Origin of the sequence: Bradyrhizobium sp. CCBAU 65884, assembly GCF_028128835.1 — a bacterium.
GTDB classification, from domain to species: domain Bacteria; phylum Pseudomonadota; class Alphaproteobacteria; order Rhizobiales; family Xanthobacteraceae; genus Bradyrhizobium; species Bradyrhizobium ottawaense.
This window is the reverse complement of the sequence record NZ_LBJU01000120.1, coordinates 115,343-173,013: the sequence shown is the minus strand read 5'-3', so window position 1 is coordinate 173,013 and position 57,671 is coordinate 115,343. Positions and strand designations below refer to the sequence as shown.

Sequence of the window (57,671 nt, the reverse complement as noted above, 5' to 3'; positions counted from 1 at the left end):
CTCGCCCTTGAGGAAGGCCTCGCCGGCTTGTGCGCAACGTGGCCCCTAGCAGATTGATCGAGCTTTTCGAAATAACGCGGCGGAGGAGAGTTGGTGCCGTCGCTCGCCGAGGTACGGCCGAAGCAGCTGAGAAAGTCAATGCGGCTGCGAACAAAGCGCACGGCGCCGTCGTCGCGCGACCCCGTGCAGTCCGGGAGTTAGCGCGGGTGGTGGCCGTTATCTCAGCGGGCCTACTCGGCATGGTGCCGCTAATTTGCATGCACCGGCGGAGACGACAGGGAAGAAAGAGGAGCCCGTTGCAGCAGATCGTGTCAAATGGGCGAAAATCACCCTTCAGGGGCAGCGTCTTAAGTCCAGCAAACCTGGAATCCGGCTCAAAAGTCTCGCGGAATGGCGATTGTGGCCGGAGGCTGCTCAACCGAATTGGGGGTGTCACGTCGGGAAAACCTAGGAGCGCCCCTAGTGGCCTTTTTGCAAACCAGCCGTTTCAGTGAGCAGTCGGTTCACATTGGAAACAGTTCATCTATGAGCTCAACGTCAAGCGGCCTCGGCTACTACGATTTCTTCGCCAGGGGCAAACAAGCATCGTCAGATTGGGACAATCCGATCGGCCGTCCGCGCGCAGAGGACATGAGAAGCGGCAAGCTCGGCCAGCTTCACCGGGATGTCTTCGACCATCACCACCTTCCCGAATCAATACCGCACTACGTAGGTAAGCTAATCGTTCAGGAGCGGGATCATTCGCGCATCATCGCGTTGGACAATCTGACAGACTATTACCTGAACTCGGACCTTCCGGTTGACGCTCCGATATACGAATCGGCGGATCTAAATGCCGACGACGAGATCAGGGCGGGCGAAAACAAGATAACCAGCGATGAGTTCTTCAGCATCGTAACCGATATTCCATTCAGTGCCGAAGGGGTTCAGTATGGCAAGCTCGGAGGCAACAGAGTAACGTATCTATTCGGAAGCGTCGGTACGGGAAAGACGTTCCTTTGCGCCCGACTTATTGCGAAGCTGCAGCGTTCGCCGCAGGACGCCGACGGCTTCACTGTGGTTCCGATTCGCGTGTGCTTCGAATCATTATCTCGTTCGAAGATCTTCGATATCGGTGTGGACGAGGGGGAGGTGGGCAAGGGTTTCTATGCCCATCTTCTCGCTGAAATAGATAAGCACACGGCGCGGATTCATAAAGGGGCGATCGCGTCGCCCGAGATCTCCAAGCAATGGACAGAGCAGCAGGTCTATGCGGCGATACAGAAGCATCTTGTCCGTCTCGCGGAACAGCATCTGCGGGTATTCCTCATCTTCGACAACATCGATGGATTTCACTATCGGTATTCACGCATCATATTCTTCGACGAGAAGTACCAGGCCTTTTTGAAGAAGCTGAACCGCAACATCGTGAAGCTGTGCAACTCGGTCACAGACGAAGCGCTGCTCGGAAATGCAGGCTTATGTTGCCTGGTCGTTGCGCGAGAAAACGTTGCCAGAGACTTCATACCAAGTCTCGCAGACCCGGATCGGCAGATCTTCGAGGATCACAGGACGTTTTGGCTCGGGGAGGTCGACCCCAAGAAGATCATCGAATCTCGCTACAAGTTGCTTGATGTTGCCGCAAAGGCGATCGTTAGGCACGGCCTAACAATATCCGGGACGGGCCCGCGCACTTTTGAGGACGCCCTGGTGATCATCCGGGAAAAGATTCTGAGCAGTGCGTCGGACGTAACCGAAGGTCTAGGTGTGATTTGGGGAATGTGTCACCACGGGCACCGATCGCTAGTGGACTTCCTCTCTAAGCTGAAGATCAACTATTACCTCCATCGTGAGATACATGAGCGGCTACTGGGGGACAGCCCTCACTATCTCGAGCGTCTTTACATTACGAACATGAAGCGAAGATACGCGCAGAGCAAGAATCACTTTCCGAACCTATTTCTGTGCGATTCTTGGATAAATCCGGAGAACATAAGCGAGGGGGTTCAGTGCGATCACTATCATTCCTACTGGCTGAAATATCTTATCCTGAAATTCGTCTTGGAGAAGGAAGTCCGGAATGTGCCGGTGACGGGCCAGGAGGTGATAAATTTCTTTGTCAACACCCTGGCCTACGAAGATAGGTTCGTCCGCATTTGTCTCGGGAGCCTCTGCATGGTCACCGAGTCGCGTTGCCTGGAGATGGATGGCCCTCGCGACGTCGCTCCGACTGACAGAAGGCTGATGTTGACGAGTCGGGGAAGAATCTTGATCGACGGAGCTCAGCGCAGAAACAGGAATCCGTACTGCTTTGAGTTGAGTTACTTGCAGCTAGTCACTGACGATTTCTGGTTAGCCTTACCGAAGTGGGCTCTTGACGAAATCTTCGTCGAGGCGAACCTATCGTACACGTTCGAGCTCGGAAAACGCTACCAAGCAGGCGTCTCCGAATACCTCTCGAAGAAGATATTCGCCGCGATAACCTTCCTGCGTGTGTTGGAGGCATCCTGGGATTATGAGGAAAAACGATGCGGTGATGATTCGTTGCTGAAACCGTTCAAGCCGGACTTCTCGACGATTTTCGACCAGCTCGAGAATCTTATCGTTGCCTTGATAACCAAGGGTTTTTCCGGAACAATCAGACATGAAGGGCGCAGTATCGCGCCTGAAGATGTCCGATCCTTCTTCAACAAAGTGCGCAACGACAAGACTTTTTCAGAATTCTTCGAGGCTGTATGGAAGTCCCGCTGCAAGGTGCTTAGTCCGGAATGATTGGCGAGCACCATTATGGATAGATTCTGGTTTGCTGCGATCGGGGCCTTGATTGGATTCGTGTCGTCCTTGACGGTTCTCGTTTTCAAGGAGACGTTCGATCGGCGACGTCAGCGTCGTACCGCCATCAATACGTTGGTTCTTATGGTTTCAAGCCTAAGGAAGAATCTCGACGTCCAGCCGGACCGGGTGCCACATGTTCACCTCGATAAAATGATGTCCGTTCTTCACGATCTTGCTGCCCGCGAGGATCTTAGGCGAGCATACGCAAACTATGACCAAGCTCTGCGCGAATATCGAGCCGCATGGCTCGACGGAAGTAAGCCCACCGCCGTAGCGCGCGAAAGCGTCGAGAGGTGCCTAACCGCTTCGGAAGCGATCCTTGGCAAGTATAAAGACGGCCAGGTCAGCAGGAGCTTGGACCGGTTGGCCGGAGTAGCCGATTGAGAGGCGTTTCGATGCCGATGAACGTTTAAGATTGTTTGAAAATCCAGCGCTTTGCGATTGAATCCCGGTGCCCCGGGGAGAGCTTGCCTATTGTCAAATGCCTTGTTTCTAATCGTTAGGGGCTCGTTCGGGTTCATCCGTATTCCGACTTGCCGCGGCGGCGCTCATTTTCGTTTCGACCAGCGCCGCAATTGGGCGGAACTCCACGCGATCTACATCGACCCATGTGTCGCAATCGCGTGGCTGCTCCGAACTTCGATAAGCAAGCTGAAAAAAACGAACCCACCCGTTGCCGACCGGAAGGCAGGCTGCGTCCGCCCTTTAGCCCCCGGGATGCCCCCCAATCCGTTGATCAATAAAGGACGGCGCTCTAGCCGCCGTGACCGACGGCGTCGCTGTCGATGCTGGTGTCGTTCTCAGGACGATCATCCGCTGTTGAGCGCGGCGATGCAGGGACGGGATTGAACGGCGGCGCAGGACGTGTTGTGCCAGTCGAAAGGCCTATTCTATTTGGCATCTTCGCATGGCGTGACAGACATCAAGCTCGCGCGGGGACGAAAGGCAATATGGTTCTTCAGATTTGTCTTTGACTGAGACCCTGCGCCTGAAGAATGGAAGGCGTGCGGCCGGGTCCAGCTCCCGTCGTCACGCCGCGAGCCGAGTTCGGTCTGCAGCAGCACGGGATTGCCGACTACACCCTACGACCGGGGCGTGGGAACAATCTCGAGCGTTCAGTCGATTCTGCCGACCGTGTTCGAGACATATCCAACTCGCTGCGAAATGTGCAGCTGGCGCCAGCACGAACGCAGACGAGCCTACATCACAGGTCTCCGATGGCTAGACAAGCAAGTTGCACAGCGGCGAGCTCGAGCGTGAGCTCGCGGAGCTTCGATAAAGTAGCGAATGGCCTGAGAAATTCGCGTGGCGGTAAGCAAAAAGGCTTGCATCCAGTGATGATGATCATCCGCGATCGATAAATCCGATCACGACATGGAGGAGCGACGATGCGGGCTATTGCGTTGTCGATGAATGAGTGAAGAAAAACTGCGCGAGATGGTGGACACCCAGCGCAAAACACCGATAACGCGGCCTTGGGCCTCTGCAATCGAAAATCTCTTGACCGACCAACGGAATCTGGCGATAAAACGCGCCACTACCCTAGGTTAAGGTCTCATGTTCTTTACGTGGTGGTCGTTAGCGTATCCCTCGTTTGTTGCAGGTCGTGAATCTGCGGATGCTTTCAATGAGGGCCGTACGAACCCCAGGGATCCAAGCCTATTCTAGTCGGACAATCCCCACAGACAGTATGGGGAAATTGGCGCAATGATTGTGCGCGAGCAGCTCTTTGCCTCGTTGCGCAACCGTCGGTGGATTGTTGTTCTCTCGGTGGTTATTACAACTTTGTTGTACATGCCCAATCAGATTGAGGAGCTCTACCGGATAGCCGGTGACGACATGGGGCGGGTAACCGTCAAGTTGGTCGGCCGGCCGCATTTCAGGTCACCGTGAAACTCGCGCTTGCAGTTGTGGTCATTGCGCCGCCGGGAGGAGACCTTCTATGCTCGACTCGGAAACAACTGCTTGTCTCCGAGTTCTGGATGAGGTTTGCAAAGGGCTGTCACGTCACGAGACCGGCACCCGAACGTATGTCGCCTCCAAACTTCTAGAAGCCGCCGCTCGAGGCGAGACGTCCGTCGAAGTTCTCCGGCAAGTCGCACAAAAAGCCCTCACCAGCGCTCCGTCAATGTGGCTTCAGCAAGGTCCTCGTCGACATTCACCCGAAAGCAGTGGTGCCGGTGAACCCGCCGATAGCTCAACCAAACAGGATTGAGCACGCCGATCTGGATCCACGGCCAAGCTCCCGGGGAGCTGGAGGCATTCAGCGGACGCGCCGCCGCGGAAGCCGATCCTGAACGGCTACAGCGAGCCTGGGAGGCGCGCAACCGACAAGCCATCAGCAGTCACTTCGCGTGTATGCACCGGGCGTTCCCGTCGGCGCACAATTGCCTTGTGAATCATAGGTGGCTGTCTGCTTCAGTATTTAAGCGAACCAAGTCGGGTTTGATGTCACTTCCGGCTCTTCGTCGCGTTCGAGAGTTTCTCGCCTGCGCTGCTCGGCACTCAAACCTAATCTTACCTCGTCGCCAGCCTTGAATATGAGATGTCGGCTCCGGCGCCGTACCATTCCATACAACCGGCTCTACGAGTGCAGATTTCGTAAATCGAGGGATTGAGTCCGTTGTTAAGCTGCAGCCGCGGTTGCATCGTTTGGACTTTGCGCGGCTTTCCTGCTCGGCAAAAGAACAACCGAAGAGACCAGCCGACGAGTAGACGGCGAGCATTGAACACCTTCAAGTCGCGAAGAAATGATTGGCGCACCCGCACAAAGAGTTCTATTGCAAGTATACTATTTAAAGTAGCATGAGCCAGCGTCGTGTCTTAGCCGTTTCGTGGGCGCAGGCCCCGAGCCAGTTGTTCTTCGTGGCGCGGATGAAGCCAAGTGCGGTGGCGTGAGGTGACGACGCAACCGCTATTCGAGAATTTTCCAAAGACGAGTTCGGCGACAAGGCGAACGTTACTCGAGATCGAAAAGAAAGCTGCTTTCGTTTCATGGACGGGACATGGGCTGCCTCTATAATTTGTACTGCTGAACAGGCTGCAAATCGATCTGGTGGCGTATACGCGAGTGATCTTCGATTCGAACCGCCTGCCTGTGTCCGCACGCAGAGGGAGTTAGATCCTAAGATGATGGTGGTCGTATCAAGCTTCAGCCGACTCACTGTCCGATGTGGGTCACCCCTCAGACAATTCGGATGCGTGTCATCAAGACGGACGTCTTGCGTTCGTCGCCACGCGTCACCACCCACGGAGCTTTGTTTAGGCATCCATAGAGAGAGAGGCCCCGTCATGACTGGCACTATGACCTTTGATAACGCCATTCCGCGAGCAGACATCGTCAAGCATGCGGACCGGCTTGGTGCCGAAATCAAGAACATTACGCTGTCGGACGCTGTCTCTGACGAGATCGTCATAGCCATTCACCAGCTGCTGCTAGAGCATAAGGTCATCTTCTTCCGTGATCAGGAACATCTCGATGATGTCCAGCAAAAGCGTTTTGTGCTCCGGCTCGGCTCGCTGATACCGAATCCCACAGTGCCGGATCAAAGGCGCGGCTTAACAATCCAGAAGACGCTCGGTGACCGCGCCTGCAGCCATGTCGACCAGACGAACGATGACGAGGTCTTCAGTGCTCACCGCCCAACAATATCAGTGCTGCGGGGTCCAGCGAACCCGCCTCTTGGCGCGGACATGGCTTGGTCGAGTACGACGGCCGCTTATCTTGACCTTCCCGATCCCCTGCGGATGCTAGCTGATAATCTTTGGGCTGTGCGCGGCGCCACATTCGATCACCCTCCGATGGAGGGTGCCACCGAGGCCGACAAGCGGGCTTCGGACGACGCGTCCACCGGAACGATCTATGATACGACACATCCAATCGTTCGCGTTCATCCCGAGACCGGCGAACGCATGCTCTCGCTTGGTCGTTCAGTGCAGAACTTTATCGGCCTGCAGCGATATCCCAGCCAAAGACTGTTCGAACTGCTGAAGTCGTATCTCACCGCGCCGGAGAACACCCTGTGCTGGAAGTGGAAAACAGGCGACATCGCAATCTGGGACAATCGCGCGACTGAGCGGTACACCATCGATAAGATTGGCAGTCCTCATAGGGCCGTGAACCGGCTTCCGGTTGACGCCGGCTTATCCCACACAAAAAGGCTGAAATCACGGGCCGCTGAGGCTGCCTAGCAAGGTCAGCAGTCCGGTTTCGCAAGATGCAGGCGGTCCAAGGCTAAGTTGCCTGCCCGCAACGTCGAACGGGGGCGGGCGTCCCGCCCGAACGGTTGAAACTTGCGCAGGGGATCTGCTTCTTTTCTGTTCGATAATAAGATGCGCGAGCATGCGGGCGCCATCTCGTCTTAGAGCCCGGCGCAGTCGAGCCGATTGTTGCCACACTATCTATCCTGCTGAGAAGGCGGAGCGGATCGAGCGCGGCGGAAGGTTGAGGGGCGCTATTTAGTTCAGAATTGGCCTCGCAACTGAAATACCGCTAGTGGCTGCGATTTAGTTGGCTAAAGCACCGCTCTGGCGAGTAACAGTGCGCCTCTCCTATTACTCTCACGATAGTCCTCACCACACTAGGTAGGGTACCGATCCTCTGTCGATGCTGTATTGTCATGAGCAGTTCCGAGCAAGGCTGGAAAGGGAGCATCGCATTATCAGGTTGCATTCCGACGAGACACAGAATTTGCGATGCGTCGTCAACCAGCCTCTCAGTGTTATCGAGAAGATACATCATGACCTCATTACACGGGAAGATAGAGATATTGGACTCAAGAGGCGATGGCCGCCCGTATATGCGAAACAACCAGAACAAGGCTCCCGATAAAATTGGAAAGATGTTCTCTCGACCGAACGGAGCGGCCGCTTGTTGGTCAGATAATCTGCCCGAACGATGAGATCTGCGCGCACTCCAGCGCACAACTTGGCGCGAGTGCCGTGCGACCCCCGCCGAGTTAAGCTTGGTCGTCGGCCGCACACCTCGTCTCCACCTAGAAAGGCTCAGATGCCGATCGACTATCCCGCTGCACTGAACTTGAGAACCTGTGGAGTTCCCTATTCCTGGACTGACCGGGAGGTAATGCTCTATGCCCTTGGCGTAGGCATGGGTTCAGATCCTTTAAAGCAAGAGGAGCTACAATTTGTCAACGAAGCGTATGCAACTTCAAAACCGTTAAAGGTGGTCCCGACGTTCGCGTCCGTCTGCGTTTGGGGCGCGCGCCCTGGAGTCATCGACCTCAATCGGCTCCTGGTCGTTGACGGCGAACGTGACATCACGTTTCACAAGCGCATGCCCGTCGCAGCAAACGTGACGGCGGACGCGCATGTGAGGGGAATTTATGACAAGGGGAAGGAGAAAGGTGCGATTATCCAAAATGAAGTGGTGGTCAGAGAGGGCGGCGGCGACAAGATCGTCACGATTGTTTCGTCGACCTTCGCGAGAGGCGACGGCGGCTTTGGCGGGCCATCAGCGGGAATGCCCGAGCCGCACCAGGTGCCCCGCCGGGCACCAGACCGATCAGTCGATATCCCGACCCGACCTGATCAAGCCCTGATCTATCGTCTTTCTGGTGACCGAAATCCGTTGCACAGTGATCCGGAGTTCGCCAGTCGAGCGGGTTTTTCACGGCCGATCCTGCATGGAATGTGCACGTATGCGTTAACCTGCAGAGCCGTCCTGCAGAGCTACGCCGACTACGATCCGTCCGCTTTTCATCGTCACCGCGCCCGCTTTTCCGCGCCGGTATTCCCGGGAGAAGTTGTTACTGTCAATCTTTGGAGGGACGGGAATTCGATTTCATTCGAAGCCTGCGTACGAGAGCGTCGGGTTACGGTCGTGAAGAATGGGCAGACGGTGCTACACTGAGCACGGTTCGGACAAGACCGCCCTGTCGCTTATGTCAGCATTGAGCTAGCAACGTCATCTGCTCCCTTTCGCGCCAACTATGTTCGAGCAGATTGCCCATCGTGCCTTGGCAAGCGGTGTGCTGTAGGAGATGCGGGCATCTAGAGCGGCAATAATACGATCAGCGTACCTGACGCCCGTTCAACCCGGTGCCCGGTCTGCGGTTCTGGGAACAAGCTCGAAGAATGTGTCGCATAGCACTTTGCGCTCGATCATATCCAGCTGTTCGATTCTCGACATGTGTCCGGAACCGAACGCCACAGCGCAACGAGTGTCGCGCTCACAAGAAACCCGTCATTGTGTATCCTCGCTGGAGTCAGCAGGGCGCGGGGCGGCACGCCGATTGCTTTGACCTTGACGATCGTCACAGCCGCTGAATCGTCTAAAGATGCGCGGCGTGAATTGTCGCAGATATGGGGGTGCTTGTTAGCGCGGAAGCAGTTCGACGTAGGAATACAGAACCACGGTTTCTTCGTGCCGAGGTGCTTCATCTCGATCACTCAAGACGCTGGGCTCATGATTTCCAGCGATGACACTGAATAAGCTTAGAGCTCTTGAATGCAAAAAAGTCGGACCGACCTTGCAGCCATCCTCGAAGTTGACTCCATCGGGGGCGACCTATTTCGCGGCAACAATCCGAACGTTTCCAACGAACGGGTATTCGGCGGCCAAGTCGTCGGCCAGGCGATGTTTGCCGCATGTCGCACCGTTGAAGCCCGGCTACCGCATTCGCTCCATTGCTACTTCATCCACACCGGCGACCCTCAGGTATCTTTGATCTACAAGGTAGAGCGTCTGCGCGACGGTAAAAGCTATTCGACCCGGCGTGTGACGGCAATGCAGCATGGTAATCCAATTTCCTCGATTATGGTGTCCTTTCATAAGCGTGAGGAAGGCACGTTCGACCACCAGGACAAAATGCCGGAGGTACCGGGGCCTGAGCATTTCACAGTCAAAGAGTTGTCGAAGAAAGCAATATATCCCCGCCTACCCGAAATTGTCCGGCGCTACTATGAACCCGATCGTCCGGTCGAGCTTCGCCCCGTCGAGATCGAGCGTTATGTTGGCCAAAAGATCGAGGGCGGAAGGCTTCACATGTGGATGAAGGCCGCGACAAAGCTGCCCGATGATCCGGCGTTGCACATATGCGCGCTGGCCTATGCCTCGGATTTATCGCTGCTGGATGCCGTAATGGCACGCTATGGGCGCACGCTGTTCGATGGACGCATCTTGTCCGGAAGCCTTGACCATGCAATGTGGTTTCATCGCCCATTCCGTGCCGATGATTGGCTACTCTATGCCAAGGAATCGCCGAGCGCGCAGAGCGGACGTGGCTTTACCCGTGGCCTGATCTTTGGGCGCGACGGCACGCTTGTGGCTTCGGTCGCCCAAGAGGGCTCGGTGCGCGAGCGACGCTGAGCTTACGCAGCACGGGCAACTTGTGGCTTGGGTGAGTCAGCGGCAAACAGTCCGTCCAGCTTTCTTTGCATGCCGCGGTGCTAGTACTCCAGCTGCTTTATAAACCGTCCCCTCGGTCAACCCAGTCTCAGCAGCTAGTTCCCGACATGCGTCTACGCGTCCCCTCATCATTACGGAAGCCCTCCGCGGTGGTTCACCAGCGTCGCGTTTACTGGCGTGCTCTCGGCCGCCGGAATCCGGATCTCCATGCACGGGCGCGGCCGCTGAATGGACAACGTCTTCATCGCACGTGTCTGGCGATCGCTCAAGCACGAGGACATCTACCTGAAGGTTACCCCGAGGGCTGCGAAGCCAAGGACGGAATCGCAGCTGGATTGCCTTGTGCAATGAGCATCGCCTTCCACAGGCGACGCTCGGTTATCGCAGGCCGATCGCGTATGGCGCGCGGCAATAGGGACACCCCCTCTGGACATGACGGACAAGGTCGCCTGGTTGCCACATGCCCACAGGGGCAACTACAGCAGACGATAGCCTTTGCAGCATAATAGTAGGAGAGCAGCATAATAGTAGGAGAGAAGAGTCAGCTTCCAACTGGAAACCCGTCAAGCGGCCCCGCTATGCGGGTCCATTCTACTACTAAACCCAGCAGTTGATACGTCCGTCGCGGAACGCTGTAGTGTTCGCTACAGGAGCTGGACCGCCGGGATACAGATCAGACTGGCTCTCAGGCCGCTGAGTTTTTGACGAGAACGCGTGCTCGCCACACGAAAGCGCAGGCGCGGCATCGCCCCGAAGATGGAGATTTCAATATATCCTCACAACGGCGGGTTCGGAGATCCCTCGGGCGGGGCTTCCACGTCCCAAGTCGGAGTACGATTACCAGCAGCAGAAGGTGCTGGAGGGGTCGCGCGCGCCCGCACTTAATGCAAGCTTGGTACCGCTCCAGGCACCCGAGATATCTTACCGGCTGTCCTGGATTTGATGTGGGAGGCGGCCCATTCCAGTCGTTTCTAGCACTGGGGCGTGCGCCAGCAATCCGTTATTCTCTTAGTCGGTAATCAAGGAAGATGCCGCAAGGCATTTCGACACTTCACGCATCCAAGAGGTTAAACCCAGGATGATTGAATTGGTGGCGTGAGGCACGGCTACGCTGGCAGGGCTGGTCGTACCGCCGTGCTCAACAACAGGTGGGATCCACATGAATGGCGTTGAAGCGTTTCGAAATCTGCAGGCCGAGGCAACTGCTTGGCGTCACTATCTTCATGAAAATCCAGAGCTCGAGTACCGGCTTTACAATACGGCCAGATTCTTAGCCGAGAAGCTAGGTTCTTTCGGCGTTGATCATATCGAAACGGGGATAGCCGAAACTGGCATCGTCGCCTTGATCAGCGGCAAATCCGGAGGCGGGCCAACGATCGCAATGCGCGCGGATATGGACGCACTGCCGATACTTGAACAGTCAGAGAAGCTCTGGTCATCGAAAGTATCGGGCAAGATGCATGCATGTGGGCATGATGGTCACATGGCCATGCTATTGGGCGCCGCGAAACACCTTGCGGCTACCCGGCGCTTCCGGGGATCGGTCGCTCTGATCTTCCAGCCGGCTGAAGAGGATGGGGTGGGCGGCAAAAGGATGGTCCAGGCAGGCATCATGGATCGTTTCTCAATAAGCAAGGTGTTCGGACTGCACAATGTGCCAGGAATTGAAGTTGGCAAGTTCGGCATCTGCCATGGGCCGATCATGGCCGCTCTCGACGAGTTCGACCTCATCGTAAAGGGGAGGGGGGGGCATGCCGCAAAACCACACGAGGCAATTGATCCAGTCGTCATTGCAGCACAGATCATCGTCGGCCTGCAAACCTTGGTTTCTCGCTACACGAATCCAATCGAGGCGCTGGTGATCTCCGTCACCAAGTTCAGTGCAGCTCGGGCTTACAACGTCATTCCTGATCAAGTAGAAATGGCGGGAAGTGTCAGGACTCTTGTGCCCGAGCTGCGCGACTTCGCGGAACGGCAGATTCTGTCGACCGCTCGAGGCATTGCGCGCGGATTTGGCGCAGATGTCGAATTCAAGTACAGCCGATCCGGCCCGGTCACCATCAATCATGCGGAGGAAACCGATCTGGCGATCAAGGCAGCACGCAATCTTGTCGGACCGACTTCAGTAGATGACAAGATCTTGCCACGGATGGGATCAGAGGATTTCGCTTATATGCTTGAGGCACGGCCGGGTGCGATCATCTTTCTTGGTAACGGATCGACAGCTGGCTTGCACCACCCGGCATATGATTTCAACGACGACACCTTGCCGTATGGCATCGGCTATTGGGTGAACCTGGTCGAGACGGTGCTGGCCCTCTGAACGTTCGACTTCGCTGGCACTGCCATGTCTCCATCCTCTGAACGGAGTCTACAGTCATAGTACGCTTGCAAATGTGCGTGCAACGACGACCTGGGACCATCCTCAAACCGTGAGTGCGCGTGACCGCCGGGCCGGTAAGCTGGGGCCGTCTTGATGCTCAACCGGTTAGGCACCACCTTTCGATGTAGAAAGATCGCGCAAGGTTGACAATATTGGTTAGGGAATCATCAAGGGGGGTAGCTGGCGGGCAGTCGGGCGTCCCAAGCAAGGACGGCTGGAGACCCGCTGGTCACCATCTATTGTGCCGCACGTGTGCGTACGACGATGAAAGGGCCGTCGGAGAAGCATCACGTTCCGGCGATCAAGCTCGAGATTCCGATCGACGAGCCCAGCTGGGGCGAATGTCGTCTGCGAGGCGGCGAAGGCAGCAGAGGCACGATGGCTCATCGAGCTCTCCCCTCCATACGATCATTGCAGCCGGATTTCGGTCAGACCTCGTCAGAGGCCGCTGGGCGCAACGACCTCTGCTCCATGAACAAGCTGAGAACTTCGCGCCGAATACACCAATACTTCCGCTACACAAATCGCGCCAGGCATATGCGGCAGAATGCCGACGGGAGACTAAGCTCACACCGCCTGAACACTCTCATGCCTTAGCCGAGCACGCGACAGCATCTTACGTCGGCGGGATGCAATCCGGGGGAAGTTTTGTTGCCCGAAATACGGGCGTCACCTATCGCTTGGCCTCAGCTCGTCCGCCCTGAAACCCGCGTTCTTTAAGGCCGAGGTGACGCTCTTGCCTGCAACTCGCCTCGTCAACTTACATAGCTCAAATAGGGCCGGTACAATGGAAACGTGATGGCTTCAGGTATCTTGGCGATGACGGCCAACGCTGTGATCGCATTGTAGTATTTGACTTCTGTCGGGATTTCGTCGGGGGGCTGCGCTAACGCGTCCAAAACGCTCCGCTCATTGTGCCAATCGATGTTGAAGGAAATCGAGGCCGATAAGCTACGGACGTGGTGGAGGGTACCAGGTGGCATATAGAGCATATCGCCGGCACTTACGGTGATTACGGCGGGCGTTGCATCCCGGTACTGCGGAAAGCGCACGTAGTCCGGTTGCTCAGGGTCCACATCAAACCATCTCCAACCGCGGCGTCCACAAAGATCGGCTTGGGTCGAAGGTATGATTGTGAACGTCTTCGTGCCGTAGATCTGGAAGAAGAGGTTGTGACTAAGTAGGCTGTCGAAGTGAAGCGGCGTAATCGTGCCTGCTGGGCCCATGAAGAACTGCGAATACCGCCACCAATGCTGACGATACCAGGGACTAAGAAGCTCTGCGGGAAAGGGCTGACAATCTGCCGCCAGCGTTTCCACTAAGCCCAGTAATGGAATGTCGTGGCAATACGGAATTGCCCCCGCAACCGACGAGACTCCATTCGCGCGCGGCGGCTGCTCCATTAAGAATCGCACGTATTCTGCGAGGCGCCAAGACGAGACTTTGATGTCGCCACTGTTCAGCGTCTTGACGGGCACAGTAAGCGATCCGGCGACCTGGTCAAAATACTGAGGTGACCAGCGCCGGCACGCCGTCCAGGTCGCGCAACCGCCACGTAGGAGAACTGGCCGCATTGCATCTCGGTAATTCGTCGCAAAGTCCGACTCAGTAAGCTGCGCCAAAATGGCAATTGATGAGCCCGAGGTTCCTTGCGCCGACGATGATCGATCCCGTGACGCTTGAGTTGATGCTTCTTTCATGTTCACCACTTTTCTATGCGCCTCATCATGATCAGATCGAACCCGCAACCTTCAGCTGAAGGTAGCTAATCTCGCTCATGAATAAAAATCAAAAGCACTTATGGGAACATACGTCTCGCTAATGGCCAAGCTATTCGGCCGCCGACCCCGCTGTCTGCAAGGTTTCCGACCACGGGGTCGACCTCCTTAACGATAAGCGAATGTGCTCGGCGAGCATTGTTGCGGGACGAGGCTGATGGCCTGGAGCGCGATACAGAACAAGGTCAATAGTAGGGAGTGATGGGAGCCCCTCCGCCTCCATAAGCTGGCGCACTCCGGCTGGAATGACAGACTCCTCCGCCACCGAGACAGCCACGCCGACCGACACTGCAGTGACAATGGGAGCCATTGTGCCGCTCGACAAGACAATTTTAAACCTTCGGTCGGCCTCCTTGAGTGCCCGCAGAGCGATCTCACGACGAAGGCAACCACTAGAAAGGAGCGCTAGAGGCAATACATCGTACCTGTGCGGCGAGTTTTGCTTCGACGTAATCCAATGGAGTTTCTCTCGTCGGAGCAGCTCGCCGTCACTGGTCTCCGAATGCCGGACCACTAAGGCGAGGTCCACTCTTCCCTCTCGAACTTCCCGAACCAAATTGAGTCGATTCTCGACAACGATATCCAGTTGCACATTTGGACAAAACTTGTTGAACAACAGCAATACGTGGGGCAAAAGAATGCGAGCGCAGTCGTCCGATGCGCCGATGCGCACTACGTCGTCCGACGGAGAAACGGAGAGCTTGGCGAGCGCTTCGTCATTTAGAAGTAGTATCCGGCGGGCGTAATGGATCAGCAGCTCGCCCCCGGTGGTGAGCTGAGTGCCGCATGGACCTCGCACAAAGAGCGGCTTTCCGATGCGCTCTTCTAGTCGCTTGATCTGCATGCTGATCGCCGCCTGGGTGCGGAACAGCCGTTCGCTCGCTTTCGTGAAGCTGCTGGTCTCTGCGACCATGACGAAGGCCCGCAGAAGACCCGGGTCTAAATGCTGCACTTGCGTTTCCAGGCTAACAAAGGCAACAAGCCTTAGGAGATAAGAATATATCGTGCACGTCGGCGGCTGCCGACGCCCAGCTTGGGGAGGGTGACAAACTTTTCCGTCTCATGATTTGCGAATGCGACGGCGCGAATCGAATGCCGCGGCTCGTTCAGATCTTTAAAGAAAGGCATGAAGGCCGTGCATGGAAGAATTCGCGCGGCAGGAGTGCGGGTCGACGCGATCACAGATCTCCGGCGCAAAAAAGCCGCTGATCATGTCGGGTTTCCGACAAAAAATGCATGGCGCCAGGGTACAAGATCACCGGTCGACCGCTTTTGCGTAGGAGCTCATTTCCAGCACAAAAGAAAGTTCAAGGCGGTTGACCTGTTCGCGTCTGCTGCTGCTGAGCAGCGACAACACTGGGCAGAATGGGAGGCGCCAATGCCTTGAACTGTTCCGCGGCTTTCAAGCAGGGCTATCCCAATGCTCGGCTCAGGAGCTACGGGCTCGGGCAAAGCGTGAGAGCCTGTGACGGCTCCAACATCGATAACTCGCAGGCAACTTACGTTGGCTGCACATTCAGTGTCGAAGCGCGGGCTCTGAGAGCCGCTCAGCGAAACGCTCATCGAAACACCGAGAGGGTCTCCAGATGATGGCCGGGCGCGGAGGTGCTGCCGGATCCCTGGACTATCAGCCCTGGTAGCTTCGTTGTTCTGTTTTCTCAGGTAAGTAGGTGGAGCCATTCCGGCAGGCGCGTGTCACAACATAAATTCAGCCGAAATGAACCCCTGCCGAACGGGCACTCCCCTAATGTTACCTGCGAGGGAGAGTGCCATGAGAGGAGTTCTAGAATGAATACGATGCATTCGCGACTTATGTCTGACGTTCGTGGCGTTGGAAGCATGACGAACTCGATCGTGCCACCAGCACCTTAAACAATGCACAACTGGAGCAGCAAATGGTGGTCGCCCAACCATCTAAAGCGCAAGCCATCTCGCCTCTTGGCGTCACGGACCGAACCGGCCCGTTACGGACTGGGGAGATTATCTCAGTCGCAAAACGCGTGGTCACCAGCCTGCGCATCAGGCCAATGTTTCAGTATCGAGAGCTTAGGAAATCAATGCGCTGTTCGTGACCCCGGTCTCAAGAAGCCGAAAAATGGCGTTTCTGGACAATATGGCGGCACATCTCACCAGAGGAAGGCACGGGCATCTATTACGCACATGCGCCGAATGCGTCACCCTTTGTTGATGCTCATTTTGGCAATCTGGTTGATCCGCTCTGCGGATTGGCCGACGCGTTGAAGCGCGCGAGCTTCACTATGTTTGTTGCATCCAGCTGGCCCGGTGCACTTTCAGACTAATGTTTGGCGTGTTCTCTGTTGCTCTGGTATGTGATTGGCGGTGGAACACTATCATCATAGACCTACGTCCTTCGGAGACTTTAGTGGCGCAGACCCAACGCTCTCTCGGAGTCCTAAAACTCGAAATCGGATTGCCGCGCGGCGCCGCTCCGCCGGTCCCGCGTCCGGGTTCGCTGCTGCATCCGACCACCTTCGACTTCCCAGTCATCACAGAAACTGTCGCAGGAGCTTGGGCAGATGCTGTCATCCACGGCGATCCATCGCTCGAGCCGGCTTACATCGCAGCTGCCGAGCGCCTGATCGGACGAGGCGCTGTCGCAATAAGCTCAAATTGCGGTTTCTCCATCCGGCATCAGGGGGCGGTTGCCGCGTCGGTGAATGTCCCTGTGGTGATGTCGAGCCTGCTGCTCGTGCCGGCATTGCTCCGGCAACTGCCGCCCGCGGCAAAGCTCGCGGTGCTGACCGCTGACTCGAGCCATTGCGGCGAAGATCTGCTGGGGATCAGTGACCCGGGCGAGCGGATGAGGGTAGCTGTCGGAGGCGTCGAAGGTGGCAAGTTGTGGCAGAACGAGATGAAACGTCCGCCATCGCCGACCGATGTCGCCGATATTGAGGCGGATGTCGCTGCCTGCATTGCGCGACTTCGTGCTGCGCATCCCGAGATCGCAGTTCTCCTTTTTGAATGTACAGCGTTTCCGTTAGTAACGGCGACAACCCGCCATATCACAAGGCTACCCATTTACGACATTATAACTCTCTGCCGGATGACGATGGCGTCCGTCGCCTGAGGCGTTTTGCGTGTCACCCAAACAACACGATACGTTGGCGCGTTATGGCCCGATACCGTTCGCCAGGGGCGTGATGTTGGGAAGCTTGGATGTGGCCACTCGCGCGCGGTTCACGAAAGCTCATGACTAGGTGTTTAGTCCCGGCATTTTCTGGAGCGGATTGAGTTTGAATCGTTCTGGCTGGGAAGTCCAGGATTTGCAGATGTATTCGTAAGGCGTGAGGCCCTTCAGTGTCTTCAGCCTGCGCGCGTAGTTATAGGCGTTGATGAAGTCGGCAAGGTGAGCTTCGAGCTGATCGTGTCGATCGTAATGGTAGCGTTGGACGGTCGCTTCCTTGATCGTGCGGTTCATGCGCTCGACCTGACCATTGGCGAGGGACCTTGATCTTGGTCAGCCGATGTTCGATCTCGTTCTCTCGGCAACGCATGTCGAACATATGTGTGGCGTATCTTGCCGTCGGGCCGTCCGCGTAGCGCGGTGGGAAAGTGAACTGGATCTCATTGTCGGTGAGAACTGCGTGGATCTTGTAGGGACGGCCGCGATCAAGGCTTCGAGGAAGGCCGAGGCGAAGGTCCGTCCCGTCTTCCTGCCAGTTGGACGAAGGCGAACTTGCTGGTGCGATCGATCGCTACATAGAGGTAGAGCTTGCCTTCAGCGGTCTGGAGCTCAGCGATGTCGATGTGGATATAGCCGATCGGATAAGCCTTGAACTTTTTCTTCGAGGGCTTGCTGCCTTCGACCTCCGGCAATCGGCTGTGGCCATGGCGCTTGAGGCAGCGATGCAGGGATGACCGCCTCAGATGCGGGATGGTGGGCTGCAGTGTATAGAGGCAATCATCGAGCGGCAGCAGCGTATGCCGCCGGAAAGCAACGATAATCGCCGCCTCCTCAATGGAAAGGACAGTCGACTTGGCTTCCTTGGGGCCTGTCGGCAGATCGGTGGCAGTCCCGCGCTGCTTCCACTTCGCGACGGTCTTCTGGTAGATCCCGTAGCGCTTGGCGAGGGCTCTCACGCTCTCTTGACTATTTGTATTGCTCGACGCACTGCCTCCGTCGTGGTGGCGCAGCCATGTAAAACTTATCCAATAGCGCTTCCTTCGAATTGTGCGATAAGGATGCACCATCAAAGTCTGCGACAAAACACTTGGTCTTAGTTGGCCTTCGAACTGACGGCCGCTGCCCCGGTTTATAGCCTGGTCTTTGTCTTAGGCCAGAGCGAATTTCAACCAGAGATTAAGGCCGTGATCCACGATCCGGATGCGTCGGCCCCTCGATCTTTGTCTGGTTTTTCACAGCCGTGTACAAAAGCTGTAAGATCCAAGACGTCGCGCGCCGTGGCGCATGGCAAACTGTTTCAAAGCGTAACCAGGCGGTTTAGTTCGAGGAGCGCTGGCATGGTCATTGCTCTCGCAGCAGGCAACAACGGCGCTGCTACTCCGCGCCTGGCGCGAGAGGAATGGTCCAATATGAGCTTGGTAAGGTCCTTGGAAAGGGCGGAAGTTGACGCCTTCTATACGCTCAATGAGCGGCGTCTTGCATCCGTCACGCGCGAATTCACCGAGCATTTCTCAGGACGCGTGCTGTATGCGGTGAAGGCGAATCCATTGCCCAAAATTCTTCACGTGGTCTCTCGCGCCGGAGTGGCCGGATTCGACGTGGCGTCGCTGGCCGAAGCCCACCTTGTCCATTCCACTGTTCCCGGGGCCCGTTCGTGGTTCATGAATCCCGTGAAATCTCGTCGCGATATCGACCTGACGTTCCGCGATCTGGGGGTTCGCGACTATGTCATCGATTGCGAAGCCGAGCTGCGGAAGCTCCTCGAAGTCTTGCCGTCGCATGATCCGGAAATACGAATCTACGTCCGGTTCAAGTGTAGCAGGACGTGCGCCATCTTGGACCTAAACGGCAAGTTTGGTGCGCCGCCCGCCGAAGCGAGTCGTCTGCTGGATCTCGTCAACGCGCAATCGCGCTGGACCACGGGATTGTCCTTTCACCCAGGTTCCCAAACGATCGTTGTCGATCCCTATCTGCATGGCATTCGGGCGGCCGTCGACATTATAGAGGCTGTTTCTCCAGCCCCCACAGCGCTCGATATCGGTGGCGGCTTTCCCGGCCATTATCTGAACGTCCCCTATCACTCTCCCTTGCGCATGCTCTCCGAGATCACGAAACTGGTGCGCGGAACGGATGCACTAAAGCGTGTTGAACTGTTGTGTGAGCCCGGACGAGCACTGGTCCATGATAGCATCTCTTTGTTTTGCCGCGTGATCTTAAGAAAAGGCGAGGCGCTCTACTGCGGCGCGGGCATCTACAGTGGGCTCTCACCTGCCCGACAATGTTTTCTGCTCCCCGCCCGTGCTTGGCGTGGGGGACAGCCGATCCAGACTGAGGAGTGGCAGGACTTCATCATCTTTGGCCCAACTTGCGACAGCATGGACAGGCTTGGATTCTCGTATTCACTGCCACGCGATTTGAGCGAAGGTGATTGGATTGAATTCCAGAATGTCGGCGCCTATACGGATATGGCGCGATTCAACGGGTTTTCGGTTGATAAGATCGTGGCTGTAGGGCAGGATGAACTTACCATGTTGCCCGCCGCCATTCAGTAGCTGTTCATGAACAGACTAGGGTCTGTACCTGATTAGCATCACCTGATTCTCTGTGTGGTTGATTCGGGGCGAGAGAATGCGTGAAGGTCTTTTTAGCTGAATGACAAGCAATGGGCGCGCATCGAACCTCATCTGCCGACGGGGCTGACGGGGTCGGAGCGGGACGAAGATCGGCGCATCATCAGCGGCATCGTTCACATGCTGCAATCGGGTGCGCGATGGCGCGATTGTCCGCGTGAACATGGCCCTTACACGACCGCTCTTCAATCGCTTCAATCGTTGGGCCATGTGTGGACGGCTCCGGGTTGGCAAGGAGAATCTTCTGCAGCATTGGTCGGAGCAGCCATGTGTTCGGCCTATTCGCGCGGTACCCATGACCGTTGGCCATAATGCCCTCGCGGATCAGGTCCCGGTCAAAAGCACGCATTCGATGATGTGTGGCCCATGTGGGTTGTCCTGATCGCCGGATCCGGCACTGCATTACGTGCTGTTCGCCCTCCCAACGGTTACGTCACGCCGGACGTCCGGCGCGACAGGCTACGTCGCGAGCGCGACGGACTCCCTGTTGCGCGCTCACCCCTGGCCATCATAGCCCACGCCATCGTCGCGAGTTTGTTGGCGAGTGCGATAGCGGCAACCTTCGTGGGGCGCCGAGCCAACAGCCGAGTGAGCCAGGGCCAATGATCGGGACCATGGATGTTAGCATAGCGATCACTGCGAGCGCGCCAGCCGTGAACAGGCTACGCACATACGGATCCCCTTGTTTGCTTATACTGCCGAGCTTGTCCTTGCCCCCACTTGAGTTCTGCTTTGGTACGAGCCCCACCCAGGCCGAGAAGTCCCGTCCCGATCGGAAAGCCTTGGGATCGGCAATGTTGGCGACCAAGGCTGTTGCCAACGCTGGCCCGACGTCGGGGATCGCATCCAGCCGCTTGCTCGTCGCATTTGATCGATGCCAGGCGATGATGCGTCTGTCGAACTCCAGTGTCGGAGCCTTCAGCGCTCGCAACTGACTGCCGAGAGCAGCAAGACATGCACGGGCTACTTCCGGGAGCGGCGGTCGGCGGTATCGGCAACGACTTCCAGCAGCTGCTCGACGCCCTGCGCCCGACAGGGGCGACGATCCCGAACTCGGCAAAATAGGCGCGGATTGAATTGATCAATGCAGTCTGCTGGCGGAGGAAGACGACCGTCTTGGCTGGCACGAACCTCATGTTCGGTCTCGTCACCGCTTCACAGATCGCCTCGTGGCAGGTTCCGAATCGAAATTGCCGCTTGGAATATGACTGCGATCAAATCGAGTGGGCAATCCAAGGTTTTAGCGTGGCGGCAAGCCGACGGCCGCGGCTGCGCCTCACGGCCGACGAGGTCCATTGCGACGGGATGGCCGTCGTGATTATCGAAATACACTGAGCTGCGCTTAAGGCGTGGACAAACTGTCCACCTGGACAAACCACTCACCATGGGCATGCTGATGTTCGGGCTTCCTTTCAGAAGAATCCATCATGTGCGCGCTGCTGGGAAGTGGTGGAGCACGGAGGCCCTCGTCAGCGGCTTGCAGCCAAGTCGGCGAACTGGGGCGGGGCCGACCGGCTAAGACGGCTGCCGCATGGGACCGGACAACGGTGTCCTGCCGCTCAACAGAGGGCCTCGCGCAAGCCGCGAGACGGTCCCTGCTGATTCTGGAACCACGTGGGCCTGCGGAAAGGGGCACGACTAAGCGCCGGGTCGAACGTGAGCCTTCTGAGCGTCAACTTCGAAAGAGCCCGTCGAATCTTACGTGCAGCCTATTTCAACGCCTGAGGGTTGACGGGCGAACCAAAGCCACCAGTCACCTCCAGAGGTGGAGCTGCGAGCAGAAAGCTGTAGCGGCCGTCAGCAGCGCAGTCGGCAGCCAGCGCCTCAAGATTGAACATCTCGCCCAACGGCAAGCCCATGTCTCTTAGTGCGAGCATGTGGAAAGGAAGGGGCATTTCCGAACCCGTGCTCTCGGCGTCTAATATCTCCACCGCCATGTTATCGGCAGCTATTGCTGCTAGCGACTTCTCATAAGCCCATTCGGCGCAGGTATAGCTGAGACCCGGCTGCATGCCCATAAAGCTATCCCGGTCCCCGTCCGCGGTGAACCGGAGCATGTGGCCGGTATGTACCAAAAGAATGTCGCCCGTGCCTACGCTTATGCCTTGTTTCTCACATGCGGCGTTCAAATCATCAGCTGTGATCGCGTAGTCAAGCGGCAACCGCTCAACGCCCTTTAGCAGCGCGACGTCAACGAGTACGCCTCGCGAAACAATGCCAGGTGCTGCCAAATGGTTGATGCCCATCTTTAGCGCACCATTTTCCGTGAGACATTCGCGTGCGTTGCACCCATTGTAGAGCTGGCCGTCATAGTGGACGTGACCGAGAGCGTCCCATTGTGTGGAACACTGCAGAGGCATGTGGATGACGTCATCGGAAAAACAGACACCTGGCGCTGCTCCGGGGCCCATCGGCGTAAAAAGGTCTGTTGCGTAGACCATCGGATTGAAGCGCTTGCGTCCCAATTGGGGCCCATTGCGGTCGAACCGCAGGCCGAGATTGAAGAGCTTGCCCTGGCGCACCTCGGCGGCTGCGTTCCTCAACGTTTCGGGTCCGATGTGATTAAGTGCACCCCGCTGGTCCGCTTCGCCCCACCGCCCCCAGTTGCGCAGCTTATCGGCGAGATGATCGAAATTGACCGGCCGCATTAAGAAGCTCCTGTTCTGGTCATCAACTTGGGAAGCGTCAGATGATCTGGCAAAATGCCCATCACAAAAGGAGCTCGTTCATCGCAAGCCCGCTGCGAACAAACCACTTCCCATGCAGACATGCTTTGCTCAAAGCAGGTATCGGTTACCGGAGGCACCGAGCTGTTCAAATCGATGATGCTAACAAGAAAATTCTGCGCCAAAGCAGGGGACGTGCAGTATTTCATCCGAGCGCGCGGCATCGAATGTAAGGAGCTGTCAGAGATCGAGGAGGACAAATCAGGCGCTCCAAGGAAGTAGGGTTGGATCGAATAGCAGTTCGAGAAAGCCACTGGCGGAGATCCATCCGCGCACGCTCTTTCGGTACTCGCTGAGCTCTACGATCCCAAAGCTAGTCCGCATCGCCCCATGCTCTCTTTTGCTTTTAGGATCGCCGACGTCCGTTTCATGTCCAATCCGAGTCGAGCCCTATCGCGATAGAGCTTACAGAAAGGGAGACGGCTGTTAGCTCGTTATCAGTGTAGGGTCCCAGAAATGAACACGCCGGCTCCGAAGGGCTTCGCGGAGCGAGCGTGCAAAACGACCAGCACCGGCGCGAATGATGCAACCTCGCGAGGGAGAAGGACGTTTGGCGGAATAGCAAACCAGCTCCGCTCTCCAAGTTCGAGTCCTCGAGCCGGATCCGAGCACTTACGTTGGATCCCCTCCGCTCCCTGGGTGGCGCGCCAGCAAACCACCTTGGAAGTACGATTGTATGCATCGCTCGCCGAACTCCACTGGTGCCACTACAACGAGACGACTGCCAGATTGCAGAGAAGCTCCCAGCTGTTTTGGCCGCCGTCACTTGGAAATGCCGCGGAACGACCAGTCGGGCCGGAGGATTGTCCATGATGGGAATAGTCAGCTTACGTAGTCCGGGCTGATCCGATTAAGCCGGCGCTTGAGTGCCGCCCAAGGGCGCGCACTTCTGTTGTATCCGTGTTCGTGGAACTGCGACGCCGTGTGAGCGGCGACACCTTCGGAAGGTAGGACGATTTGTTGACCGCCCTGTGTAGCCGCGATCTGAATGCGGCAAGATTGCTCCAAGAGGTACATGTTTAGGAAGGCCTCGGAGACCGTTCGCCCGATCGTGAGCAAACCGTGGTGCTTGAGGATCATTACGTCCTTCTTTCCGAGATCGCGTACAAGGCGATCGCGTTCGCTAAGATCCAGCGCAACGCCCTCATATTCGTGATAGGCGACCCCGCCGAAAAAGCACATTGATTTCTGATTCAATGGTAGCAGCCCTTGTCCCTGTGCGGCCACCGCCATGCCGGCGAGCGTGTGTGTGTGAATGACACAGTGAGCGTCATCACGATTCATATGCACCGCCGAATGAATTGTGAAACCAGCGTTGTTAATCTTGGACTCGTCCTCCCTCTCGATCGCATGCCCTTCCGGATCGACAGCGACCAGGCTCGAAGCCGTAATCTCATCAAACATTAGGCCGTAAGGATTAAGCAAAAAGCGAGGTTCTGCGCCCGGCAAGCGCGCCGAAAGATGAGTCGAAATCAAATCGTCCATGCCGAAATAAGAAATCAGTCGATAGGCCGCAGCCAGATCACAGCGGATCTCCCATTCCTGGGGCGTGAAATTGGGCATATTCATCTCCTTTTGAAATAAGCCTGTCATTGTACAAGGGGTGTTTCCTGGCAGAATGCGGCCTCTCGACTCAGATCTCGCAACATGCCTGTTCTGCCTTTGACAAGCGACCTCAGCTGGAAACTCCGACTGCTGTGCGCCTAGCGGCAAGGAAGACGCCGGAGCCGCGAGCACTAGCGCCGCGCGCTCGAACAGATGACCGTGAGCTCAGAATGGGTGGAGCCGTGCGCACGTGGCAAATTCCGCCTTGATCGGACCAATACAGAGGTGGCGCAGCACGTTTCAGCCATCGTTGAAGACCTAGCCTCCATCGATGCCGCCGATCACCAGCGTTCGCTTCTGACGCCCCAAGTTTACCAAGGGCTAGCCATAGGCGGAGCGGCGCTGGTGACATCGAAATGTTTACTGATGCCGCAATCGCCACTGACGTCGGCTTGAGAACCCACACGCCGAACTGATCGCAACCGCTCCTCCTTCGCCTACTCGTCAGCGCATCGACAGCTACGCGGGGCCACGTGACGCATCGGCGCGACCGGCCTCATGTGCCTACGTGCGGGGCCGTCGCGATCGTTGCGTCGTCACAGCTTAGGGCGGCTTCAGGCGGGATTCCCCGAATATTCTTACTGGTGTAGCCGAAAATCTGCATACCCCTACGAAGATTTGCAGGTTTTGAGATCAAGCCGCTTTCGCAGACAAAGGCGGCGATTTCATCGGGCGACGAATGTGGCAACCGCCAGGTTCATTTGAGAACCTCGACGGCCGATAGCTCAATCTGATCGGCGCATCTTGCACGTACCGGGCAGAACCGGAGTTGGCAGTGGGGACACAAGACTTTCCTGGGCGCTCTTGCGCCATCAGAGGCCTCCATTGGGGGAGGCTCAAAGCCACAGACATAAGACGCAGGCTTTGCGAAACGGAGGACGCGCATCGACACTTGACGTGTTGTGGATTGATCGCGCGTGCGCCCGATTCGAACTCGAAAAATGCGCATTTCGCGAAAATGAAGCGGAATTTCGGCGGCAAATGGCCACACATCGGCGATCCTCAGCTTGGAGGAATTGTATCATCGAAAAATAAGCATAGCGGAACCCACCGGCCGGTCAGTCACCGTGGATTGATTAGCCTTATACGAAGCTCCCGTTGGGGTTGTCTAGAGCAATCCTGAGCGGTTTTGAGGACTCGCGCTGAAGGGATGAAACGGATGTTGCGCGCTGCTTGGCCTGAACTGACAGGCAATCTTGCGTCCACGCGGCAAACTGCTGTCGTCTTCCTTGATGGTGTTGATCAGGAAAGCGACATTGCAAGCCGGAGAAACTGTGCTGCAAAATGGACAAGTATCGGAGACGCTCATTGCCTCTTCGCCAATCTTAGCGTCCAAAGAGGTACTCATGATGAAGCTGCCCAAGCCTGGCTTTGCGCGCTTACCGCATTTGAAGTTGCCAGGCGACTATCGGATGAAGACGACCCGCAAAGGGGGGACGTTGTGGCCAAGCTGGAGGCCAGCGTCGAGGGCTTCGGATCCCTAGATCAGAGGGTGGAGCGTGTCCGAATCACACTCTATGATCACGGCGAGTTGTCTGCCTACTACGTGCCCGCCGGTACCTCCAGTTCGTGCGTCCCCGCAATTGTTTGCATCAGCCGGGAAGAAGAAACCGCAGGGATCCTGCTTGGTAGACTCTTGCCCCTTGTAACTGGTCGAAACATGGCGGTGCTTGTCGTCTCTTACGATGACGTCTCAAGTCATTGGCTTGGACCGTCAGAAATATTGCTTTCTTGTTGCTTGGATCATTTATCGACCCTGCCGGAGATTGATGCGTCTCGAATGGCAATCTACGGAGAAGGCCTTTCAGCCGCGCTCGTGACCAATTTTGCTGCGACTGACCGCCGCGTCTCTGCGGCGATTTGCGACGGGGGGCTTTGGAGCTGGACCCGGACGCGGTCATCTATTGAGTGGATGACTAAGACTGCTGAGACTCCGGACGCCGGGCTGTCCACGACGCAACGATCACGTTTGGCGAGGAAGTTGAGATGCCCCATTCTCGTCGTTGCGGGCGAGCGCAGTGTTTTCAACGCGTCTGAGGCAATCAAATTAGAGGCTGATTGCGCCTGGGCGAGCATTGACCTGGAATTGTTAATGCCACGGACCCCAGAGGGGGCATTCGAGAACTTCATAGCATGCGATGAGGCCGTCTTCGAGTGGCTCGAGCGCAAGCTCGATCGCGCGCCAGCTTCATAGCAGCCCGAGGCTTAATTTCTGAGATGCCAATCTAGTGTTCTTGGCAATCGCGTTTAGTCGCTTATTGAGATACGCGAGCGACTCCTCATCCAAGCCATTTAGAATCGTCAAATTAACGGCTTGTCTCTTGTCCGACAGCTTAGCAAGTTCCGTCCGCACCTTTGGGGTCAACGAGATCTGCAAGAATCTCGCATCATCAGGCGAGGTTGCGCGGATCAGAAATTCCAGTTGTTCAAGTTTCTTCGTCTGAGTCGTGATGAATGCGGGGTGAAATCCCAGTTTGTTGGCGACTGCAATGCCGGAAACACCGCTGCCATCATCGAGTTCATCGATCGCCATCAGCATCATCCATTGAGGTTCGCTTATACCGATTAATTCCGCCCAACTCTTATCGATCTCTTCCAGTTGAGCGCGGATCTCGACGATGTTCCAGATCAGGTCCCTTACAGCCCTGTCAAATTGCTGTTGCGTGGCCATCTTCATTCTTTGTGCCAGTTCTGATTGTCCGCGGCGGCGAGCGTCAGCGGAGTCCGCTGCATCCTATCCAATCTCGGGAAGTCTGAAATAGCCCACTCAGAGCATGCCTGCCATCGAATTTATCAATTGACTAATGCAATTGATTGGTGATATCAATATCGCGATCGTTGAGTCTCTCAAGACGGTCTGCTCGATGAAATCTCCAAGAAAGCCCTCGGGATGCCCCCCGGGGGCTTTGTTTTTGGCGGGATGCGGGCTTTTACCGCGACGAATGGCGCGCGTGTTGCCAATCAGCCACGGTGCGGCACAAAGGTATAGTTTAAGAAATTAATTGATTGTAGCAATTGATAATCGAAAGTATGTCTCGTTGGGACAGCGAGGGGGTCCTCGAAGTCGTTCCGTCAAGCGGTCCGCCTGGGGTGGAGCTGGTAGCGGATCTTTGAAGGACGGAAACGCGGTTTCCAACTTGGAGGTTCATCGATGAAGGTCATGAAGAGTATTGTTCTTGGATCTGCGGCAATGTTCGTGGGGGCTGGCGCGCAGGCCGCCGATCTCCCGGTCAAAGCCAAGGCGATCGAGTACGTGAAGATCTGCTCGCTGTATGGTGCTGGTTTCTACTACATCCCAGGCACTGAGACGTGCATCAAGCTCGGCGGGTATCTGCGTGTGGACACCATGCTGGCGACCAACGCTGACTTCGACGCTGCCGTTGGTGGTGTGGCTGGCGCACACAACCGGCTCAGCAACTACTACACGGCGCGGGCCCGCCAAGATCTGCAGATAGATACGCGAACGGCCACCGAGTACGGTGTCGTTCGCACCTTCGCTGAACTGACGTTCACGTGGACAAGCGGCACCTACTCTGGCGCCGGCACGTCCGCTGTCAATGGGGCGACAAGCTATACCACCTCGCTCGGTTCCCAGATTGCTACAGGTGGAGTCGGTCTCTACTACGCATTTATTCAGTTCGCCGGCTTCACGTTTGGTAAGGCGGAGTCGCAGTTTAGGACGCCCTGGGCCGAATATCCCGCGAACAATTTCGAACTGCCGGGAAGCGCCGGTTGGGATCCTGTCAACCAGATCACGTATACGGCAGACTTCGGCCAGGGCATTACGGCATCCTTCTCGGCCCAGGATCAGGTTCAGGCGTACACGACTAACATCTGGAACGTCACCGGTGCGACAGCCGCGGGTCTTGCAGTGGGGGCCTACGGTGCTAACGACATTGGCGGGACCCGAGCCCCTGACCTCGTCGCGAGGGTTCGTGTTGATCAGGCCTGGGGCCTTTTCCAAGCTTCGGTCGCCGCCCACGACAACCATGCTGCCTACTACGGGGCGTCCGAGCCCACGGGCCATCCCAACGACAAGTGGGGTTGGGCTGGACAGCTGGCGTTGTCAATCAAGAACCTCCCGACCGGCCCGGGTGACACAATCAACCTGACGGGCGTGTATACGCATGGTGCGAGCAGCTACAACTTCCATGACTACATGTCGCGGTCATACGCCATGTATGGCAGCACCGGATTGCCGGGTGCTTACCAGAGCTTGGGTATCGCGGGGGTTTCGGATTCGGTGTTTGTCGCTGGTGCTGGTCAGGAGCTGACCACGACCTGTGGTTTCAATGGCGGATACACCCATAATTGGGACCCCTATTGGAACAGTTCGATCTTCGGGGCGTGGGCGGCTGTGAGGTATAACAACACGGCTAAGGGCTACATCTGTGGCGCGATGGTCACCACTCTCGCCCTATCGAGCGGCGCGGCCGGGTGTAATCCAGATTTCAACTATGCGGTGGTCGGCACAAAGACGTCATGGACCCCCGTCAAGGGCCTGACCTTTACCGGTGAGCTTGCGTATATGATGCTCGACCAGAAGCATGCGAGCGGAAGCACGGTGACCCTTCCGCTTCAGTCGGGCGTCGCAAAGCCGGCTGCAGTGTATGAGCTGAAGGACCAGAACAGCTTGGTACTGCTGCTCCGCGCTCAGCGCAATTTCTAGATCGTCGTTGTATAGGAAAGGAGCAAACAACAGGCTCTTGAGTTAACCTCCAAGAAGGCCTCCGGCATGCCCGCCGGAGGCCTTTCTCGTCAGAAGCAGGCCGTCGAAGTTCTGTTTGATTACAGCTATCAAGAGCGGCCCACTAGGTCTGAGGATGATGGACTATCCGGTTCACCCCGTAAAACGATAGAGCGTGCGTACACGATTCGATGCCGCAAGCCTTTTCCGTGAGCAGAAAGAAATTCGGCTGCTCTTGCGAGCCATTGTAACCCGGATGTCGCTCAACCGCTGCTGGCAACCCTCGACCATGTGCCCAGGACCGTCTCTCTGGAAATTCCGGCGTACCAGCCGCATAATTTCCGCACCTTGGTTTTATTTTTCGCAGCTATTCGGCCTCACGCTTGTCTATATTCTCCGCTCGCGAGCAGACAAAATAGGTTGTGAGGAGCGGCGATGCATGCGCGGGCTGTCACGCGGCGGACCTTAGATGGCATGGGCGCATCGAGCGGAACGCAGAACTCACGCCGGCCACCAACGCAGCCGCGTCTCTTCTCAACTCGGATCTGCAGGAAGTACCCGCATGACAGAACATTGTTATTGGCGTTTCTCGCGCGCCTTGCATCGCGCGATCAACGATCAATCTTTTGCGGAAATAGAGGGTCTGCTTCACGAAAATGTCGAGTGGGCGCTCTACGGGCCCGTTGACATGTTTCCGTTTCTCGGCAGTCGGCACGGCAAGGATGCCGTGCTGGAAGTCATCCGTCATGTCGCCGGCAATATCCAGTTGCGGCGTTTCGACCGCGAGACGACTATACTCGGGTTGGATTCTGCGGCTTCCATTTTGCGATGTTCGCTACTAACGCGTGCTTCCAAAAAACCAATTGCGTTGCGCCTTGCCCAGTTCGCCCAGTTCGAGGCCGCCCGGCTCATCAATATGCGTGCGCTCATCGACACGTTTGATCTCGTTGAGCAGGCCCTCGGGCGCTCAATTCATCTGCCGAACATCGGTAGCTGCGTGGCGGAAACGCGTTAGACAGGATTTCTCCGTACACCAAGTCTCCCGACGGCAAAGCCGGTTGAGGCGACTTTGCTGTCAGTGACCAGCTATCTTGCGCGGCTGGGTCGGACGTTGGCTGCCGCGATCCGGCTTCGTGCAGCTATTTCAGGGCCGGCTATTGGTCATTCGATCCAAGCCAAAGCAGAACGATGTTCAATGATGTCGTAAGCTTCAGAATTGAATCGGGCCGCAGCTACAGTGTTAGACCCCCGTCTATAACGATGGTTTGTCCTGTGATCATGGGCGCTGCAAAGCCCAGATAGACGATGGTTTCGGCAATATCCTCGGGAATGCATCTGCGCCGCAGGGGAGTTCGCTCAATAGAACTTTGCCGTTGGGCTTCGGTCCATTCGATCTGCCAGGTGCTGTCAACCGCGCCCGGCGCCACCGCGTTGATCCGGATCTCCGGTGCGAGACCCTGAGCGAGATGACGTGTGATCGCAATGATACCGGCCTTGCTTGCCGCATAGGCCAAACTGGATCCTCTCGAAGTCAATGCTGACACTGATGCCAAGCTTACGATAGCACCTCTGGAATGTCGCAACGATGGTGCAGCCGCGCGCGTGCATCGGAAAAGCCCGATAAGGTTCGTGTCCAACACCGTCGACCACAGCTCGTCAGTAATGAGGTCGAGATCAGAAGACGAAATGGATTTTCGTGCGCCCGGCGTGCCAGCGTTGTTAACGAGAAGGTCGAGCCCGCCCATTTTGTTGACGGCGGCGTCTACCAGCTCTGCTTCCTTTCCATCACCGATCGCGCCCGGTACGCCGAAGACATCGTAACCGTCCGCCCGAAGCTTTTTTGCTTCTTCAGGCCCCCTTGGATCATCGGGAAGGTGGTTCAGCGCAACACTGCACCCCGACTCTGCCAGCCGCTTCAAAGTCGCCAAACCGATGCCTGAGGCGGCACCGGTGACGAGGGCTCTTTTTCCCGACAGGTCGTAGCGGATCATGGTCTCTCCTTTGGTTTTTCTCATAAGCGAGCCGCGCGGGCACAGCTCAGCGCCCGCACGGGCGCCGCCCCTGAATTGACAGACTTTTTATATCATATAAAAAGCTCGCGCAACGCGAGATGATGCGCGACGGCCGGTTCTCAGGAAAGGCTAAATGCTGGCCTGAGCCTCTGTTTCAGCGCTGATCGACAGAGAGATAGGACAAGATGAGCAATTCTAAGTTGTCAAAGGCTGAGCCGGCCCGCCGCATGACCGGAGGTCGCTTCATTGCCGAGACCATCAAGGCGAAAGGTATCTCGCACGTCTTTTTCATGGATGCCGTTCTGCGACGCGCGCTCACCGAAATGGAAGATCTTGGTATCAAGCGAATTCTCGGGCACTCCGAGAAGGGAATCGCATACATGGCGGACGGCTATGCGCGTGCATTGCGGCGGCCTGCCGTTTGCATGGCGCAATCCGTGGGAGCCGCCAATCTTGCCGCGGCCCTCCAGGAATCTTGGTTTGCCTACGCACCGGTCGTCGCGTTGACGGGGCGCCACGCGGCCAATTACCAGTACCGAAACGCGTATCAGGAGCTTCCGCACGAGCCGCTTTACGCATCGGTCACGAAGTTTAGAGGTCGAGTCGATGAGGTGGCGCAATTACCCCATCTCCTTCGTCAAGCATTCAGGGAGGCGACCACCGGTACCTCCCGCCCTGTCCATCTCGACATCACCGGCTATACGGGCGACATCGTTGGTGCTGCCGAATTCACGGCTAGCATCTTTCCCGAAGAGACCTACGCAAAGTTACCAGCTTTCCGTCCTTCTCCGGATGCGGAATCGGTGAGCCGTGCCGCGGCCGCAATCGCGGCTTCAGAGCGCCCTGTGATCCTTGCAGGCGCCGGCTTGATGATGTCAGGCGCCGAGGGCGCCCTGAAGGCATTCGTCGAACATCACCAGATTCCTGTTGTGATGTCGCTTGACGCAAAACACGCTCTTCCGGAGTTTCACCCGCAAAATGGGGGTGTGGCCGGGACCTACTCGCGCAGCTGTGCAAACAAGATCCTGAACGACGCGGATCTTGTCATGTTCGTCGGCAGCGACACCGGGGACATGATTACGAACCACTGGAAGCTGCCAAGGCCCGAGGCGCAAATTGTACAGATCGACATCGACCCGGCGGAGCTTGGTCGCAACTTCCCCGAAGCCATTGGTGTACACGGCGACCCGAAAGCGGCTCTCAATTGTCTTGGCTCGGAACTGCCGTCCCGTTCGAGGCTTGGTTGGCAGCGGAAGGTTGCTGACTACGTCGCCGAATGGCGGGCGGAGGCTGAGATCGCGCGATCCTCTGAGGCGACACCGATCAGGCCGGAGCGTCTGTGCCGTGAGATCTCGGACTGGCTTCCGAACAACGCAATGCTGGTGGCCGATACGGGATACGCATCGCATTGGAGCGGGACGCTCGTCTATCTGACCGACCCGGCTCAAGGCTACCTGCGAGCCGCAGGCTCGTTGGGCTGGGCTTTTCCTGCATCGCTCGGCGTTCAATGCGCGATGCCGGATCGTCCAATCGTCTGCTTAACCGGCGATGGTGGTTTTATGTATCATCTGCCCGAGCTGGAAACGGCCAGGCGGTATGGCCTCAACGTGATCACGATCGTGAACAACAATCATTGCCTTGGACAAGGCAGAAGAAACATCGACATGGCCTACGAAGGAAGGAAGGGCAATAAGGAGGAGATCTTTGCCTATCGGGATACGGATTTTGCGCAAATCGCGCGCGATTTCGACTGCTTCGGTGTGCGCGTCGAGAAGCCCGGTGACTTGGCTAAGGCATTCGACGATGCGCGCCGGTCCGGTAAGCCCGCAGTCATCGACGTGGTGACAGAGTTTGAGGCGCTTGCTCCATTGCCATGGAGCCCGGCGTCCGGAAGCTAGGCCGATACCGCCTGGCTGAAGACATAGCCTAAGAGGGGCCCACGCCGGCCCCTTTTGCCTTTTGTGGCTCTCCACTGTCATGGTACACGGACTTGCTATGAGAAGCAGGTCGACTAGAAGTCGCGCGGGTAGAGACGGGAATGAACAGAAAATGAGGAAGGTAGGATCTCGAGACGCAGAGCCCCTTGCTGCCTCATCCACTCTGCCCATGCCCACCGAACTTGATTGGCTGCACGTCGGACGCGACAACTTACACGCGCGAACATATTTGATGCTGCGCAAAGCTCTTATGGCTGGTCGGTTTCGGCCGGGGCAGCGGCTGCTTCTGAAGCCGTTGGCCGAAGAGCTTGGAGTTAGTGTAACTCCTGTGAGGGAGGCGCTTTTGCGCCTCGCGTCCGAGCGCGGACTTGTTCCGCATCAGTCGCGCACGATGATGGTTCCAGTCTTGAGCGTGGCCCGGTTCAGGGAAATTCGCGACATTCGAATTGAGTTGGAAGGGCGTGCAGCGGAAGCTGCGGCTAAGAACGTGTCATCGAGCGACATCTTCGCGCTGGAGAAAATGCAGGAGCAGCTGATGGTCTCAAGACGGCAGCGCGACGTGCAGACGGTCCTCGCCATCAATGAAGAATTTCATTTCAGAATCTACAGATCGTCAGACTTGCCTGTGGTCTGCGGGCTGATCGAAAACCTGTGGGTTCAGATCGGCCCGCTTCTGACGCTGAATGATTTCAGTGCATCCGCAACAGCGAGGGATCATCCACACCGATCGATCCTGGCCAGCCTGGCGGCAGGTGATGGTGCAGGCGCACGGCTAGCTCTTGCAAACGACATCACGTGGGCAAGCAGATATCTTGAGAAAGCTGTCGTCAGGCTCAACGAGCCGGTTGAAGACAGGAAAAAGCTAAATTCGATTGCATCCGTCGGCGCGAACTGACGACCAGCTCGATCAACTAACCACCGTTTGACGGCACTTTGGCAAGGTGTAACAAGCGCCGCATCAAACCGATCGAGCTGGATCTCGGAGGTGAGATGGTCAATCGCAGGTGCCGTCACGGCAAACCTGCTGTCGCGCGTATTTGCCCGGCGGAAGAGACACTGGATAACCGTTCAGGGCATCTCTTCAGCCACCGTACTGGGCCTGCTTCTCCGCTCCGTTCGCGCGACAACGCTGCACTTAGTTGTTGTCTAACGAAAAGGGTTATCCCATCGTCGGCATCACGAATTCGGCTCCGGCTCGAATACCCGTTGGCCATCTCGTCGTGATTGTCTTCAACTTGGTATAGAATCGAATGCCCTCCGGGCCATGCATGTGGTGGTCGCCGAACAGAGATGCCTTCCAGCCGCCGAACGAATGAAATGCCATCGGAACCGGAATCGGCACATTGATGCCGACCATGCCGACCTGAATCTGGTGAGCGAATTCCCGGGCCGCATCGCCGTCCCTGGTGAAGATCGCCGTGCCATTGCCAAATTCGTGCTGGTTGATCATGTCCGCTGCATCGTCATACGAGTTGGCGCGAGCGACCGCTAGAACCGGACCGAAGATCTCTTCTCGATAGATTTTCATTTTCGTCGTGACGCGGTCGAACAGCGTGCCCCCGATGAAATAGCCGCCTTCATAACCCTGACGCTTAAAGTCGCGCCCGTCGACCACGAGCTCCGCTCCCTCGGCAACACCCGCATCGATGTAGGCGCGAACTTTCTCGAGATGCTGCTTGGTCACCAAGGGGCCCATCTCGGCATCGGGATCGGTGCCGGGCCCGATGTTCAACCCGCGCACCTTCGGGGCCAGCTTTTGGATCAGGCGCTGGGCAGTCGTCTCGCCGATCGGGACAGCGACCGAGATAGCCATGCAACGCTCGCCGGCCGAACCATAAGCGGCGCCCATTAGCGCATCGACTGCCTGATCCAGGTCGGCGTCCGGCATGACAATCATATGGTTCTTGGCACCGCCGAGCGCCTGGCAACGCTTGCCGTGCCGAGTCGCCGTCTCGTAAATGTATCGGGCAATTGGCGTCGAACCCACGAAGCTCACGGCTGCAACATCAGGATGGGTAAGAAGCGCGTCAACCGCTTCCTTGTCGCCTTGCACGACATTGAAGACACCACGAGGCAGGCCTGCTTCCTCGAGCCATTTTGCCAGGAGAAGCGAAGCGGACGGATCGCGCTCGGATGGTTTGAGAATGAAGGTGTTGCCGCAGGCGAGCGCGACGGGAAACATCCACATCGGGACCATGGCCGGAAAGTTGAAGGGCGTGATGCCGGCCACAACACCCAAGGGCTGCCGCAGCGAATGGCTGTCGACCCGCGAACCGACGTTCTCCGTAACTTCGCCCTTCAAGAGCTGCGGTGCGCCCGTGGCGAACTCCACTACTTCCATTCCGCGCTGAACTTCACCCCTGGCATCTGAAACCACCTTGCCGTGTTCGGCTGTGATGGCGTGGGCGAGTTCGTCAGTCCGCTCTTCCAACATGCGCAGGAACCGGTTGAGGATCCTCGCTCGCCGGAGGGGAGGCGTAGCGGCCCAAGCCGGGAAGGCGGCACGCGCGGCACCTACAGCAGCTCTCACGTCATCTGCCGAAGCTAAAGCGAGAGTCCCGGACTGTTGGCCAGTTGCAGGATTGAAAACCGGCGAAGTCCTGCCGCTCCGTCCTTGCACCATTTCGCCATTGATGAAGTTCCGAATGGTTCGGGACACGGCAGTGCTCCTCTGTAAATCGCTTGATCGCGTGTGATAATGGATGCATAGATTTGCGCATCAACGACCAAGTTCGCGACTCCGTTGTGCAGAAAGTGTAGTCGATGGATTGGGAAAGCGTTCGGATCTTTCTTGAAGTCGCGCGTGCCGGGCAATTCTTGAAAGCGGCAAAGCATTTGCGGCTGAACCATGCGACGGTTGCTCGCCAGGTCACGGCGTTGGAAAGGAGTCTCAAGGTCAAGCTGCTTGAACGCCACACTTCTGGCTGCGTGTTGACAGCGGCGGGAGACGCCCTCGTGGTGGCGGCGGAACGCGCCGAAAGCGAGTTGCTCAAGGTAGGCGCCAGTATCGGAGGCGCCGCTGAAGCGATCACTGGCACTGTGCGCGTTGGGGCGCCGGATGGATTGGGCAACTACTTTCTGGCAGATCAGCTGGGGGCACTCGCGGCCCGACATCCCGGTCTGATCATTCAACTCGTGCCGCTTCCACGCACCTTTTCATTGTCCCGCCGAGAAGCTGACATTGCAATAACTCTCGACCGGCCGAAGCAGGGGCGATTGATCCTGTCGAAATTGACCGATTACACGCTCAGCGTTTATGCCGCAAAAAGCTATCTCGCGCGCGAAGGCCAAATCGAGAAACAGTCCGATCTGACGGGCCGGTTGTTCGTCACGCATGTTGAGGATTTCGCTTACAGCAGGGCGCTGGACTACGCCTCAGCACTCGGTCGGCTGATGTCGCGCCGCTACGAGTGTGGCAGCGTGGTTGCTCAAATGGAAGCGGTGAGAAGCGGCCATGGCGTTGGCATCCTGCACGACTATGCTGCCCGCTGCTATCCGGAGCTTCAGCGTCTGCTCCCTGATGTGCGGTTCGTTCGAAGTTACTGGCTCACCTCGCATCCCGATACCCACGACGTGCGGCGGGTTCGGGAAGTTCATCGCTTCATAGTGGCTTCTGTAAAATCGTGTCGCCCCAGCTTTGATGCGCATTAACCGGTTGCGCCAGCCTTGGTAGCGCCACCTGGTCTACAATCCTCTCGCGCCGAAGTTCATACTTAGCCGAAGGAAGTTTTTGAGGATTTCCTCCCCCTGTTGGGTTAGAACAGATTCGGGGTGAAACTGTACGCCATAGGTTGGATGGTCGCGATGGGCAAGCGCCATGATCTCGCCCTCCTCGGAGCGAGCGGGCACTGCGAGCTTCGGCGCGCAAGAATCATCCAGATCGACAATCAGCGAGTGGTACCGGCCGACGTTAAGTGGAGAAGGGAGTCCATCGAACAGTCCTTGACCGTCATGCGCCAGAGATGAGGACCGGCCGTGCATTGGTCGCCTTGCACGTCTCACATTTGCGCCGAAAGCACTCCCGATGCACTGATGTCCGAGGCAAATCCCGAGAATTGGAATGACGCCGGAGAGCTCCCGGACAACGGCAGTTGATATCCCGGCCTCCATAGGTGTGCATGGTCCTGGCGATATCACCACGGCGCGTGACGTGAGGCGAGCGAGATCGTTGACGCTAATAGCGTCATTCCGGATCACCTCGGTTGCTTCGCCAAGCTTCTGGAAGTAACGAGCAATGTTGAAAACGAAGGAATCGTAGTTATCGATGATGACAATCATCAAGCACCAAGATTGTTATCGTCAAATGCGTCGAAGATGCGCTGTGCTTTGGCAATCGTCTCGTCATATTCGGCCTCGGGATCTGATAGCGCCGTTATGCCGCTTCCTGTGTGGAACATAGCCATATCATCGTGGATAGTGACGGTGCGGATTGCGATGTTCGTGTCCATGTGCCCGTCAAAACCGATAAAGCCAATTGACCCGCAATAGATTTCCCGCGCGACATGCTCGATCTCACAGATGATTTCCATCGCTCGCACCTTGGGCGCCCCTGTAATGGATCCCCCGGGGAAGCACGCCTTGAGGAGCGTTACGGCATCTTTTCCCTGTGCAAGCTCAGCGGTAACGACCGACACGAGATGGTGTACTGAGGCGTAAGACTCCAGACCGCACAGCACCGGAACCTCCACCGAATCCGCGGTGCAGACGCGAGACAGGTCGTTGCGCAAAAGGTCGACGATCATGATGTTTTCGGCGCGGTCCTTTTCGGAGTTCTGGAGGAGCTCGGCCCGGCGTTGGTCTTCCATGGCATCGCCCGAGCGCGCGATCGTGCCTTTGATGGGCCGCGTTTCAACAGTCCGCCCATCGAGCTTGAGAAAACGTTCCGGTGAGCTCGAGGCAATGGTGAGCTTGCCGTAGCGCAAGAGCGCCGCAAAAGGAGCAGGGTTTATTGACCGAAGGCGACCGTAGAAGGCGAACGGATCGAACGAGCTCGACAGGCGAGCCGTGAAGCGCTGTGCAACATTGGCCTGGAAGAGGTCGCCTGCCAGAATCAATTCGATCACCCGCTCGGCTGCGGCGATATAGTCCCGGCGCGAAAAATTGGATTCCCATACGGCTACTGCGCCGGCGAAGCGCGGTAACATTGGTGTTCGGGCGGCAAGCAGCGCTGCTAGCTCATCGGCTCTGGAGTGCGCTCGCTCGGCGCGAGCTGCGGGATCCTGCTCGGGCCAGCCCGTCGACACGATGAAGCATCTCTGAGCCCTTTGATCGAAGCTGACGATCACATCATAAAAATGCAAGATCGCTTCAGGCAAGCGCTGTCCCGGAGTAGCCGGCGGGGCCAACCGCTCCAGAGTTCTGTTCAAATCATAACCAAAGAATCCGGCCGCGCCACCTTGAAACGGCGGGAGTTCAGGACGATGCTTCTGCGGGTATTTGGCCCGCAGACCATGCAGAACGTCCCAGGGATCGCCTTCGACAAGGTGGCCATTCCAGCTCGCCTGAGCATCCGCGACAATAAATGTGCCGAACGGGTCGCAAGCCAGATACGAATAGCGCCCAAGCGCATCATGCCCCGCAGCGCTGTCGAGAAATGTCAGATTTGCCAGGCCCGCCAGCCGTTGCATCGCGTGGATGGGTTCGATCCACTGGAATTCGCGAATATGCATCGGGCATCAGCAATGTCGGAGGCCGGCGCGCAGCGTAGCGCGATCGCGGCACCCAGGCGGGCGCATTCGTCTTGTCGATCGTGTCGTCAGGCTCCGCACACTCGTCTCGAGTCCAGGCCCATGAAGTAGCCAGTGGACCGAACGGGTTGGCCAGCGTTGGGCCGACCTAGGTATCTGTTGGCACGTCATAGTCGGCCGCAAACCGCAGCTCGCGCAACGGTCGTACGCGCTTGATCGCTTCCTGATATCGATCGTGAGCTTTATACGCCGCGAGTTCCGTCTCGTTCTCGAACTCTCCATAGACGACGACGTCGATGTCGTTGCCGATCTGATCGCTCTTGCGATTGCGAGCAATCTCGAGCCGATTTGCATGCGGGATTTGGGTGAGAACGGAAAGGCCGGCGATGATCTGGCTGACGTTGGCGTCATCTTTGGCGCTGAACAAGACGATGTGACGTATCATGGTGTCTGGGCCGATTTCATAAGACCGATCAAATCATGAGCTTCGACAGTGCTCGCTGCAGCAAGGGGCGATCTGCCGCGTCCCAGCGTTTCGTCCCTGTTCGATGGGCCTACAAGGTCGATTTCGCGTTCAGAGGGGGAAAGCGAAAGCCGTTCGATCGCTTGAATTTGGTGTGCGAGCAGATTGCAAGCCCGATCGACGCCGTACGCACGCAAAACATGGAAAATCATGCAGTGATCCTGATGGGATCGCGGTCGCCAGGCACCACTTGGTGCCGTCGCGAAAACCGGTCGCGAGTTCGCAAGCTGCAATTCATCAAGACTCTCAAGAAGCCGCGGCATGCCGCAACGCGCAACCAGCACTTGGTGGAATGCTCGGTTGGCCGTCTCATACCCTCGATGCTGCGAGCTTGTCCATCAATAAGTGCCAGCTGCTCTATCGCTCCGAAGCCGTGAGTCTTGCGCCCGATTGCGCAAGGCAACCACCTCAAGCGCTGCGCGATGTAGGCGATCGCCTTCACCAATTGGATATCAAGTGGAGCGCCGCGAACACCTTGGCGCGGGGCAGCGACAACAAAGGTGTTTGGCTCCGAGTTGCCGAAAAGCCGATGGAGCGCGGCTTGAACCAGCTTGCCGCGCAATATCCTGACGGAGCGGCGCCTCGGCCCGCAGTGCCCCGCCGATGATCCGCTCTCCGATCGCGTTGGTGATGCGCTCAGCGATTGTGGTATTCTCAGCATTCACCGAGATCATCTATCACGTGGTGGCACAACGCCTGAAGAGCCGGACACGCGCGTCCGCGCAGGATTTCTGCAATTGCTGCTCGGCTTTCGCGGTGTTTTTGCATCGCACTAGCGTTAGAGTGGCGGGATCATTAGCTTGCAGGTACCGAACAAAGGCATTCGGCGGCACGCTTGCCAAGGGCTGTTGTCTCACACCGCATCCATCAGGTCCGAGAATGTCGATCATCCCGAATATGATCGTCTGTCGTGATGAAGAAGCCAGACTTATGAACGTTCGTGTATCGGTGGGAGCGACGGCGGCCGGCGACAGCCGGTCCGTCCGCAGTGATTGGACGCGCCTAGAGGCCGAAAGCCTGTATGCTTGTCTTCCCCCGATCTGATGTTCTAGCACAGAGCGCTCATGGCGAACATTTCGATGCAAACTACATACCTATTGTGCAGGCTCGGCATCACCTCCGACTTGTTCCGGCCACGTCAGCAACCGGTTGTGTACAAAGGTCCTTGTAGGTCGAACATGCAGGTTACGTTGATGAAGGGAAAGATCCATCGGGCGTCGGTCACTGAGGCCGATCTGCACCCCGAAGGTGCTATCTCGATTGATCGTAACCTGCTCACCGCAGCGGGGTTCTTGGCCAACGAGCACGTGGAAATTTATAATGTCGAGACCGGCGCACGGTTTGCCACTTACGTCATCGAGGCACCCGCGGGGTCAGGAATAGTCGGGCTGAATGGCGCAGCTGCACGGCTGGCCATTCCAGGAGACAAGCTCATCATCGTGGCATACGCCTCCTTCAACGACAACGAGGCACGAACGTTTAGTCCGCGCGTCGTCAGAGTTGATCGGGACAACCGGATTTTGTCGGATTGAGGGAAGATCGCGTCGATCGGTTTCGTAGAACCTGCCCAAAGGGTTCCAAGCGCTCGCATGAAGCCGGATTGTGTTTCCAACGAGAGTAGCTACGCCGCGGGCTTGTGGAGTCCAGCACGCGACCGCAAGCTGTGAGTTCTCAAGCCGCGCGCAGGTATCGATTTCACCTGGGCTACATTGCCGCCGGCCTATGCTCCGCGCCTCAAGAGGGCTGTCGCTGCCTTGGAGCCGAGCACCAAGTCGCGGGATCGCGGCTTGTGTGGGTTCCTGCTGGTCGATGAGGCCCACGCAACCGGGGTACAGCGAGCATGGCACAGGGGCCGCTGCAACATTGAGGAAGCGGAATCTCCTGGTGTGGTGCCTCAGTTTGAAATTTGGGGCGGAAAGGAAATCTTAACCCTTCCTTTACGGGAAGGTTGTTTTCTGGTGCAATAGAAAAGGGCCTACGGAAGGCAAGTTCCGTAGGCCCAGTAGATACTAACGGTCAGTTCTTATAGTAGTGCATTAGGGATACCCCGAGTTGGGCTAGCCCGATGACTACAAGTGCAACCGTTAGCGATACGACGGCGTCTTCCATCGTTTAGCTCCCTGGTTTGAGGGGCAGCCACACCGGCTGCCCCGCCAGTGTCCTTTGATTGGTTTACGAAGACCTTAACGCCGCGCGAAATTTCGGGCCAAGTGTGCCGCCGCAGGACAATAAAACGGAAGTCTAAACGGGCATTAATCTTTGAGGGGGAGCAACGTCCTGCACTTCGCGATTGCGTCTTCCAAAACGCCATCCGGAGCCCCGCATGCAAAATCAGACTTTCTTTCGAGCCAGGACATACTCTTGATCTGATCTGCCACGACACATCCCCCACGCTCAGATCCCCCGGGAATTTCAAATTCCTCAGGAAGCAGCGATTCGAACGGGTAGCCCTTCACTTTGCTGGTGATAGGGAAGAGTAGGCAAAGCCGGGAAAATTGATTGTATTTACGGGGCGACACGACCAATGCGGCGTGTCGCCCTGCCATTTCACGACCTGCTTGGGGATCGAAGTTGAGCCAGATAATATCGCCCATATCAGGGCAATAGGGCTCGTTAGGAGCCGAACTCCTCGCCGACCGCAGCAGTCGTGTTATATTCTTCATGCAAGTTCTCGGGAGTCATGCCCGCAAGGAGCGCGTCTAACGTGTAGACTGGCGCTTTGCGAGGGGCCACGACTAAGTTACCGTTTTGAACGGTAATTTCCGCCTCTCGGCCCGCGAATGCACAGATTTCCTTTGCGTAGGCGCTCGGAATGCGGAGAGCCACGCTATTGCCCCACATTGCAAACTGAACGACCATCGCTACCTCCACGACGATACCGGCAAGTATCAACAACGAAGATACACCAAATTAGTTGCCGTGCAACTGGATAATGTAGATACGTTGTATCAACAGCTATGATCGAGGTTCGAGGTTAGTAAGCCCATAACGATTAATTCAACAACGGAACTCGCAATGCGCAACGGACCCAAGGGCGAGAAAGCGCCACAGCGACACAGGTGCAGAACGCCATGCTAATTGGCCGGCTTGCAACCGGTGAAGTCAAGGAAGAATTCAGCGCGCAATGAGGCGCTAACCTGTTTCTGGGGCCCGTCTTGAGCGGACCGAACGCTGACAATGGAGTCCTATCGCCGGCGATCGCGGAACGATTCAGCTGTTGGACGGTATCATGATGCCTTCCGTGGCTTTGCGCAGAACCTGGTTACCGCCCCGGGTAACTAAAAGAGCGTCGGTGAATTGCGGTATTAAGCGCCCGTTGCTTCGTGGGGAACTTTGCAGGTGCCTGCAATTAATTGCGATGGTCACTGTGGAACCGTACATTGCCGTGTTCGTACAGTTTTTGATGGTTCTGCGCGTAATTCGGCTGATTTGCGTGTTGTTAGGATTGCTTCGGCTTTGTTTTTTAAGTTTCTTGAAACTGTCGATGGGCGATGTTAGTTACGTGTACGGTCGCTGATAGCGGTGAAAAACAGCGGCTCCGCCTTCTTCCGGAGGCTCCACGGTTAGTGGACGTAAGGTGAGCATTTCGCACAGAGGGTTCTTTTCGCACCAATTTCTGCCCTCGGAAATAGCCCCTGCGGGGGCTATTTTCTTTTCTGAGCCACCACATTCCGCGGTGGAGGTCGTTTCAGATCCCTTCCCTTGATGCGATAGTCCACCACCGTAACAAAGCTGACTGCTGGCAATTTATTGGGCAGCTTCGGCCTTAGGTGGGCGCTGGTTACGAACATTGCGCCATCATAGCCGTCCGCCTTTTTGGCCTTCTCGACATCGAAAAACGCGACATACGGCGCGTTCCCCTGGTCCGGCATTTCAACGATCAGGAAATTTCCTTTATCGCCGAAATAGGCCCTCCCGGCAGCAGCGTAGCGGATCATATCCGCTAGTTCTTTCGAGAGCTTATAGCGATGATGGCAGAAACAACGCTTCTCCTTACCATGCACCATATGGAGGTCCGGGCTATCTTCCGGGGTGATTTCTCGGGTGAAGCAGTGAAAGCCAAAGCTGACACGGACAATGTATGGCGAAGCATCCTCCTCCTTGGCCTTCACTTCCATCGTGAACGGATCCAAGTGGTCAAGATCGTAGTCGACCCCTGCAATTCTCTTTTTCCCAAAACCCGGCAAGAAGACACTCCTGAAACTTGAGGCCGCCAGTGGGACGGCCTCTTTCATTCGAAGACATCCTTCTTATCGCGCCCGGTGACTTCATCGACTATCCTTTCGTGCAGTCAATCCTTCTGCGCAGACTCCCTTGCCAGCTAGGTATTTCGCTACATGTTGGCGGAATAGATCGATTCTTCCCAAGTCTTCTGCCGTCCATGCGAGTTCGGCTTCTCGGCCTTCCTTTTGCGACGCTCTTTTCATCATCTCGGCTAAGAGGCCGCGCAAGACGGTCTCCCAATACAAGGCTCGCTTAATGAAGTCTCGCAAGAACTCCGGCCCTTCCTGACGGCGATCTGGCGTGCCGCGAATGTTTGTACGAAACGTGCGGAAATAGTCGTGCGCTAGAAGATTGCGATCTTCGTAGAATGAAATGAGTTCGGGTGTCTGGATAAGGAAAGCCTCTCCGAATGTCGTGACTAGTTGCCCCAAGGTGGCCTTAAGCTCGCTAGCATCTCCTCGCAGAAATTTTTCTGGTGTCAGGTCGCGAAAGCGCCGCTCCTTCTTAGCTGTAGGGGTGTGAGCCGCGTGGGCAGCGAGTCCGTAAAGGGCGAATTCCACGCGCTGCGCGGCATAGAGTGCCAATCCCAGCAACTGGAACTCGTTTTCGTCTTGATCATCCGTCATCGTCATTATTGGTAACACCACGAGGCGCCTTCGGAGAAGGCCCCGATCGCACCGCCGACGTGCTCAATCCGATGAAACTGCCCGATCCGAGCCGCGGCTTCGAATGGCACATTGTGCGCGACTTCCTGCCCGGCGACGCCATCTTCGCTGACCCGGGGCTGAAGCCAGTATTCGAGGCGGCACTGAAACGCGGCTGCGCCGTTGTCGAGCGATGACACTCGTCTTGGTCGTTTCAACGGTTGCCGGCCTGATCATAGCTGCAGATAGCCGTCTTGGCCTCACCAATGCGAACTGGACCATCGCTTGCGATAACACGTTCAAGATTGCTGAAGTCGAAGGGGTGGACAGAACAGTGGTCTTTACGACCGGCTACAGCACGGTCTGGGCCCTTGCTGGCGTGCAGACCGACAAGATCTGCGAACATGTCGCGTCAAACAAGCCAAAATTCGATGCGCAAGCGATCCTCGCTAACGCGGCCCGGCGTGCCGGGGCAAGCTTGACGGATATTGCTCAGGAAGTTGTACATGCGACCGCCGCCTATATCGCATCCCATCCGACGGACTACGAGACGCGGATCGGTCAATTCCTATTTTTCAGTCGGCTATTGCGCGTTTCGGTCCGGAGACCTGCGCGATCTGCCGCTGCATCAGCGGAAGCCAAAATTGGAGAAGCTTTTGGCGCGCCGGCCGGACGGCATCACCATTGCGCCGTTTGAGCGCGGCGAGAGGGCCCCAAGCTATTCCGGGCCGCCTGTCGCATGGGCCTTGAGGGGCTGGTCTCAAAGCATCGCGATCGACCGTACTGCGGCGGGCGCCAGAAGCGCTGGATCAAGGTGAAGAACCGTAGTCACCCGGCGATGGAACGAGAGCTATAGCCAGTGCGACTGTTCCAGAATTAACCCGCCACTGCGACATCAAGCTTAATTCCAGAGTTCGGTTGCAGCGAAGCTACGGAACGTTAGCTTCTCACTGGCCGGACATTGCCCTTGGTCCGGGTCCCCAAGTGGCGAAGCCGTCGCGCCAATATACTCGTCGCGGCGGCTTCGTCTGCACTGTAGGGCTCTGGCGCGAGTTTCATTTGAACAGGCAGTCAGACCGCGAAACTCTCGATCTCATTGAGATGCGTCGGCAACTCACGGCACTGCGTTCGCAGCATTCGGACAATCTTGCAATTGCGTCGCTGTTGAACCGCTTCCTTGTCAAGGTCGCATTTCTGACCGAGCCAACAGACCTCGCGCACGAGCAGTATCTCCGATCGGAATTCGAAAGAACCTTGACCAAGGTCAAAGAGATTGCTGCACGGACCAAATCCGGCTGAGCCATATCTTCACAGCGCTGACGCAATCGCTGCGGTAACTTTAACGATCGGATCGTGTTGCGGCTTTCAACGCGGAGTTCGATGCTCGATACAGTCGTGAGGGTGCCGATGTATCGCGTAACCGATGCCTTCGCGGCTAGGGGCCGCCGCCCGAGAAGCGGCGGTCCCGCCCAACGCGAGCGATCGATGCAAGAGCGGCGACGAAGCGACAGGACTTGAGTCCGCCAAGATGCGTTTATCCGGTTCTCCAGCGCAGCGTGTATGCGGCAGTGTGCCGTCCGCGATTTTTCCTCTGATGGCGTGGGCATATGCCTCAACGGCGCTAGGGTCTTGCCGTTAGACATCGAGCTATCGCTTCATGCGCACAAAGCTGGTGTCGGCTGTCGTCTCGTCTGGCGATAGGGTAACTACGCTGGGTTCGAATTTAATCGTAAGCGCGGTCGGGCTCGGTATGAATTTCCGAAGCCAGCGCAGGCCCTGGGACGAGATGCCGCAGAAACACGATCCGGCGCCTTGACCGCGGCCCAACGCGCAATGCTGATCGGCGAAGCGCAACTTATGAAGCCCGTGCATCCTGAGACGAAGCAGCGCGCGAACCGGGCTTCGCAGGACGCACCCGCTGCCATTGTCGCCGACCCAGAGCTGCCATTGTCGCCAGCCCAGAGAAGTCTGCGGAATTCATGCGCGCCCTGCGCGTCGCGTTATTCGGCGGCGAAGCGCGACCCAAGACCGAAGAACTATGCTTCTTAAGTTTCGAGAGACACCCGGGAAACCGAGGGGCGATAGACCGGCCATCCATCCAGAAAAAGGACATTGATAGATGCCTATTCCGGTTGAATTAGTGCGCGGCTTCAACAGCTTCGGGATCAAGGTACTTGTCCCGGAGCGTTCGGCCGACGACCTTATCGAGAGTATGGGTCAGCTGGCCGATCGGCGAAAAGAGGACGGACGTGCTGATCTGTAACGGCTTGGGCGAAGTTGCGTCCGTATCGCTGGACCATTAAGCCCGCTGTGATCGGCGCGGCCTTCGCACGCCGCGCCAACCCGCCTACATTCTGTCATCCAGCAGCGGAATGCGATCGTGCCGAAGCAGCGCGTCCCATTCGCCCCGCCATGCGTGGAGCCTGACGCCCCGGCGGATCACGACGGCTTGCGCGTACGTTTCTTCCACGATGCGCCTAAGGCGGCAGGCTGATGTGGCGCCGATACTTGGGTCGCACCGTGAATGCGGTATTCACGATCGAAGAAGGCGCGGACGGCACGCGTGTATCGACCGGCCATCAGACCGTCAATTTTAGGGAACCACGCCGTTCGAGCAGAGTAACGAGGCCGCGCCAATGGGTGTATTTGCCGGGCCCTAAAAGGGCCTCGGTTAACGATCGTTCGTCAGCGAACAGGGGCAGCTCTTCGAGCGTGACGACAGAATTACGCGTTTCGCGCTTCGCTCGGACGGGCGCCGCGTCGGCGCGCAGATTGTTTTCGTCTTCAGGTTTGTTCACGACGACGCCTTCTCGTAATCGGTTCTGGAGACTTATCGAGCATGTCACCAATCCGGCGCCTTACCCTGACTGTCTGAGGATCCTTCGGATCGATCGTTTCGAGCCATGCATCAAGGCGCAAGCGCAGCCAACGATGCCCACGGCTAGATTGGGTGAACTCGATCGGCTTGACCGGGCAGACCTTCTTGAACGTGTCGACCGACAGTCCGCAGTAGCTCGCGGCCTGATCCAGCCGCAGCGCTGCCGGCCAATACGGAAGCTCGGCCTTCATGCTTTGAGACGCCCAGCAAGCACCGGTGCGCGGTCGTAGCGAAGCAAGAGCGCTTCCCAATCGCGGCCTTGTACGCGGTCCGCAAGACCTGCGCCGCTGTCCATTCGATGTGCAGGACAATCTTGCCGGCGACCGGACGTCGAGGGTCGACTTCCGGTCTTCCTCGTCGATCGATCGCGAAAGCGTCAGCCGGAATTCGTTATGGCGGACCTCCGACAGCCGCCAGCGGTGGCCAGCGCGATCGATGAAGGAGCTTTCGCCGCACCGGCGGATGATTCCCATCGCCAGCTTGCTGAGTGCCTTCATGCGCTCGGAGCGGTCCCCAGTCATACGAGCGTCTACAGTTGGGCAAGGCTGCCGACTTCCCGGACGAACCGCGTTAGGTCTTGCGGCCGGTAATGAAGCAGGTCCGCCGGATCGGCGCCGCGCGACAACAGAACTTGCGCCTTGATGGCGGCGTCCCCTTTTGATGCGAGGGGGGCGGCTAGGATCGCATCAGCGACGGCCCCTAAAGCGTCATTCGCCGCGTCGCAGGCAGCTTCGGCCGCGTTTGGGTCGGCGTCGGCAGTTTGATCTGCTAGAGCGTAGATGCGCCGCTTCTCGCTGGCCGTGACCTGATACTGTTTCCAAAGCTGTTCGATCGGCGTCAGCTTCCTTAGGGAGTGCGCCCAAGGTCCGACAATGATATTGGTCTGTTCAGCTTGCTGCATGATCTCATCCATCGTGTTGCAGGTTAGGACCGTCGGCAGCTCCAACTGCCGGCGGTCCGCTTTTAACGCAAGCGGAAGACGCGACCGGGACACAACGGGGACGATAGGCGGGACGCGCGCGGGAATGTACCCGGTTCTTTCCCGCTCGATCCGTGTTGCAGACTGAGCGGGGTTCTCCGGGAGCGCCAGGCTGGGCTTTCCCGGAATGGCCCCTCCTGGAAATTCTACCACTCCGCCAAGTCAGGTAGATTGACGTTGTTTGTCATTTTGCAAATTGTTGCGGTCTAGGTAGTATCTCTGAAGAACAACGCTTCAGCGTGCACTGTTTGGTAGATATAACCGGTGGTGAACGAGGATGGCCCTCCGACTTACAGTGGCAGGCATAGCAGTCGTATCGTTGTTGCTGCGAGGGAGTGCGTCAGCTCAAGATGATCTTGCGGCCCAGAGAGAGGCCTTAAAGCTCATCAGCGGAACGGCGGCTGACATCTGCTATACTGTGGAACAAAACAGCCGCTCGACCGAATGGATCGCTTCATTGGGTGGTCGGGTGAGCGGCTTGATTAGCAAGATCGTCGGCATCGGCGTATCGGCAGCTGGTGAGTACAAAACGAAAGAAGCCCAAGGCGTCCTTCAGCAAGACCTCGCGAAGGCAATAAAGGACAGCGGGGACTGCAAAACAAATGTCTTCAACAAGCTTGTGGAGCGCCTCTTGCCCGCGCAGCAAGCCAAGCCCGTTCCTGTTCAGACCAAATCCTTCAAATCTCCGGACATTGACGCTCAAGCAGGCGACGGCCGCGCGGGTAAGGCATTTAAGATTGAGCTGTCTTTAACAGAGATTGGGGGAGCTCAGCCCTATTACATAGCGCAATGGACTTGGACTGGGTCTGGTGGGTCACAGCGCGGCAGCCAGAATATTATCTTTGACCTAAAGGCCAATACGGGCGCGACCGTACAATCACTCAATTTTCCAATTGACCGGTCACATTGTTACTATCGTGGTCATCCAGAGACCAAAACCGGCACTCTCAATGCGCCAATAGCTGCAATTTCAGCGGTTGACGTCAGAACGACGGTTCTAGAAGGAAGAGTAGGGAAATGTTGACTTCGATACGGCCTTGCAGAGATTAGAGATCCCGCGCGCCCCCGGACTTTCATTTTCGCCAATCAACTCCGCCAAGCATCTCGACGGACTTGTGCAACGCGTAGAGGCCGCCGAGGATGCCGGTCCCGCCAGCGACCCACGGCGCCGCGGCGACGCCAGCGGTCCAGATGGCGCTGCCAAGGCCGCCAGTTGCCGCCGCGCCCTTCGCAGCGGCGCCGACGCCTGCCGCGGCGGATAGCTCCGCAGCGGCGGCCGTGAGCGCTGCGGCGGACCCGTCCAGCGCGACGGCGGACCACCCTAGGCCGAAGCCGTTCATCAGGCCGGAAAATAAGCTGACCGTCGCATAGCCGCCGGCGCCCAAGCCGCCGGCGATCGCGCCCCCGCGATCAATTTGGCCGCCGTCGGATTGTCGGCAGAGAACTTCGACAGGCTTTCGGCCCAGGGATGCCGGCGGCGCGCATCTTGACGATTTCGGACTGGATTTCCTCGCCGGACTTGGCCGCTTCCTTCGTGCCGTGAAGAATGCCCGGACCGGCGAGCATGGCGGCATTCGCATCGCCGCGTCCAGCGGCGCGCATCGCCGGGCGCGCAAGGCCCGGCTGCCGTTCGAGCGCGGCGTTAGCGCGATCGACGGACGCCCGCAGCTTGTCCTGCGCCGCCGTGGCCCGGTTAACCGGGATGCCCAACTGTTCCAGCCCGGGCTTTGCCTGAAGGACGGCGACCTTCTGCCGCTCGAAAGCTTGCGCGGCCCGGCTGACGGCGCCTTGGGCGCTCTCATAAGCCCGTTGGAGCGACCGCGCATCGCCTTCCCTTCTTCATGGCCTTCCTCCGCGATGCGGGTCAGTTCATTCATCATGGTGCCCATCGGGCCGGCGGCGTTTTCGTCGAGGCCACCTGCACAGCGGTTCAGCGTATCGATCACGATTAGGCTGCCGCTTCCGGCCTTAGATGAAATCTCGCGCATCGTTGCGATCACCGCGCTCGTATCCTTTGCGGTGGTTAGATTAATCGGAGTTGTCGATACGGCGATCGGAGGGCGAATGTTGCCATGCAGCTTCTGCGATCTGACGAAATTCGCTCAAATCTCGATGGCCAAAGAGGATCTGCGAATGAACCTGTTAGGTGGACGAGGGACGGCGCGGCGCGTTTACATACGCCAAACCCGTCAAGTAGACCTAAATCCATTGATGATGCGCCAAAAAGCGCAGGATTTGTTCGTAGCCAACCCCTTTATTGCATCAATCGGGAGTCAACGGAGAGTAAAATTGTTGATGTCCGCTGCAGCGTTGCCAATGAGATATCGAGCTGCGCTGGAAACGAGGTGATGCGGGCCGAGTGGGCTGTACACGCTGCCCCAACTTCGTTGCAGCCGTCTCGCAAGCAAGACGGGCGATCAACCAAGTGGAAAGTTTGTAAAGCACTGCTTCGACAGGAGGCGAGAATGCGCAACGACTTCGATAATTCCCGCCACGGTTCAGCTCGATGCTGCGCGATCTGCGGAGGAAGATTTGGACTAATCCGTTATTACTGTTGGCGAACCGCTCTTTGCTCGAGAAAATGCGCCGATCGCCTGAGGGCGCGGCAGCTGGCCGACCGCAAGTGGCTACCTTGGTCGCGAGTTAGCTTAGCGTTGGTGGGCTTACAAGCGCGTGACGTGATCAAGAGCTAAAAGCAGAGCCGGTCTTGACTGTGTCGGACCACGAGAAGGGGAAGCGCCAGGCTAGAGAGATGTCAGCGACTATCATTGATTTCCAGGCTTTCAAGGCCAATCGGCATCCGGTGGCAAAAATGAGAGGCGAGGGGACTTCCCCAATGGCCCTCGAAGGCTCGCTTGCACCTCTCTTCTTCTTACCGCTTTTCCTTGCTTGGATGCCGTTTTGCCTGATGGCGTTGCCTGCGGCGGATCAAGAGACCACCTGATACGTTCCTTGGCTTTCCATTCAGACGCGCAAGGCCGCATTCCCTATCTTGCGGCGCGAGCTCACAACTTCGTCAACTCTGCAAAGCCTGAACGGGTTACCGAAGAGGTGCAGCTGGCAATCTTGTTTTGCGTGACGTTGGGCTGCGGCGTAGCCAGTGGATGCCTGCGCCGATGTATGATCTGGTAGCGCTGGTTCGTAATTGTCGGATTCGCCGGGCCAATCGCGAGGTTGAGGCGCCGCGGAGCTTGAACGCGATCCAACCGTGTACTCCGATTGGGGAGAATTTGGGGTCTGAGACGATGCCTGATCGATTTCTGGTTTACGATATCCTCGTAAAACGTTATGGGCGAGGGTGGCGTTGGACCATCTGCACGACTAGCGGTGCACTGGTCATGACGGGATCAAGGAGAAGCCGACCCGCTGCGAGCTATGACGCGAATAGAGCTCTCTTTGTGTTGTTGCAGAGCGCGCTTCATAATTCGCACACATCCTGGGGCACGAAGGACTCCCCGACAAAATAGCAGTCGGGCCGATGACGCGCCGCTTGCCGAAATCATTCGGCGGCCTGCATTGTCTGCAGGTGGGAAGCCCCCCTTCCCTTTTGGATGTGTTCTGTCGCTCCTCCGTGCGGCCGCTCAGTCCAGCGCGGCGCAGCGAAAGACAGGATTTGCAAAGAATGAGTCACGTTCTGCAGCCGAGGATAGAAAAAGTCACGATTCCACTTCTGCGACGCTGGAAACAGGAAGGTCGTCGTATCGTGATGACCACCGCTTACGACGCCGTGTCGGCCCGCATCGCCGACCCGCTCGTTGATATCGTGCTGGTGGGAGATAGCGTTGGCAACGTCTGTCTTGGGTTCGACAACACGCTGCCGGTCAGCATGGCCATGATGAACCACCATCTGGAAGCAGTTGCTCGCACGCGGCCTCGTGCTCTGGTCGTGGCGGATATGCCATATCTCAGCTTTCACCTCAGCCCAGAGGAGACGATCCGAAATGCTGGTGGCTTCCTGCAGCGGGGCGCCGACGCTGTGAAGCTCGAAGGTGGTGCCAGGCGCCTCGAAATGGTCCGCGCGCTGGTGGATTGCGAAATTCCCGTCATGGGCCATCTCGGTCTAACTCCGCAAAGCGTCAACGTCATGGGCGGTTTCAAGGTGCAGGCAAGAACTGCGGATGACGCGTTGCGCTTGCTGGAGGACGCCCACAGTTTGCAGGAAGCCGGATGCTTCGCTCTCGTCCTCGAGGGCATTCCAGCCGAGCTCGCGGCGCGGGCAACCGAAACTCTCATGATTCCAACGATTGGAATCGGCGCGGGCCCCTTCTGTTCCGGCCAGGTGCTGGTATTCCACGATGTGTTGGGGCTCACCGCAGGTCACCGTCCCAAATTCGTTCGAACCTATGCAGACGGGTTTGGGCTGTTGAAAGACGCGCTCTCGCGCTGGGCCAGCGATGTTCGAGACGGTTCATTTCCGAGCGCGGAAGAATCCTATCCGCTCCCCGAAGGTCTTGGCGACGTGATCGCACAATGGACGCCCTTCAGTCAGACGTGAGAGCATTCAAATGCAAACCATCAGGACAGGCGCGGAGCTTCGGCAGGCGCTCATTGAAATTCGTAAGTCCGGCAAGCGGGTCGGCTTCGTTCCGACAATGGGCTATCTGCACGACGGGCACCTCGCCCTCATCGAAGCAAGCAACGCGCAGAGTGATGTCAGTGTCGTGAGCATCTTTGTCAACCCTACTCAGTTTGGTCCAAACGAGGATCTCGGCACCTATCCACGCGATTTCCTGCGCGATGAAAAATTGTGCAGAGATGCCGGGATTGCCATCCTCTTTGCTCCGGATGCAAAGGAAATCTATCCGGCTCAATTTCAAACGTTTGTTGAGCCAGGCGAGCTCGCAAAACCACTCTGCGGCGCATTCAGACCGGGACATTTCCGTGGTGTTGCCACTGTCGTCTGCAAGCTGTTCAACATGGTACAGCCAGATTTTGCCTTTTTCGGGCAAAAGGACTTCCAGCAGTGCGCGGTCGTACGCCGCATGTCAGTTGACCTCAATCTTCCAATAGAGATTATCATCGTACCAACCGTGCGGGAAGCTGACGGGTTGGCCTTGAGTAGCCGCAATCGTTATCTCAACCAGCAAGAGCGTGAGCGGGCTCTCGCCATCAGTCGCGGCCTATTCGCCGCGGCCGAGCAGTTTAACTCAGGAGAACGAGACGTGAGGCGACTGCTGGCGACCGCAAAACAGCATTTGGCAGCCGTCGACCAGCTTGAGTACCTCGATCTGGTTGATTCCGTTGACCTGAAACCTGCCGAGAATCCTTTGAGGACCACCGCGGCACTTTGTGTAGCTGCCTACGTCGGCTCAACGCGGCTGATCGACAATATGGTATTGCCGCTGCCGGCGTGAGCTCCAAAAGCCGTCCCCAGCGATTGTTCGCCAGAGATGATGTCGGGTAGCGCAGTGGGCCATACCTCGATGGGTCACAACACATGTAGACCCATTGCACCAGTAGGTTCAGAGCCCCGACATCATAACGTACTTGATCTCAACGTACTCTTCCATGCCGTGGTGGGAACCTTCACGGCCGAGGCCGCTTTCCTTGACACCTCCGAACGGCGCCACCTCGGTCGTGATCAGACCGGTGTTGACGCCGACCATGCCAGATTCCAGCGCCTCTGCGACACGCCAGACCCGGCCGATATCACGCGAGTAGAAGTAGGAAGCCAGACCAAACGGCGAGGCGTTGCACAGCTCGATCACGTCGGCTTCGTCCTTGAAACGGAATACCGGCGCAAGCGGCCCGAAGGTCTCCTCGCGTGCAACGAGAGCGTCAGGCCTGACATTGGCGAGCACGGTCGGCTGGAAGAAGCTGCCGCCAAGCGCGTGACGCTTGCCGCCCGTCACGATCCTCGCGCCACCTTTCACCGCGTCCGCGATATGCTTCTCGACCTTGTCAACGGCTTCCATGTTGATCAGTGGTCCCTGTGTGACGCCGTCTTCCGTGCCGTTGCCGATTTTCATCGCGGCGACCTTCCTTGACAGCTTATCGACGAATTCGTCGTAGATCTTGTCCTGGGCGTAGATGCGGTTGGCGCAGACGCAGGTCTGGCCCATGTTCCGGTATTTCGAGACCATGGCGCCCTCTACCGCGGCATCAACATCGGCATCGTCGAACACGATGAACGGCGCGTTGCCGCCGAGCTCGAGGCCAAGCTTCTTCACGCCCGCGGAAGCCTGCTGATAGAGGATCTTGCCGACTTCGGTCGAGCCGGTGAAGCCGATAAAGCGCACCGCAGGATGCTCGCATAGAACCTTGCCGATCGCCGACGAATTGCCGGTGAGAATGTTGAAAACGCCTCTCGGGACGCCGGCTCTTTCGGCTAGAGCAACCAGCGCCAGCGCGGTGAGAGGGGTTTCGTTGGCGGGCTTGAGCACCACGGTGCAGCCAGCGGCGAGTGCCGGTGACACCTTGCGGGTGATCATCGAGCAAGGGAAATTCCACGGCGTAATGGCGCCGCAAACGCCGATCGGCTGCTTGATCGCGAGCAGCCGCGCATCGGCACGCTGCGTTGGAATCGTCTCGCCATAGACGCGGCGCGCTTCCTCGGCGAAGAACTCAACATAGGCGCTGCCAATATCGACTTCACCGAGCGCCTCGGTGAGCGGTTTGCCCTGTTCGGAGGTCAGGATCAGCGCGATGTCCTCGCGGTTCGCGGCGATCAGTTCGAACCATTTGCGCAAAATGTTGGAGCGCTGCTTGGCCGTCAACTTGGCCCAGCCGGGGAAGGCGCGTGCGGCGGCTTCGACTGCTTGCGTCGTCTCGGCGGCGCTCATCACCGGGATCTTGGCAAGTTCCACGCCGTCGACGGGGTTGGTGACCGCGCGTGAAGGCGATCCAACCCAGGTGCCATCGATATAGCAGGCGTCCCGCAGCAGCGACGGATCCTTAAGGCGGTTGTGCAAGGCGGAGGTGTGTTGGGTACGTGCGGCGGCCGTCGGGGTCATGGCGTTGGTCCTGAGCGAATCGTGGATTCAATCGGGGCTCTAGAAAAATGGCCGCGCGACATGCCGCGCGGCCAAGTCAGGGAGGAAACGCCCCAAAGGGCCAGGGGCTGCAGCAAGTCGATGAACCCGCGGCAACTCCAATCTTGCACGGAACGTCGTGAATTCGTGCAAGCACCCATCGCATACTCATTTCCTCACGAGTATTGGCGGCGTTCGCTGGGAGATCTTGCAGCTTTTGTGCGCGAATACAGCAAAGCTCGCAGCAACTGCGCCAACGCAACATTTCGTAGCTGAAGGGTCGAGCTCGGGCGCTGTTCAATTAAGGGCATCAGTAGTCGTTCGCCATCGCGTGGCGGCGTCGGCTTCAGGGAAAATCAATCTGCACGCCCCGAATTAGCACCATTTGCGTGTGGCGACAGCGCAGACAGATTCGTGTGTCGGACAAAGTCGTTGAAAGGCTGAATGAGCGAAGCTGCGATTCGCGCCCGCTGGTGTCGGTTTTACCCGCAGCAGAATTGCACTGGAGGACGCTTCTTTGGAGCAGAATTGCTGGGTGACTTGATACGATTGCCCATAAGCTGAATGACCTGACAGGGTTGCGCGCCACAAATCATCGGCATCCACCGTCTCCGAGTTCTCAGCCACTCAATCACAGCCTTTGGTGTGTGGTCGCGCATCATGGCATTCTCGTGTGCGTAGCGAGTCTTGTCTAAATTGACACCTGCCAACTGGAAGCACGACTGACACGGACTGAGAGTGGCCTTGATATGCAATGTGATGAGATCGCCCGTACCTCGTCATAAAGCTGTATCAGTGTATCCGTAGCCTAGGTCATTCTGCGGCGGAGTTCGTTTTGGGACGTTGTCAGCCAGAGAAGGAATGAACACCGTCGTGACTTTGGCAGGAGGCCGCCAACCGGGCGGTTCTCGCTACCTCCAAAGATATTGCCGTGGCGGCTGTGTTCGCGAAGGAAAGATTCCGGCTCATTAGAAACAAAGACGAATTCGTTTCATTGACTGAGCGAAGATGGCTCCTACATTTTCAACGTCAGAGCGAAGTCATCATGCCGTAGTAGAGTCCCTGCGGGCGGCCTTGCTCAAGAAGAAACTTTTTCGATTGGACCACGAAGCGCCAAATCGACGATCGCTCAAGCGACCGGCGATGGCGGAGTGTTGCTCTACCGGATCATAGGATGAGGATAGAACGATGCGAAATACGAAAATCGTTGATGCGTTCATTCCGCGGACAAACGTCGTCAGGCGGGCGCCCCGGCTCGGTGCCGAGATTGTGAATGTCAAACTTTCTTCCGAAATGTCGCAGGACGTTCTCTGTGCCATTCGACAAGTCCTGCATGAGCGGCAAGTCATCTTCTTCCGTGACCAGACGCATCTTGACGAGGCCGAACAAGACCGCTTGGTGGCTATGCTCGGCAACGTGGGCTCGCAACCCTCGCTCGCGCCTTCCGTCCCGCTGGCGACCGTCGCATATGCCTCATGTGACCATCGGTCTGCGAATATCATTCATCATGTCGATTCAGGCCTCTGCCTTCTACGGTCCGGGACGATCGCACCCGGCAGCCACGAGACGGCCTGGTCGAACATGCGAGCTGCCTATCTCGACCTTCCGCTGCCCCTGCGTAAGCTGGCTGACGAGCTGTGGGCTATTCATCGTGATGAGCCTGCGGACGGCCTGCAATCAGGCGATGCCGAGGCGAACACAAAGTTTCCGAACGAGCAGCTCGCTCAAAGAGGCTTTGAAGTCGACCATCCGGTGGTGAGAATCCATCCCCTGACGGGTGAACGCTTTCTTGCCATTGGTAATGTCGTAGACCGATTCGTCGGATTACAGAAGGATACGGGCCAGAAGCTCTTTCATCTGCTCCACTCCTATATCACTGCGCCGCAAAATTCGCTTAGGTGGAGCTGGCGGGCCGGAGATGTGGCGATTTGGGATTCCCGTGCAGCTCACTACTACACGATCCAGGACATGCAGAGGGGCACTCGTGACAATCTCGCTCGTGATCTGCCGGTCAGCGTGAATGGTCATCGGGACGGGAAGCGGAGTATGCTGCCGAAGCCTCACGCAGCGAGGGCTGCCTGATTCTGGGCGACGCTTGCGATCAGCCTCAGCCGGCCTCTCATATATCGAGCGAGCCCCGGCGCGCCGAAATCGCTTGCTGACTATTTGAGAAGAATTAGGTCTCTTTGGTCGACGTGTGCGACCGGGCGGCGCCGACATGAGACGCGGAATTTGTCCTTCCCGTCTTGCGCGCAGGAGCGGTGTCGGCAGCCACACTGGTCATTCATTCCAGGCGCGCTCGCTTCTATCGAATCCGGAGAAGCGTCTCACTCGCAGCAGGGGGGCGGCCATCACGAGTGATTGCTTCAAGTTTCAGCTCTTGAACGCACAATTGCGGCTTCTGGCGGGTGAAATAGCCGATTTGCAACTCTCAGGTTCGATATTAAAAGTCCGACATGGACCTGTCCGCGGGCCACCACATTCTCTAGGAGGGCTGGAGGGGTGGATCATCGTCACGATCAGCTAGGACGCGGCCATACGTAGAACGGCGTACCGGGGGCACATCGCGGATGCCTTGATCGCGATCCCGCAGCGACGTCCAAGCTCGAGCCGCGTGTGCGTAGCGCCAGTCGGACATTGTGAATGCTGCGAGGAGAAACTTTCGGTTTTCGCATCGGAGAT

49 protein-coding genes and 4 pseudogenes are annotated in these 57,671 nt (G+C 57.3%); 31 read left to right on the top strand and 22 right to left on the bottom strand.

The features are described from left to right. The first annotated feature begins 525 nt into the window (after positions 1-525). The 8 genes and pseudogenes from XI03_RS21850 (at position 526) to XI03_RS21815 (ending at position 12,503) form a co-directional block, all read left to right on the top strand. The gene (locus XI03_RS21850; RefSeq protein WP_271593302.1) at positions 526-2,751 is read left to right on the top strand and encodes an ATP-binding protein; all 2,226 of its coding nucleotides are present in this window, start codon (positions 526-528) and stop codon (positions 2,749-2,751) included. A gap of 15 nt (positions 2,752-2,766) precedes the next feature. After that, a complete protein-coding gene (locus XI03_RS21845; RefSeq protein WP_271593301.1) occupies positions 2,767-3,198 on the top strand; it encodes a hypothetical protein in 432 nt (143 codons plus the stop codon). Positions 3,199-4,521: 1,323 nt separating this feature from the next. Continuing rightward, positions 4,522-4,707: a hypothetical protein gene (locus tag XI03_RS21840; protein ID WP_271593300.1), complete on the top strand. Its 186-nt coding sequence runs from the start codon at positions 4,522-4,524 to the stop codon at positions 4,705-4,707. A 1,398-nt stretch (positions 4,708-6,105) separates the two neighbouring features. After that, positions 6,106-7,005 carry a TauD/TfdA dioxygenase family protein gene (locus tag XI03_RS21830; RefSeq protein WP_271593299.1) on the top strand — a complete coding sequence of 300 codons (900 nt, stop codon included), beginning with the start codon at positions 6,106-6,108 and terminating at the stop codon, positions 7,003-7,005. Positions 7,006-7,822: 817 nt separating this feature from the next. After that, positions 7,823-8,683, top strand: coding sequence for a MaoC/PaaZ C-terminal domain-containing protein (locus XI03_RS21825; protein WP_271593298.1), 861 nt, complete (start codon positions 7,823-7,825; stop codon positions 8,681-8,683). 597 nt (positions 8,684-9,280) lie between these two features. Beyond that, positions 9,281-10,141 carry an acyl-CoA thioesterase gene (locus XI03_RS21820; RefSeq protein ID WP_271593297.1) on the top strand — a complete coding sequence of 287 codons (861 nt, stop codon included), beginning with the start codon at positions 9,281-9,283 and terminating at the stop codon, positions 10,139-10,141. Between the two features lie 192 nt (positions 10,142-10,333). Next, positions 10,334-10,471, top strand: a pseudogene (locus XI03_RS40580) (IS3 family transposase); the annotation flags it as partial. Between the two features lie 868 nt (positions 10,472-11,339). Continuing rightward, a complete protein-coding gene (locus XI03_RS21815; protein ID WP_271593296.1) occupies positions 11,340-12,503 on the top strand; it encodes a M20 aminoacylase family protein in 1,164 nt (387 codons plus the stop codon). A gap of 815 nt (positions 12,504-13,318) precedes the next feature. Here the strand turns inward: XI03_RS21815 and XI03_RS21810 are convergent. Both XI03_RS21810 and XI03_RS21805 read right to left on the bottom strand, forming a co-directional pair. Beyond that, the gene (locus XI03_RS21810) at positions 13,319-14,263 is read right to left on the bottom strand and encodes a cupin-like domain-containing protein (protein WP_271593295.1); all 945 of its coding nucleotides are present in this window, start codon (positions 14,261-14,263) and stop codon (positions 13,319-13,321) included. Between the two features lie 130 nt (positions 14,264-14,393). Then, entirely contained in the window at positions 14,394-15,293 is a 900-nt protein-coding gene (locus XI03_RS21805) for a LysR substrate-binding domain-containing protein (protein ID WP_271593294.1), read from the bottom strand. A 1,431-nt stretch (positions 15,294-16,724) separates the two neighbouring features. On the opposite strand from XI03_RS21805, the gene XI03_RS21800 reads away from it, so the two are divergent. Continuing rightward, complete coding sequence (locus tag XI03_RS21800; RefSeq protein WP_271593293.1) at positions 16,725-17,429, top strand: hypothetical protein; 705 nt, start codon at positions 16,725-16,727, stop codon at positions 17,427-17,429. Positions 17,430-17,555: 126 nt separating this feature from the next. Here the strand turns inward: XI03_RS21800 and XI03_RS21795 are convergent. Beyond that, a pseudogene (locus XI03_RS21795) lies at positions 17,556-18,474 on the bottom strand (IS481 family transposase). 349 nt (positions 18,475-18,823) lie between these two features. Here XI03_RS21795 and XI03_RS21790 point away from each other — a divergent pair. Both XI03_RS21790 and XI03_RS21785 read left to right on the top strand, forming a co-directional pair. Continuing rightward, entirely contained in the window at positions 18,824-20,038 is a 1,215-nt protein-coding gene (locus XI03_RS21790) for an alanine racemase (RefSeq protein WP_271593292.1), read from the top strand. A 76-nt stretch (positions 20,039-20,114) separates the two neighbouring features. Then, positions 20,115-20,336, top strand: a pseudogene (locus tag XI03_RS21785) (transposase); the annotation flags it as partial. A gap of 288 nt (positions 20,337-20,624) precedes the next feature. Here XI03_RS21785 and XI03_RS40575 read toward each other — a convergent pair. Next, entirely contained in the window at positions 20,625-21,047 is a 423-nt protein-coding gene (locus XI03_RS40575; protein ID WP_442869732.1) for a transposase, read from the bottom strand. A 185-nt stretch (positions 21,048-21,232) separates the two neighbouring features. Between XI03_RS40575 and XI03_RS21780 the strand changes: the two genes are divergently transcribed. Further along, a complete protein-coding gene (locus XI03_RS21780; RefSeq protein WP_271593291.1) occupies positions 21,233-21,451 on the top strand; it encodes a hypothetical protein in 219 nt (72 codons plus the stop codon). 374 nt (positions 21,452-21,825) lie between these two features. On the opposite strand, the gene XI03_RS21775 is transcribed toward XI03_RS21780, so the two are convergent. Further along, on the bottom strand, positions 21,826-22,764 hold the full coding sequence (locus tag XI03_RS21775; RefSeq protein WP_271593290.1) for a cyclase family protein: 939 nt from the start codon (positions 22,762-22,764) through the stop codon (positions 21,826-21,828). A 54-nt stretch (positions 22,765-22,818) separates the two neighbouring features. Here XI03_RS21775 and XI03_RS21770 point away from each other — a divergent pair, with 54 nt between their 5' ends. Next, positions 22,819-23,064 carry a hypothetical protein gene (locus XI03_RS21770; RefSeq protein ID WP_271593289.1) on the top strand — a complete coding sequence of 82 codons (246 nt, stop codon included), beginning with the start codon at positions 22,819-22,821 and terminating at the stop codon, positions 23,062-23,064. Positions 23,065-23,664: 600 nt separating this feature from the next. Here the strand turns inward: XI03_RS21770 and XI03_RS21765 are convergent. Then, the gene (locus XI03_RS21765; RefSeq protein ID WP_271593288.1) at positions 23,665-24,405 is read right to left on the bottom strand and encodes a class II aldolase/adducin family protein; all 741 of its coding nucleotides are present in this window, start codon (positions 24,403-24,405) and stop codon (positions 23,665-23,667) included. A 1,201-nt stretch (positions 24,406-25,606) separates the two neighbouring features. Here XI03_RS21765 and XI03_RS21760 point away from each other — a divergent pair. Continuing rightward, positions 25,607-26,641: an alpha/beta hydrolase family protein gene (locus XI03_RS21760; RefSeq protein WP_271593287.1), complete on the top strand. Its 1,035-nt coding sequence runs from the start codon at positions 25,607-25,609 to the stop codon at positions 26,639-26,641. Here the strand turns inward: XI03_RS21760 and XI03_RS21755 are convergent. Further along, positions 26,636-27,124 (bottom strand): MarR family winged helix-turn-helix transcriptional regulator, encoded by a 489-nt coding sequence (locus tag XI03_RS21755; protein ID WP_271593286.1) that lies wholly within the window; start codon positions 27,122-27,124, stop codon positions 26,636-26,638. The genes XI03_RS21760 and XI03_RS21755 overlap by 6 nt on opposite strands. Before the next feature lie 474 nt (positions 27,125-27,598). Between XI03_RS21755 and XI03_RS21750 the strand changes: the two genes are divergently transcribed. Next, positions 27,599-29,116, top strand: a complete 1,518-nt coding sequence (locus XI03_RS21750) for a porin (RefSeq protein ID WP_271593285.1) — start codon at positions 27,599-27,601, stop codon at positions 29,114-29,116. 580 nt (positions 29,117-29,696) lie between these two features. Beyond that, on the top strand, positions 29,697-30,149 hold the full coding sequence (locus XI03_RS21745) for a nuclear transport factor 2 family protein (protein WP_271593284.1): 453 nt from the start codon (positions 29,697-29,699) through the stop codon (positions 30,147-30,149). A gap of 217 nt (positions 30,150-30,366) precedes the next feature. Here the strand turns inward: XI03_RS21745 and XI03_RS21740 are convergent, their stop codons facing one another. Next, positions 30,367-31,125, bottom strand: coding sequence for an SDR family NAD(P)-dependent oxidoreductase (locus XI03_RS21740; protein ID WP_271593283.1), 759 nt, complete (start codon positions 31,123-31,125; stop codon positions 30,367-30,369). 206 nt (positions 31,126-31,331) lie between these two features. Between XI03_RS21740 and XI03_RS21735 the strand changes: the two genes are divergently transcribed. Beyond that, entirely contained in the window at positions 31,332-33,044 is a 1,713-nt protein-coding gene (locus tag XI03_RS21735) for a thiamine pyrophosphate-binding protein (protein WP_271593282.1), read from the top strand. A gap of 208 nt (positions 33,045-33,252) precedes the next feature. After that, entirely contained in the window at positions 33,253-33,978 is a 726-nt protein-coding gene (locus XI03_RS21730; RefSeq protein ID WP_271593281.1) for a GntR family transcriptional regulator, read from the top strand. 264 nt (positions 33,979-34,242) lie between these two features. Here XI03_RS21730 and XI03_RS21725 read toward each other — a convergent pair whose 3' ends face one another. Further along, positions 34,243-35,742 carry a CoA-acylating methylmalonate-semialdehyde dehydrogenase gene (locus tag XI03_RS21725; protein ID WP_271593280.1) on the bottom strand — a complete coding sequence of 500 codons (1,500 nt, stop codon included), beginning with the start codon at positions 35,740-35,742 and terminating at the stop codon, positions 34,243-34,245. Between the two features lie 104 nt (positions 35,743-35,846). Here XI03_RS21725 and XI03_RS21720 point away from each other — a divergent pair, with 104 nt between their 5' ends. Beyond that, positions 35,847-36,734, top strand: a complete 888-nt coding sequence (locus XI03_RS21720; RefSeq protein ID WP_271593279.1) for a LysR family transcriptional regulator — start codon at positions 35,847-35,849, stop codon at positions 36,732-36,734. A gap of 33 nt (positions 36,735-36,767) precedes the next feature. On the opposite strand, the gene XI03_RS21715 is transcribed toward XI03_RS21720, so the two are convergent. The 4 genes and pseudogenes from XI03_RS21715 to XI03_RS40335 all read right to left on the bottom strand — a co-directional run. Continuing rightward, on the bottom strand, positions 36,768-37,361 hold the full coding sequence (locus XI03_RS21715) for an anthranilate synthase component II (protein ID WP_271593278.1): 594 nt from the start codon (positions 37,359-37,361) through the stop codon (positions 36,768-36,770). After that, positions 37,361-38,752 (bottom strand): aminodeoxychorismate synthase component I, encoded by a 1,392-nt coding sequence (gene pabB / locus XI03_RS21710; protein ID WP_271593277.1) that lies wholly within the window; start codon positions 38,750-38,752, stop codon positions 37,361-37,363. The genes XI03_RS21715 and pabB overlap by 1 nt, the downstream gene beginning before the upstream one ends. 166 nt (positions 38,753-38,918) lie before the next feature. Then, the gene (locus tag XI03_RS21705; RefSeq protein ID WP_271593276.1) at positions 38,919-39,215 is read right to left on the bottom strand and encodes a Dabb family protein; all 297 of its coding nucleotides are present in this window, start codon (positions 39,213-39,215) and stop codon (positions 38,919-38,921) included. Beyond that, positions 39,212-39,604, bottom strand: a pseudogene (locus tag XI03_RS40335) (FCD domain-containing protein); the annotation flags it as partial. The pseudogene XI03_RS40335 and the gene XI03_RS21705, both read right to left, overlap by 4 nt. Before the next feature lie 240 nt (positions 39,605-39,844). Between XI03_RS40335 and XI03_RS21695 the strand changes: the two are divergent. Beyond that, positions 39,845-40,069 (top strand): hypothetical protein, encoded by a 225-nt coding sequence (locus XI03_RS21695; RefSeq protein ID WP_271593328.1) that lies wholly within the window; start codon positions 39,845-39,847, stop codon positions 40,067-40,069. A 402-nt stretch (positions 40,070-40,471) separates the two neighbouring features. Continuing rightward, positions 40,472-40,825 carry an aspartate 1-decarboxylase gene (gene panD / locus XI03_RS21690; RefSeq protein ID WP_271593275.1) on the top strand — a complete coding sequence of 118 codons (354 nt, stop codon included), beginning with the start codon at positions 40,472-40,474 and terminating at the stop codon, positions 40,823-40,825. Between the two features lie 720 nt (positions 40,826-41,545). Here panD and XI03_RS21685 read toward each other — a convergent pair. From XI03_RS21685 to XI03_RS21670, 4 genes are all read right to left on the bottom strand, one after another. Then, positions 41,546-41,887: a type II toxin-antitoxin system PemK/MazF family toxin gene (locus XI03_RS21685; RefSeq protein ID WP_271593274.1), complete on the bottom strand. Its 342-nt coding sequence runs from the start codon at positions 41,885-41,887 to the stop codon at positions 41,546-41,548. A gap of 19 nt (positions 41,888-41,906) precedes the next feature. Beyond that, positions 41,907-42,152: an AbrB/MazE/SpoVT family DNA-binding domain-containing protein gene (locus tag XI03_RS21680; RefSeq protein WP_271593273.1), complete on the bottom strand. Its 246-nt coding sequence runs from the start codon at positions 42,150-42,152 to the stop codon at positions 41,907-41,909. A gap of 785 nt (positions 42,153-42,937) precedes the next feature. Continuing rightward, on the bottom strand, positions 42,938-43,528 hold the full coding sequence (locus tag XI03_RS21675) for a hypothetical protein (protein WP_271593272.1): 591 nt from the start codon (positions 43,526-43,528) through the stop codon (positions 42,938-42,940). A 33-nt stretch (positions 43,529-43,561) separates the two neighbouring features. Beyond that, positions 43,562-44,149, bottom strand: coding sequence for a hypothetical protein (locus XI03_RS21670; RefSeq protein ID WP_271593271.1), 588 nt, complete (start codon positions 44,147-44,149; stop codon positions 43,562-43,564). Positions 44,150-44,214: 65 nt separating this feature from the next. Between XI03_RS21670 and XI03_RS21665 the strand changes: the two genes are divergently transcribed. The 4 genes from XI03_RS21665 to XI03_RS21645 all read left to right on the top strand — a co-directional run bounded on the left by XI03_RS21665 (position 44,215) and on the right by XI03_RS21645 (position 46,424). After that, positions 44,215-44,358 (top strand): hypothetical protein, encoded by a 144-nt coding sequence (locus XI03_RS21665; RefSeq protein ID WP_271593270.1) that lies wholly within the window; start codon positions 44,215-44,217, stop codon positions 44,356-44,358. Positions 44,359-44,366: 8 nt separating this feature from the next. After that, positions 44,367-44,858 carry a hypothetical protein gene (locus tag XI03_RS21660; protein WP_271593327.1) on the top strand — a complete coding sequence of 164 codons (492 nt, stop codon included), beginning with the start codon at positions 44,367-44,369 and terminating at the stop codon, positions 44,856-44,858. Between the two features lie 287 nt (positions 44,859-45,145). Further along, positions 45,146-45,460 carry a hypothetical protein gene (locus tag XI03_RS21650; protein ID WP_271593269.1) on the top strand — a complete coding sequence of 105 codons (315 nt, stop codon included), beginning with the start codon at positions 45,146-45,148 and terminating at the stop codon, positions 45,458-45,460. Between the two features lie 820 nt (positions 45,461-46,280). Further along, positions 46,281-46,424: a hypothetical protein gene (locus XI03_RS21645; protein WP_271593268.1), complete on the top strand. Its 144-nt coding sequence runs from the start codon at positions 46,281-46,283 to the stop codon at positions 46,422-46,424. 316 nt (positions 46,425-46,740) lie between these two features. Here XI03_RS21645 and XI03_RS21640 read toward each other — a convergent pair whose 3' ends face one another. From XI03_RS21640 to XI03_RS21630, 3 genes are all read right to left on the bottom strand, one after another. Then, positions 46,741-46,959, bottom strand: coding sequence for a hypothetical protein (locus tag XI03_RS21640; protein ID WP_271593267.1), 219 nt, complete (start codon positions 46,957-46,959; stop codon positions 46,741-46,743). Further along, entirely contained in the window at positions 46,946-47,230 is a 285-nt protein-coding gene (locus XI03_RS21635; protein WP_271593266.1) for a hypothetical protein, read from the bottom strand. Before XI03_RS21635 ends, XI03_RS21640 begins: the two co-directional genes overlap by 14 nt. 338 nt (positions 47,231-47,568) lie before the next feature. Continuing rightward, entirely contained in the window at positions 47,569-47,940 is a 372-nt protein-coding gene (locus tag XI03_RS21630; protein ID WP_271593265.1) for a hypothetical protein, read from the bottom strand. A gap of 355 nt (positions 47,941-48,295) precedes the next feature. Here XI03_RS21630 and XI03_RS21625 point away from each other — a divergent pair, with 355 nt between their 5' ends. Continuing rightward, entirely contained in the window at positions 48,296-49,042 is a 747-nt protein-coding gene (locus XI03_RS21625; RefSeq protein WP_271593264.1) for a hypothetical protein, read from the top strand. A gap of 49 nt (positions 49,043-49,091) precedes the next feature. Here the strand turns inward: XI03_RS21625 and XI03_RS21620 are convergent, their stop codons facing one another. After that, the gene (locus XI03_RS21620; RefSeq protein ID WP_271593263.1) at positions 49,092-49,403 is read right to left on the bottom strand and encodes a hypothetical protein; all 312 of its coding nucleotides are present in this window, start codon (positions 49,401-49,403) and stop codon (positions 49,092-49,094) included. Positions 49,404-49,557: 154 nt separating this feature from the next. On the opposite strand from XI03_RS21620, the gene XI03_RS21615 reads away from it, so the two are divergent. From XI03_RS21615 to panC, 4 genes are all read left to right on the top strand, one after another. After that, on the top strand, positions 49,558-50,367 hold the full coding sequence (locus tag XI03_RS21615; protein ID WP_271593262.1) for a hypothetical protein: 810 nt from the start codon (positions 49,558-49,560) through the stop codon (positions 50,365-50,367). Between the two features lie 403 nt (positions 50,368-50,770). Continuing rightward, positions 50,771-50,962 carry a hypothetical protein gene (locus tag XI03_RS21610; protein WP_271593261.1) on the top strand — a complete coding sequence of 64 codons (192 nt, stop codon included), beginning with the start codon at positions 50,771-50,773 and terminating at the stop codon, positions 50,960-50,962. Between the two features lie 678 nt (positions 50,963-51,640). Continuing rightward, the gene (panB, locus tag XI03_RS21605) at positions 51,641-52,513 is read left to right on the top strand and encodes a 3-methyl-2-oxobutanoate hydroxymethyltransferase (protein ID WP_271593260.1); all 873 of its coding nucleotides are present in this window, start codon (positions 51,641-51,643) and stop codon (positions 52,511-52,513) included. A gap of 10 nt (positions 52,514-52,523) precedes the next feature. Continuing rightward, positions 52,524-53,372 (top strand): pantoate--beta-alanine ligase, encoded by an 849-nt coding sequence (panC, locus tag XI03_RS21600; RefSeq protein ID WP_271593259.1) that lies wholly within the window; start codon positions 52,524-52,526, stop codon positions 53,370-53,372. A gap of 108 nt (positions 53,373-53,480) precedes the next feature. Here the strand turns inward: panC and XI03_RS21595 are convergent, their stop codons facing one another. Then, positions 53,481-54,971: an NAD-dependent succinate-semialdehyde dehydrogenase gene (locus XI03_RS21595; protein WP_271593258.1), complete on the bottom strand. Its 1,491-nt coding sequence runs from the start codon at positions 54,969-54,971 to the stop codon at positions 53,481-53,483. A gap of 1,206 nt (positions 54,972-56,177) precedes the next feature. On the opposite strand from XI03_RS21595, the gene XI03_RS21590 reads away from it, so the two are divergent. Then, entirely contained in the window at positions 56,178-57,071 is an 894-nt protein-coding gene (locus tag XI03_RS21590) for a TauD/TfdA dioxygenase family protein (RefSeq protein WP_271593257.1), read from the top strand. The last annotated feature ends 600 nt before the right edge of the window (positions 57,072-57,671 follow it).

What these genes read in the sequence shown, in the direction of transcription:
- panD (WP_271593275.1), top strand. Translation starts at nt 40,472, where the DNA reads ATGCAGGTTACGTTGATGAAGGGAAAGATCCATCGGGCGTCGGTCACT.
- XI03_RS21770 (WP_271593289.1), top strand. Translation starts at nt 22,819, where the DNA reads ATGCCCATCACAAAAGGAGCTCGTTCATCGCAAGCCCGCTGCGAACAA.
- XI03_RS21755 (WP_271593286.1), bottom strand. Translation starts at nt 27,124, where the DNA reads ATGAAGATGGCCACGCAACAGCAATTTGACAGGGCTGTAAGGGACCTG.
- pabB (WP_271593277.1), bottom strand. Translation starts at nt 38,752, where the DNA reads ATGCATATTCGCGAATTCCAGTGGATCGAACCCATCCACGCGATGCAA.
- XI03_RS21720 (WP_271593279.1), top strand. Translation starts at nt 35,847, where the DNA reads ATGGATTGGGAAAGCGTTCGGATCTTTCTTGAAGTCGCGCGTGCCGGG.
- XI03_RS21745 (WP_271593284.1), top strand. Translation starts at nt 29,697, where the DNA reads ATGACAGAACATTGTTATTGGCGTTTCTCGCGCGCCTTGCATCGCGCG.
- XI03_RS21680 (WP_271593273.1), bottom strand. Translation starts at nt 42,152, where the DNA reads ATGGTCGTTCAGTTTGCAATGTGGGGCAATAGCGTGGCTCTCCGCATT.
- XI03_RS21750 (WP_271593285.1), top strand. Translation starts at nt 27,599, where the DNA reads ATGAAGGTCATGAAGAGTATTGTTCTTGGATCTGCGGCAATGTTCGTG.
- XI03_RS21630 (WP_271593265.1), bottom strand. Translation starts at nt 47,940, where the DNA reads ATGCAGCAAGCTGAACAGACCAATATCATTGTCGGACCTTGGGCGCAC.
- panC (WP_271593259.1), top strand. Translation starts at nt 52,524, where the DNA reads ATGCAAACCATCAGGACAGGCGCGGAGCTTCGGCAGGCGCTCATTGAA.
- XI03_RS21850 (WP_271593302.1), top strand. Translation starts at nt 526, where the DNA reads ATGAGCTCAACGTCAAGCGGCCTCGGCTACTACGATTTCTTCGCCAGG.
- XI03_RS21830 (WP_271593299.1), top strand. Translation starts at nt 6,106, where the DNA reads ATGACTGGCACTATGACCTTTGATAACGCCATTCCGCGAGCAGACATC.
- XI03_RS21665 (WP_271593270.1), top strand. Translation starts at nt 44,215, where the DNA reads ATGAAACTGCCCGATCCGAGCCGCGGCTTCGAATGGCACATTGTGCGC.
- panB (WP_271593260.1), top strand. Translation starts at nt 51,641, where the DNA reads ATGAGTCACGTTCTGCAGCCGAGGATAGAAAAAGTCACGATTCCACTT.
- XI03_RS21730 (WP_271593281.1), top strand. Translation starts at nt 33,253, where the DNA reads ATGCCCACCGAACTTGATTGGCTGCACGTCGGACGCGACAACTTACAC.
- XI03_RS21815 (WP_271593296.1), top strand. Translation starts at nt 11,340, where the DNA reads ATGAATGGCGTTGAAGCGTTTCGAAATCTGCAGGCCGAGGCAACTGCT.
- XI03_RS21765 (WP_271593288.1), bottom strand. Translation starts at nt 24,405, where the DNA reads ATGCCCAATTTCACGCCCCAGGAATGGGAGATCCGCTGTGATCTGGCT.
- XI03_RS21735 (WP_271593282.1), top strand. Translation starts at nt 31,332, where the DNA reads ATGAGCAATTCTAAGTTGTCAAAGGCTGAGCCGGCCCGCCGCATGACC.
- XI03_RS21825 (WP_271593298.1), top strand. Translation starts at nt 7,823, where the DNA reads ATGCCGATCGACTATCCCGCTGCACTGAACTTGAGAACCTGTGGAGTT.
- XI03_RS21790 (WP_271593292.1), top strand. Translation starts at nt 18,824, where the DNA reads ATGGTCATTGCTCTCGCAGCAGGCAACAACGGCGCTGCTACTCCGCGC.
- XI03_RS21595 (WP_271593258.1), bottom strand. Translation starts at nt 54,971, where the DNA reads ATGACCCCGACGGCCGCCGCACGTACCCAACACACCTCCGCCTTGCAC.
- XI03_RS21645 (WP_271593268.1), top strand. Translation starts at nt 46,281, where the DNA reads ATGCCTATTCCGGTTGAATTAGTGCGCGGCTTCAACAGCTTCGGGATC.
- XI03_RS21810 (WP_271593295.1), bottom strand. Translation starts at nt 14,263, where the DNA reads ATGAAAGAAGCATCAACTCAAGCGTCACGGGATCGATCATCGTCGGCG.
- XI03_RS21625 (WP_271593264.1), top strand. Translation starts at nt 48,296, where the DNA reads ATGGCCCTCCGACTTACAGTGGCAGGCATAGCAGTCGTATCGTTGTTG.
- XI03_RS21740 (WP_271593283.1), bottom strand. Translation starts at nt 31,125, where the DNA reads ATGATCCGCTACGACCTGTCGGGAAAAAGAGCCCTCGTCACCGGTGCC.
- XI03_RS21840 (WP_271593300.1), top strand. Translation starts at nt 4,522, where the DNA reads ATGATTGTGCGCGAGCAGCTCTTTGCCTCGTTGCGCAACCGTCGGTGG.
- XI03_RS21675 (WP_271593272.1), bottom strand. Translation starts at nt 43,528, where the DNA reads ATGAAAGAGGCCGTCCCACTGGCGGCCTCAAGTTTCAGGAGTGTCTTC.
- XI03_RS21635 (WP_271593266.1), bottom strand. Translation starts at nt 47,230, where the DNA reads ATGAAGGCCGAGCTTCCGTATTGGCCGGCAGCGCTGCGGCTGGATCAG.
- XI03_RS21590 (WP_271593257.1), top strand. Translation starts at nt 56,178, where the DNA reads ATGCGAAATACGAAAATCGTTGATGCGTTCATTCCGCGGACAAACGTC.
- XI03_RS21760 (WP_271593287.1), top strand. Translation starts at nt 25,607, where the DNA reads ATGTTGCGCGCTGCTTGGCCTGAACTGACAGGCAATCTTGCGTCCACG.
- XI03_RS21775 (WP_271593290.1), bottom strand. Translation starts at nt 22,764, where the DNA reads ATGCGGCCGGTCAATTTCGATCATCTCGCCGATAAGCTGCGCAACTGG.
- XI03_RS21820 (WP_271593297.1), top strand. Translation starts at nt 9,281, where the DNA reads ATGCAAAAAAGTCGGACCGACCTTGCAGCCATCCTCGAAGTTGACTCC.
- XI03_RS21715 (WP_271593278.1), bottom strand. Translation starts at nt 37,361, where the DNA reads ATGATTGTCATCATCGATAACTACGATTCCTTCGTTTTCAACATTGCT.
- XI03_RS21685 (WP_271593274.1), bottom strand. Translation starts at nt 41,887, where the DNA reads ATGGGCGATATTATCTGGCTCAACTTCGATCCCCAAGCAGGTCGTGAA.
- XI03_RS21705 (WP_271593276.1), bottom strand. Translation starts at nt 39,215, where the DNA reads ATGATACGTCACATCGTCTTGTTCAGCGCCAAAGATGACGCCAACGTC.
- XI03_RS21670 (WP_271593271.1), bottom strand. Translation starts at nt 44,149, where the DNA reads ATGACGATGACGGATGATCAAGACGAAAACGAGTTCCAGTTGCTGGGA.
- XI03_RS21610 (WP_271593261.1), top strand. Translation starts at nt 50,771, where the DNA reads ATGTCAGCGACTATCATTGATTTCCAGGCTTTCAAGGCCAATCGGCAT.
- XI03_RS21845 (WP_271593301.1), top strand. Translation starts at nt 2,767, where the DNA reads ATGGATAGATTCTGGTTTGCTGCGATCGGGGCCTTGATTGGATTCGTG.